Origin of the sequence: Paenibacillus sp. 2RAB27, assembly GCF_052115445.1 — a bacterium.
Lineage (GTDB): Bacteria > Bacillota > Bacilli > Paenibacillales > NBRC-103111 > Paenibacillus_E.
The window spans coordinates 57,672-113,771 of record NZ_JBFRGR010000019.1 but is presented as its reverse complement, the minus strand read 5'-3'; the positions used below and the strand labels follow the sequence as shown (position 1 = coordinate 113,771).

Below are 56,100 nucleotides of genomic sequence, written 5' to 3'. Positions count from 1 at the left end.
AGGACGGTAGCAGCAACTTGTTCTATCCTGACGATTACTTCACCCTCATTCCTGAGGGTTCACTTGGGAATACGTATTTCGGTACCACACCAGAGGAATCCGATCTTATGTCTGGTAGTACTTCAGCGGATGTTTCCATTGTGAATACCGGTGTCGCGATTACAACCATTAAAGAGCCTCACCCAGTCAATGTGGAGACGATCGTTTCCGCGATTACGTTGCCTTCCTTCGAGCGCATCGATCAGATTTATATTTCTAAAATTAATTAATCAGGAAGGGTGAACGTAGATGACAACAAAGGCACAAGAAGAAAAGACAAAGAATGTTAAAGTGAAGTTTATTCAAAACGTTAAATACCGCGGTAATTACTACCCTGCTGGGACTGAATTAGAAATTTCTGTTGATGATAAAGCCTCCCTTATTAAAGATGGTGTTATTGATTCAGGTGATAGCGACGATGACGACCAATGAATACTTGAGCAAACTTAAGGACCTGCTAGCTATTCCTGTTGAAGATAATAGCAAAGATGGCCGGCTTATCTTTACGATTGAGACGGTCATTCAAGCTATATGCAATTGGTGTAACATTCCAATTGTTCCGGAAGAGCTGGTGAATGTGGTGTTACAAATCGCCGAGGATCAGTATAGGACGAAGTATGCTTCTGAGTTTCCGGAAACTCAGCAGGCCATTCAGAGCGTTAAACGCGGGGATGTTACAACTACTTTCGGTTCATCTAAGTCTACAGTTAAAGCTGGACCAGGTGCATCTTTCTTGCAGAGATATGAAAGTCAGCTTATTGCTTATAGGAAGTTGAGGTGGTAGTCTTTGGGTTTCGGAAACGTAGCAGCTGAGAGGGCTGCCATTGAAATGACATATGAAGGTCGTTGTACGGTCACTGAACTACAGTCAGCAAAGGATCCCGTAACTAAGGCGACAGGCCAACACAGGGTTATCGTCCTATTGGACGAGCCTTGCGCTGTTTCTCAAACTACTCTTAGAGGAGTGACGAGTACAGAAACCGATAATACGATTAATTACGACGCTAAGCTTTTTATCTCCCCGGATGTAACTATTAAGGCTGGCAGCGAAATTAACGTCATTCAAGATGGAATGGATATTAGGTTTCAACAAGTTGGTAAGCCATTTCGTTATCCCACGCATCAAGAGATTATGTTGAATGAAGTTGGCCGTGTGTGAGCCGCTTAGGTGACTTTAGTTTTTCTGATTTGCAGGATTTTAAGAAAGGTCTAGATCAACTTCAAGAATATGCTCATACTTTCCTGGAAGAGTGCATAAAGGAATTGGCAGCGCGGCTGTATGCAAAAACCGTTGCCCGCACTCCTGTGCTTTCCGGAGATTTGCGACGAGGTTGGAGTATTGGACCCATTCAACGAGTCGGATCTGACATTCAAATTGAGATAATAAATCCAGTGGAATATGCTATGTATGTTGAGTATGGTCATCGGACTCGCAATCATCGAGGGTGGGTGGAGGGTCGATTTATGTTGACTGTATCCATCGCAGAGCTCGAGCAGGAGCTGGTGGCAATATTGGAACAAAAGCTGCAGCGATTCATGAAACAGCGCTTGGGGTGGTAGGATGATTGAACAGGATATCCTTAATGGGATTATCGGGAAGTTGGATGTGCTGGCTCCTGACCTTCCAATATATACAGAACAAGTGAAGCAGGGCTTTGTGCAGCCTGCTTTTTTTGTCATGCAATTGAATAGTGGCCAGAAAAAAGAATTGAATAATCGATCTTTTCGATCGCTACTCTTTAATGTGCATTTTTTCCCTGATGCGGATAGCCTTACAAAGAAATCAGATTGTAGGGCAATGGCCGAAAGACTGTATGAAGCACTGCAGTTCATAGTCGCCATAGGCCCAATTCGAACAAACGATTTGAAATACGAAATTATTGATGATGTGCTCCATTTTTTTCTAAGAGTTGGATTACATCTACTTCAAGAAAAGCCAGTAGAAACAAAAATGATGCAATCAGAACTGGAGGTTCATCTATGAGTACGAGAAAAGAGCAGGAGCCATCATACACCAAAGAACAATTCATAGGATCTCAAAGATTTACAGGGGCCCAGAAAGATATTCTGGGTGCGTTGTTGGTCGATGGTGAAAGTTACACGAACTCAAAAGTTATAGATCTTATTAATGAGTTTTTAGAAAGGACGGTGCAATAGATGGCCGGAGGAACATGGGTAGTGCAGAATAAGGTTCTTCCAGGCTCGTATTTCACGTTTAACACTGATTCTTCACTCGGAACATTAGGTGAACGCGGCACGGTTACGTTTGCTTTAAAGCTCTCATGGGGGCCATCGAAACAGATATTGACGTTTCAAGCAGGTGATAACGTGAAGTCGCTGCTTGGTTACGATATGACTGACGCTAACATGCTGCTTGTGAGAGAATCACTCAAGCGAGCTGGTAAGTTACTCCTATACAGGCTGAACACAGGTACGAAAGCAACAGCGGTTGTTGGCAGTTTGACTGCTACAGCTAAATATGGAGGCTTGAGAGGAAATGATTTGAAAATCGTCATTCAAACCAATGTTGATGACAGTTCGAAGTTCGATGTACGAACGCTACTAGCCTTAGAAGAGGTCGATAAACAAACGGTAACGAACATCGCAGGACTAGTGGCAAACAATTGGATTACATGGACCGGAAGCGGATCGCTTACAGCATCGGCTGGGGCATCGCTTACGGGTGGAACTGACGGTACAATCCTTAATGGTGATCATACCGATTACCTTACGGCCGTTGAAGTATACGAGTTTCAAACGATGGCACTTGTATCAAGTGATCCAACACTTAAGGCCCTGTATGTTGCCTTTAACAAACGATTGCGCGACGATGAGGGTTTAAAAATTCAAACGATTCTTGAAAACTATCCCAGCGCGAATTACGAAGGTGTTATCAGTGTTAAAAACGGTGTTATCCTATCGGACGGAACTGTTTTGGATGCTGCTTCTGCTACGGCTTGGGTGGCAGGAGCAACGGCTGCCGCACAGGTCAATGAATCTTTGACTCGAGTTGCTTATGATGATGCCGTTGATGTAAGCCCGCGCTATACCAATACTCAGAATCAAACAGGGGTACTAGCTGGCGAGTTTCTATTTGCTCAGAGTAAAGGGCGCGCTATTGTCGTTCAGGATATCAATTCATTTACAAGCTATACACCGAGTAAGGACAAGCGATTCTCTAAAAACCGCGTACTCCGTGTCCTGGATTCGATCAACAATGATTTAAAAACCATCTTTGATAATTACTATATCGGTAATGTGGATAATAACACCGATGGTCGTAACCTGCTCAAGAATGAGTATGTGAAGTATATGGAATCATTACAAAAGATCGGTGCAATTGAAAATTTTGATTCACAAACAGACATAACGATTACACAAGGCGAAGATACTGATGCAGTATACACGGAGTTTGCAGTGCAGCCGGTGGATGCAATCGAAAAAATCTATAACAAAGTGCGGGTGAAGTAGGATGACCTTTTTGCAAGCGAAGGATACCATATCCGGACAATCAGCTCGAGCATATTCAACGATTAACGGCAAAGTCGAGGAAATGTTTTATGCTAAAAAGTTAGAGGGAAAGGTTAAAAAAAATAAAAAAGAAATTAAAACGCTAGGCAAGAACGGCACGCAGAATAAAGCGAACGGCTTTACTGGAACGGGAACAATGACCATCTACTACACCACGTCATTGTTTAGACAATTGATGCTGGAGTATACGAAGCTAGGAAGAGATACGTACTTCGATATCCAAGTTACCAACGAGGATCCTAGCTCCACGATAGGTCCCCAGACGACCATTCTTAAGAATGTTAACTTGGATGAAATTACAGTTGCTGCATTCGACGTGGACTCAGAAGTGCTTGAGGAAGAAGTAAGCTTCACTTTTGATGACTGGGATATGCCAAACGCTTTTGCTGCACCAACATTAGGCTAAAAGCCGATAAGGAGGATTCTATTTTATGAGTAACTTAAGTGCATTTTTCGCAAAAAATGCAGCGCCAGTTGATGCTGTAGAGGAAGTTGTTGTTTCTGATCGTTTCAAGGACGATGAAGGTAAGCCTATTGCATGGAAAGTGAAAGCTGTACTGCAAGAAGATAGCGACAATATTCGCAAAACATGCATCAAAACAATTAAAGGTAAGTACGGCAATAATACGCGTGAGACGGATGAGCAAGAGTATATGTTAAAACTTGTTATCGCCAGTGTTGTATTTCCGGATCTTAAAGATGCTGAGTTACAGCAAACGTATGGTGTTTACGGCGCGGATAACCTCATTAAACGTATGCTCACACCAGGGGAATATACAAACTTGGTGCTGAAAGTACAAGAGGTTAATGGATACGATAAAGATATCAATGAATTGATGGAAGAAGCAAAAAACTAATCGAAGGAGGTTGGGACGAGAACGGGATGCGGATCGATCCTGATTCAACTGCCAATCTTCTTCATTTTGCTTTACATAGACTTAAGAAGCTTCCGCATGAAATATTAGAACGTCCAGCCTCTGAAAGAGCTTATATATTCGCATCTATTGCACTGGTAGTTAAAAAAGAGGCAAAGGAAGTAAAGGGAGTAGCTAAAAATTGATCCGGTAAGGAGGTGAGAGTTATTGGCAACCGTAGGAGCAAGTCTCAAGCTTTTCGACCAGTTCTCAAGTACGCTTACCAGAGCGCAACAGGTGATGGATTCTACAATCGTCACAGCAGGTCGGTTAAGGCAGTCGCTGCATGGGACAATTAGTTTCAGAATCACACTAGACTCATCGAGCGTGCTTACGCAGGCGCAAGCGCTGCGAGTCCGGATTCAACAGCAACTCGGACAAATAACGGCACGTATTCGACTTGAAATGCCTAGTTCATTGACGGTGTTCTTTACTAACTTGCAAAGGCTTGTCCTTAGACTCCTCGCTGCAGTAGAGCGGCTTAATAGGAATGTGGGCGGAAGTAATGCAGCACAGCTCCAGGCAGCTTTACAGCGAATTGCTATCCTAGAACAGCAAATCCTTACACTACAGGGACAAGTGAACCAACGCATCAGGGAAGGGTCAAGCGCAGCTGGGGGATTAGCAGGAAACATGGATAAGATTGCGTCAGCATATATCGCCATCGCAGCAGCTAAAAAAGCCATGCAAGTGAGTGATGATTATATCAACTCTCAGGCCCGGTTAAACATTGTCAATGACAACAAGCAGACGCCTCAGCAGCTACAGGCTGCCGTATTTGATGCAGCTAACCGAGCGCGCGGTGATTACGTTACGATGGCGAGTAGCGTTGCGAAACTTGGTTTGTTAGCTGGGGATGCATTTGGTGGGAATAGCGAGGTTTTAAAGTTTACGGAGCTCATGCAGAAGTCCTTTAAGGTATCCGGAGCTTCGACGCAAGAGTCGCAAGCGGGTATGTACCAGCTAACACAAGCAATGGCATCCGGTAAGCTTCAAGGCGATGAGTTTCGTTCCATCATGGAGAACGCGCCTATGCTGGCCCAAGCAATTGCTACGTACACCGGAAAGACCAAGGGCGAGCTAAAGAAAATGTCGGCTGAAGGAACGATTACAGCTAACATTATCAAAGGAGCGTTATTTTCGGCGGCGGATGACATCAATGCTAAATTTAAGACAATGCCTAAGACGTTCGGCGATGTGATGACTCTTCTCAAAAATGATGCTATCCAGGGATTTGGTACTGTCATCGAACAGGTCAATAAGCTTATGAACTCACCTGGAGGAAATGAATTTTTTGAGGGCATTTCGGGGGCGCTGAGGAAAGCAGCCAATGGAACGGCATGGTTTGTGGGAGTGCTAACTAATCATATGGGAATCGTAAAAAATATTCTGGTATCCGTTGGAGCTGTCGTTACAGCGCTAACCGTAAAATGGCTCATACATTGGGCAGTAGCAGCGTGGCCCATATTCGCGGTGATTGGTGCCATTGCATTACTACTTACTGTACTCAATGCTTTTGGAGTGTCCACGAAGCAGGTTATGGGAATTGTTGCGGGTATTTTTATGGTAGCATTCGCTACAATCTATAACAGCATCGCACTGGGATGGAATATGATTCTTGCTTTCGTTGACTTCTTGGCTAATATTTTTCATGATCCGGTTTATGCGGTCAAGAAGTTATTTTTTGATTTAGGAAAGAGCATTGCAGAATTTTTTGGAACTGTTATTAACGGCATTGTAAGTGCATTAAACTTGGTTGTCAAAGGAATTAACAAAGTATCAAAAGCAAATATAAGTATCATACCTCAAATGGATATGAGCAAACTCAGCGATATGGAGGCCCCAACATCTTCTAGTCGTCACGTGTCCGACTTATCCTCGAAGTATCGTATGGGACAAATGGATTATGGCACAGCTTTCAATAATGGTAATAATTTTGTTGGTGGCATGTTCGACAAAGTAGGTGCAGCCTTGAGTGGTTGGGACGATATCCCGAATATTGACAAGGTGAACGAGGTTGGCAAGATCGGTGATACGGTTGATATCTCAAACGAGGACCTGAAAGCGATGAGGGAATTGGCAGAGATGAAAAGCATTCAGAATTTCATCACGTTGACGCCAACTGTCCAGGTGACAGGGGACAATCATTACCACGCTCAAGGGGATGTAGAGGATATGATCGGGCAACTTACAGTTGCTTTACAGACGCACATGGACAGCTCTGTAGATGGAGTGACTAACACATGAGTTATGAGATCCATTTGAGCTTCAACAATAACCAAGAGGGCTTTCAGTTGCCAGTTAATCCAGCAGAGATTGAAGTTTTAAGTGGCAGTAACGGCAAAACCTATGACATCGTGGGTGCGAATGATGGCAGGTCAGAAGTTCGGGGCGGCGAAATCAACGTTATAAAGAGTCCGAAACTGCGCGAGATCTCATTCGAGGGATTATTCCCTGCACAATTTTATCCTTTTTTAGCAACGGATACGCTGTATGAACCGATGTATTACGTTCGAGCTATCGAAAACTGGAAGTCGATGAAACGCCCGATCCGTTTTATTTATGTAGCTCACTGGCAGCAACGTTTGGCGTCTCAGGGATTTAGCGGACAAGAGTTAAATATTCCTGTTTCTATCGAAAAGTTTAAATGGAAAGAAATTGCGGGCTCGCCAGGAGACATTGAGTTTAGTATTTCTCTTAAAGAGTACGTATTTTACGCGGCTCGCCGGGTAATGGTTAATACCGACGCAACTGGGAACGTGGTTGCCGTCCAGCAGTCCACCAGAAGGCCAGACGAGCGGATACGGCCAGACACTTATGTACTCAAAGATGGCGATACTTTAACCAAGATTGCCATGAGGTTTTATACGGATGCAGCTGGAATACCCGACAGCTCTAGATATAAAGACATTCAGACAATAAACGGCTTGAAGGATTCGGATGTCAAAAAACTGGCCGTGGGTAGCATACTTAAGCTGCCGGCAACGTGAGGTGATTTCTTGCTTCAGGTATTAATTGACAATAAGGACGGAACGTTGTGGGAACTTCCGGTGACTGGTCTTACATATAAGACTTACCGAGTTGGCCAAGCGGCTAGTATTGAACTGACGTTTATTAAGGGCGGTATATACGAGGATGCCGCGTTTAAATACAATACCGGTGATGTGGTACGTGTCACGTTTGATGAACATCCTGTATTTTATGGTTATATATTCAAGATTGACGATGGACGAGACGAAGCTGTGAAGATAACGGCTTATGACCAGTTGCGGTATCTGATGGGAAGTGACACCTACGTATTTAAAAATGCGAGTGCAACTGAGATTGTCCAAAAGATTGCAAATGACACTGGACTTAAATGTGGCGTACTAGCTGAAACGACTTACAAAATACCTCGAACCATCGAGGACGGCAGCAAGTTGCTTGATATTATTTGTAATGCGCTTGGCAATACAACGATGTCTACAGGCCGCACGTTTGTGTTTTACGACGAATTTGGCGAACTGAATTTACGCGATATTGCTGATTGGAAACTGGATATGTCAATTGGTGACTTGAGTTTGGCTTATGACTACAAAATGACACGTTCTATCGACTCGGACACGTACAATCGGATTAAGCTCGTACAAGATGTAAAGAGCGAAGAAACAGGGCAGCGCTCGAAAGTAGTAGGCCGAAATGTATATATTGCACAGGATAGCTCCAATATCGCTAAGTGGGGTAGGCTTCAACTTTATCAAAAAGTCGATGACGGCTTGAATGAAGCTCAGATTAATGAAGTGCTCAATACACTAAGTAAGCTTAAGAACCGAGAGACACGATCTTTTATAGTTGATGCCATTGGTGATATCCGGGTGCGAGCGGGATGTTCAGTTTCTATTAATATAGCGGAGATTGGTATTAATCAATATTTCTTGGTTGACGAGTGTACCCACACTTTTGATGGAGATGAACACACGATGTCATTAGCGTTGAAGGTGTATGGATGAGTAAGGACATAGCCGCATTAGCGAATCTCATTAAGCGTGCTGGCAAAGGGGCGGTTGATGCTGGGGCTCCCGTTGCTATTTTATTTGGCAGTGTAACACAGAAAAATCCTCTCGAAGTGACCGTGGATCAGCGGTTTACACTCGATGAGGATTTTTTAATTGTCCCTGAGAGCCTGACAGAGTATAGGATACAACTTAGCCATTCCCATAGTTACAACGGCGGGATAACAGGATCTTCGCTCACTGAGGAAATTATCATTCGTCGGGGCCTTGAAGTCGAGGACGCAGTGATCTTATTTCGGATGCAGGGTGGTAATCAATATTTAATCTTTGATCGGGTGGTGTAAATATGATACCAACAGGTGGTGCTGGTAATGTCCAGTTACTGCAAACGCAGCATCCCAGCAAGACATATAGGATTGATCAAGAGAACAAACGTATTGTCGGTATTGTTGATGGTCTTGAGGTAGTTAAACAGGCTGTATATAAGATCTTACAGACGGAGCGATTCGAGCACCTCATCTATGGACCGGACTATGGTAGTGAGCATTCATCATTGATAGGCAATAGCGAGTCATTTGTTCGTTCAGAACTGAGGCGACGTATTCTTGAAGCATTGCTTCAAGATGATCGGATTGCAGCTGTCGAAGAAATGAAAATAACTATGAATGGTGACTCGGCGCTGGCAGAATTCACAGTCGTTTCAAAGTATGGAGAATTCCAAGCAAAGAAAGGAATTGGTGGATATGTATGAGTCGCAGAGTTATGCAGTCATTCTGCAGCGCCTGCTTGAAAAAGTGCCGGATGATCTAGACAAACGTTCTGGAAGCGTCATATATGATGCTTTGGCTCCTGCAGCTATAGAGCTTTCCAATGCATATGTGGCTCTTGATTCAATATTGACTTCTGCTTTTGCAGATTCAGCAAACGATGAATATCTAGAATATCGGACGAATGAGTTTGGTATAACTCGGAAATCAGCTACCGCAGCGATAAGAAAAGGGTTGTTTTACGGTACCGGAAATAACTCTATTGATGTTCCGATCGGTAGCAGATTCTCTATTAATGGAGTAAGTTACACAGTCATTTTAAAGTTGGCTGCCGGGCAATTCGAACTGCAAAGTGAGACGAAAGGGGTTGTAGGGAATCAAAACTTCGGAACACTATTGCCTCTGGATTATATCAATGGTTTGGTAAGTGCTACATTAACGGACGTTTTAATTCCTGGTGAGGATATCGAAACGGATGACAAACTTCGAGCAAGATTTTTGCAGCAAGTTCGTCTTCCTTCAACTTCAGGGAATAAAGCAGACTATAAGAAATGGGCTCTTGAAGTTGATGGTGTAGGAAAAGTTGAAGTATTCCCTCAGGGATTAGGACCTGGAACAGTGAAAATAGCAATCGTTGATGCACTTAATAATCCGGCTTCATCTGAATTAGTTCAGTCCGTACAAAACTATATTTCGCCTACGGACGGGATGGGGGAGGGAACGGCACCAATCGGAGCAAAAGTCACGGTTGTATCAGCTATTGGGAAAACGATAAGTATAACGGTAGATGTCACACTTGCAGTTGGATACACCATTCAAGATGTACAAAACAAGTTCACTGAGGCTATTGTTGAATACTTTCGAGAAATAGCGTTTTCTGTTTCTTACGTAAGTTTCGCTAAATCCGGAACCATACTCTTGTCTGTTCCCGGTGTATTTGATTATACGAACCTTCGATTGAATGGTAGTTTAGCGAATGTCAGTCTTTTACAAGAGGAAGTTCCGATTCTCGGGGGTGTTGATATTGGCGTATCCGGATAGTATTGATCGATTCAGCGAGAAGTTGAATAAGAAACAAGATGGTAGTACTTACGCCATTGAGGAGGAACTGCCTATCGATGGTGGCATGTACGAAGGTTTCCTCCAGCACGATAATATTTCTACTAACAGTATTCAGGTTTATACAGGCTCTCGTTTTACAGGTGATAAGGTTTCGAACTTCATTGTTTCGGTACCTTCAAATATGCCTTGGCGACGAATAATCAAGATTTTCAGCACTTCGGCAAAAGTTTTCGTCTCCTATGAGACTCCTGGTGATACGGTGGAAGCCGACGATATCAATACACTACAAGCTAGTGTAACAGCAGCACAAGAAGAGCTAGATCGATATAAATCATCTGGAATTATCGATGGTGGATCTTTTTTTGAAGGGGCGTGATTTAAAATGGCACAAACAGTAAAAATTCGGCGTGGAACGAAAGCGGAGTTAGTTGCTAGAGGGGCTCTTTTGACAGGTGAGATGGGTTTTTGTACAGACACAAAAGAGGTCTATGTTGGCGATGGTACAAACAATTTATTCGTAGGCCGTGTCATGACTGGCCCTTACGCGTCTCGTCCAAGTGCGGCCGTTTCCGGTAGGTTCTACTATGTGACATCTGGCACAAACGTAGGCTATCTATACATGGATGATGGAACGACGTGGGTCCGCATGAATGCACTTGCTCTTACAGATTTAACAGGCACACTGGACAACATAACAGATGGAGCAACTTACGGAAAGGTGAAAAACTCTGAACTAACAAGTGGTCAGGTTAACCGTATTTCAGATGGCACAAATACCGCTACGGCAGCACAAGTCAGCACACATATTGCCGATTCAACGAAGCATAGGCAAATCAACGATGTAGGAGCCGCATCAACGGACTTATGGTCAGCACAAAAAATAAAGAATGAAATCGAGTTAGCAAAACACAATATTGAGCCGCAAGCAAGTGTAAAGGATAGAGATATTACGGCTCCGCCCGGATCGCCAGCGCTTGCGGATCGATACATTATACCTTCGAGCGCAACAGGGGTATGGGCAAGTCAAACGAACAAGATCGCCGAATGGAACGGAACAGCTTGGGATTTGTACACGGCAAGTATTGGTTGGACATGCTACGTCGACGATGAACAGAAAATATATAGCTGGAACGGATCGGCATGGGTGCGAACTGGTGGAGCCTTACAGACAATTACCGCAGGTGCTGGACTCACAGGCGGTGGCCAAGCTGATACGGTCACTATCGACATTGGTGCAGGAAACGGAATCTCTGTTGCTGCTGACTCTATTTCAGTTGTGGCTTTTAAGGGAATCACCGTGAACTCCAGCGGGGTAGCTGCGAACATTGACGGTGATAGCATTATTTACGATGCCGCGAACGGTAACCGCCTAATGGTTAACACGATAGATGGCGGCACGTTCTAAGGGGTCTGAAGTATGCGGAAAGTATTGATTCAAATTCGTCGTGGCGCTGAGTCCAACATAGGCACACTTGCGGTTGGTGAACTTGGATATTGTGAAGACACAAAGAAACTCTACATCGGGACTGCGACAGGCAATGCTTTGCTTGTCGCTGCTCAATCAACTGGCGACATGCTCAAATCAATATATGATACGAACAACAATGGTAAGGTTGATTCCGCCGAAACTGCTGATAGCGTGCCATGGACAGGTATTTCTACAAAGCCGACAACATTTGCACCATCGACGCACAAGTCAACCCATGCTGTCGGTGGAACTGATGTCCTAACTCCAACTGATATTGGCGCGATGCCAAAGGGGCCCATTACATGGGACCAGCTCAAGGGGGTGTGATGATTGTCATTCAGCGATTCACTATATGGCGCCAATCAGTATGGTGTCAACGAAACAGACACCGCGCAAACAAACGATGAGAATCCTGATTTAATGAAGTACCTCCCGGCGTACTATCATGAGATTTTGGATATGCGTTGTATTCAGGAATCACTCTCGGCTGATATTGGCAAGCTGAATATTGATATCCGCTTATGTATAGATCAGTTTTTCATCGATACTGCGACTTGGGGGCTAGACTTCTGGGAGCGCGTATTTGGTATTTCAACAGACCGGACTAAATCGTACGAGCCTCGTCGTGAGGTTATTAAAGCAAAGATTCGAGGAGCTGGCACGACAACAAAAGAAATGATTCGTACTACGGCGATGGCTTTTTCAGGAGGCGAGGTAAATGTTATCGACTACCCTACTGAGTATCGCTTCGAGGTACAGTTTGTCGGTGTAAAAGGCATTCCTCAAAATATGGCTGGATTCATTGCAATGCTTGAAGAAATCAAGCCTGCTCATTTAACATACAGCTTCAAATACACTTATACGACCTGGGATAATCTAAAAATCCTCACATGGCAGCAGGTGCATAGCAAGACGTGGAATCAATTAAAGGTCTACGAAGGAGAGTGATAGCATGCTAACAACAGCTAATTTAGGCTTGAAAAAGCCAGCCGGAAGCGATGTTGTAGACATTGCGGACCTGAATAGCAATATGGATGTGATTGATAACGCAATTCAAAATGCAACGAAGAACATTGGTACCAGCAATGCGGATGTCACGAAGAATAAAGCTGCTTGGCTCGATAAAGATACGCGAACAACTGTCGCGACCTACACATCTGGAAAGCTAACGAAGATTGAAGAGAAGGACGGGGCTACGGTTATTAAATCAACGGTTTTAACCTATGACGGTAGTAACCGATTGTCTACAGTTGCAGAGACAGCAGGCGGAGAGACTGTTACTTCAACGATTACGTATGATGGTAGCTCGAATATATCAACGATTACAAAGGCGGTGTCCTAAATGACGATCGATCCAGCCACATTATCTCAGGTTATTGATGTTAAAAATAAAATTGGGACAAATGCGGATTCTTCCGGGACAACTTCTGTATTCGCAAGACTAGCTCAAATTGCGGCGTATGTCGACACTTTAGAAACATCCATTGGTACCAATGCAGATGCTTCAGGGACTTCAACGGTGTTTGCTAGGCTGGCCCAAATTGCCGCTTATGTTGATCAAGTCGAAGGCTATACAGACACGTTGGAAACGTTGCTAGGGTTAACAGGTGACGTTGCAAGCGGAACCGGATCTGTTATGGCAAGATTGGCTCAACTAATTGCGTATACAGATACGGTGGAAACGACACTCGGTACAGTTAATACAAACGTCAACACAGCCAACACCAATATCAATACAACGAACATGAGAGTTGGAACGAATTCGGATGCAGCGGGAATGGATACGTTGTTTGCATTGTTGAAGAAGTTAGATGCAAAAGCAATATTTGGTGGTGGGTATACTCAATATAAAGGTTCATTCGCAACTGCAAGTACAACAATGGTGACGGCGCTTAGTGTTAGTGGCGCGGGTAGATTGAACTATTTACATGCTTTTAATGCTAACGGAAAAAATGTCACGGTTATTGTTGATGGTGTGACAGTGATAAATGATCTGCCGTTAGGCGGAACGGGGGCATATCTTGTTCCTGTACCAACAAATGGAAGTTATTCTAATAGTGCGCATCAATGCAATATAGCCTTCAAAACATCATTGCAAATTCTAATGAAAGCGCAAAGCGGAACACCGGACATACACTGGCAATATGAATTAGCTTAAAAAAAGGGGGGGGCGTGTAAACATGGATGAATTTATCCGACTAGATGGGGTTACGTTAGAACCACAAGTAAATGGAATCTTGTATCGCAAAAGAATCATAGGTAGTGCGACAATACTGGAAGCGATAGCTGAAACGAAAACTGAAACTGTACGCATTGATAAGGATAATGTGCAGGAGATAACATATCAATTTGATTTAGAGATAGGTGAGTATTTAGAGACTGTTCGAATTAGAAGATATGAGCCAGATCCCAACACTATATCACCTGTTGATTCTAAAATATCTGAACTCAACGCAGCTTGTAATGAGGCAATTCTCGCAGGTTTCACCTCAGACGCACTCGGTACTGATAACACATATGATTTTGATTATGATGCTCAAATCAACCTAGGTGGAATGCTAAACGCGATTACTGCAGGTATGATATCAGGAAGCTTTCCTTGGAAGGCATCTGGCATTCCACAATTGCACACGATCAATCAATTTAAGGCCGTGTTTGCTGCTGGCCTCACCCATAAAAATTCGAATATCGGTAAGTACTGGATGCTTAAAGAGCAAGCTATTGCGGCTACCACTCCAGAGGAGAGAGACGCGATTGTATGGTAAACCTCCAACCTTGTGACGTGATTTTTGTGAAACGTCGCCGAGATCCAACATTTAAAGATCGAATCATAGGCAAGTTAGTCAAATGGGCTACGAGGAGTGAATACTCTCACGTAGCCTATTTTGTTGCTGCTAACATCACTTTCGAATCTAACGCCTTTAGAAGTGCTGGTTATGGATTATTAGATGATTATGCTGATTTCATTGTAAAACGTCTTAGATTCGCACCTGAAGTACGTCTTAGAGTTCTCAATCAGATTCGAAAGACAGAAGGAGCTCGATACGGTTGGGGAGAGGTAATCGCTTTGTTATTTCGCAAGAGATGGGGTATACCCGTCTACTTCGATAGTCCCCATGCATTTGAATGCGCGGAGCAATTAGTCAAAGCTGTACATGCGGAAACAGAGTTATGGATTGTTGCTCAATCGACAGGCGACGTAAGCCCGCAAGATCTATTTGAGTCGCCGTGGTTATCGACTATTAATGTAGAAAGAGGTGGTGGTAATGAATAGATTTCTTCAATCGTTATTAACTTTGAATTCGTTAATAAAACCAACGAATGCTGCAGCGGCCGCAACAAGTGCTTTTATCAGTCCTTTTATTGCTCATGCCTTCGAGAGTGGAAAGTTTTGGGTATTCTTTTTGTACATTAACATCATTATCGCCGATTGGATTTCTGGTACTTCCGCAGCTAAGAAAGACGACACCTATTCGTCTGAGTACGGTATTGCTGCAGTCCCGCGTACGATTATCATGCTTTGGTTGCCATTTGTCGGATGGTTAATTGATAAAGTATCTCTCACAGTTTTTAACGTGAATCAACCAGGTTACGCCTTCTACGCGATTACAGGAATGCTTGTCTATCATACTTGGGAGAGTATGACAGCCAACGCATATCGAGCAGGTTGGAGGATCCCAAAGAAGGTTACCTCATTTGTGAAAAGTGAAATCAAAGCAAAGATTGATAGGGCTCAAAAGAAGAAAGGCGATGGTGGGATTGGATAATTTGTATTGGTGGGGAAAGGCAAAGGAGGCCAGCGCGCTCATCGGCTGGTTTCCTACTGTAATTTTCGCTCAATGGCAGCATGAGACAGGTCACTTCACGAGTTCGAATTTTACGAAGAATAATAACATTGCCGGCCAAACATGGCAGAGTTATATGCCATTGTCCATGAAAGGCTCAGCACGACCTTCAGCTGAAGGAGGTTTTTACATCCGGTATGAGGATCCAGTGGTCGGTTATGTAGATTTCATTCAAAAGAACGGCAGATATGCCAATGTGAAACTGCAGGGAACTGAAGAAGAGCAGATCTGTGAAATAGCAGATCGCGGTTGGGCAGCGGATACAAATTATGCAATGAAGTTAATCAATCGGTTAAATAACAATAAACAGCTAGGATATATTTTGGAGGAGGATAATGAGATGTTAAAAGAAGAAGTCGAGTTACTAAAGGGACAGATTCAAACACTATTAAACACAGCAGATGCACATATTGAGCAGATTACCGCTCTGGAAAGGCAAAATAGTATGCCTGTACCTGATTGGGCGACAAATGCCGTGGAAGCTGCCGTTTCATGCGGATTGATAGATTCACCTAATGGTCGTAGTCATGATTTTTATAGTTTGATCACCGTTTTTCACCGTAAAGGACTTATTTAGAACAAATAATTGATACACCAAAAAAGTAAGCCCTTTATTCCGAATATTGTCGGGATCGAGGGCTTTTTTTTATTTGAATAACTTTTTAATCTTACTTCCTTCAAGTTCCATTAGTCATAGATTCCACTAAGGTGTACCATTATTATGGGTGATGAAGAAAATGTTTATTCCTCCAATGCTTCTCCAATACAGTAAAAACAATTTACCTTTTGATGATCCTTCCACTTTTGCAGAACTCAAGTGGGACGGGATACGTTTAATTGTTTCAAATTTAGATGAACTAAATCTATATACTAAAAACACGAATGCAACAGCCAAGTATCCAGAGTTACACAATCCGCCAATCCCAAAAGGTACTATTCTGGACGGTGAGATCGTAGTGCTAGATGAGCAAGGGGAAGCTGATTTTGAAGCGACGAACACGGGTTTCCGTTCTAGTAAAAATCGTAAACCCGTTGTATTTATGGCTTTTGATATCTTGTACCACCGCGGCATTGATGTTACAGCATTACCATTAGAGGTTCGCAAGGGATTACTTGAAGAAGCTGTACAAGAGAATGAAACCTATAGGATAGTACGGCCAATACAGGGCAGCACTACGGGTTTCTTCAAACTCATTTGTCAGCATGGTTTAGAAGGTATAGTCATAAAGAAGAAATCTTCTAAGTACGAGAAAGATACACGCTCCTGGTCATGGCAGAAGGTAATCAATTATCAGATGGCTGTATGCTTCATAACAGGGTACAGCAAGAAAGAACATTCGTGGCTTCTCGGTTATCCTGAGGGTGACAGGATCCGTCCGATAGGTACAATGGAACTGGGAATCACCCCGACAGCTCGCCAATCGATGTGGCCTGTATTTCAGGCATACAAAATTGGTGAGAGCAAGGATCATGTTTATGTGCAGCCGGTAGTGCGCTGCAAGGTGAAGTATAGGGATTGGTATAAGTCAGGTGCAATGCGGCTACCAGTGTTTGAGGAGTTTATTGTTTAGGGGATGATTGTATGAAATATCGTGTCAAGCATAAGGAGACAGGGGAAGAGAAGACGCTGAGCCATACAGAAGTGAATGACATGGTTTATGGCGATGGTGGACAGGTAATAGTTTTTGATACAGATATGGAAGCATATTTGTTAATTGATGATATTTAGCTCTTAGCACAAAGTGGTTGCTTATATTACTCCATAGATGAGTACAATAATTATGTTTTTAAATTACTCTGATGGGTGGGCAATATCCATGACTATACGACCAGAAACAAACCAGCAAAACCAGCAACAAGAGAATCATGCTAAAGACCAAGACGATAATAAACCGAATCATGGTAAAAGTAGAAAAAAGGGTAAGTAAACACTAAAGAAAAAGCCCTAAGGGATATTTTCCCTCAGGGCTTTTGTTTTGTCCAATGCTTCCGGTACAAATCATTTTCCGACTTGGCAATTGTTTTAATATTCATAAAGTTCAATGATTTCGAACTGCCATTGATTGATTAAGCTATCGTTCTTACGTTAACTCAATAAATGAGCCGAATGGACCTGATTCTTGAATACGGAGTTTTACATAATTCTCACTCCTTTTCGAGTTAAGAACAATATTACTTCATATTTAAATATCCTCCACTCATTCCAAATGGAATTTCCTCTTTCCCTTGTTGTACTAATCCATTCAGCTCAACACTTGGATTATCAAAATCTAATAAAGTTGAATTTCCAAACACCTCTTTTATCGGTGCAAAAATAGTGTATGTAATTTTCTCTCCTGATTTAAGTTTTATTGGTTTACTAATGTCAGTCTTTCCTTCAATTTTAAAAGGACTTCCTTTTGAGCCGTTTGCCAAGATTATAGGATAATACAAATAAAAATTTAAATATTTAATCTCTAATATACCTGTATTCTTTACTTCAATTAAATAAGTTCTATATTCATCATTTATCTCCTGATTTAACAAACTAATCTTAATATCATTATCATTAAAGCGATTATCTGCTTTCGGTGAACAGCTTGTTAAAAAGGTAATGAACAATATCAAAAAGATAAGAATGGAACGTCTCATTGTTTTATCTCCTTTTTATTATCTTTGGCATGTGTTGTTCACTTGTCATCCTCAAGCCTCCGATAAGTAGATATTCCAGATAGTGGGTGTTTTGGGTTATCTATATGTTAAAACGCATGAAGTAGACCAAAGTTGCGTTAAACTGCTCGTTTAATAACCATTGTTGGCCTGAGGGAAAGTTAGCCTTCGGTTTTTTGTAATTGAACCTATGTTCAAAAAATGCTTGCATCGTTAATACGTCGTCAGTATACAATAAGAACAAATGTTCTTTTTATATATTGAAAGGGCGGTTAATATGAGTAAAATTAATAATAACGGGATATGGGAATCTTCACGCTTCATTGGTCCAGAGTTTAAAGATGCTATTCGTCTGCAGCAGAAAGAGATTAAGCGTATTTCCAAACCGATTCTTGATGAGCAAGAGGTTTACGAAATATCAGCGAGTCTGAGTCAGTCTCAGATGTACAAAAAAACTATTCTAATTACATTATTTAATGAATATCAACCAAGAATGATTACTGGTATTGTCACTCGGAGTAAACAGTCAGAATTTCGTATAGATTCGGTTGATCCTTTTAATGGAGTAGAGGATTGGCAATGGATTTGTTATAAGGATGTTTTGAAAGCAGAGTTGAGCAAAGAGTGGACTGAAGATGAAATGGTAGATCCATAAGATTTTATTTAAATTAGTGCAGAATCATTTGTTTAACTCGCCTGAGGGAGCATCCCTTGGGCTTTTTTTATTTCAGCTATAACCCTGCTAGCGAAAAACTAGCAGGGCTTTTTCTGGTGAAGGGTTAGATCCCATTCGCCCATCATTTTAACTAGCTATTAGTATTCTTTCTCTTCATTTGATGGTCGTATAAAAGCAATGCCTCTGTGAATCAACTCTTTTTCAAGTAATTCAATAAACTCTTCACTTAGATTCATTATATGAGCATCTTTGTAGGCTGAAAGTAAAGCGTCGTCACTCAAATTCAAGGTGTATCTCAATATTACATCTCCCTGTAGCGAATGGGATTCAAACCCTCACCTTAGGTATTATGGACCATTTGGAATATATTGGGTTACATTATTCGACAAAAGGTACTAAATCGTTTGAAATGAAAGTATATAACAAGCTTATAAGAGATAAGATTCCGCAGATCATCGAGAAATTAGGTTGTACATATGAAAACATGGTCCTCCAACTAGAAGAATATAGAAAAGAGTTAATCCAAAACTTCAAGAAGAGTTAGAAGAGTGTAATCATCGAATGATGAAGTTGAAGAATTAGTGATATATATAGAAGTAATTTATGCGAAGGAAGATACAAAGGGATGAACTTAGAGGGTTTTGAACAGATTCGACTAAAGAAAATTGTTGAAAGAGGCGGATTCAAGGAGAAGATTTTGTCATCCATGCTGACTGAAAAAATGAGGTCTTGTTTATTTATTGGATCTTTTTAGTACAGTTTTTTAACCGAATATAGTAGGGTGTGTTAGGAATACATTTGATGCTGTATTTTATACTTTGAAAATTTTCGTCCCCAAACCGTCCCCAAGATAAAATTGTACTATCTGTGCTATATGCAATATTGACGCTGTTATAGTCAAATAAACCCTTATAGAGTAAGGGTTTAAGAAAACTGTCCTATAAAATAATAACGGCGACTGCTTGCGCAGCCGCCTCATGGGAGAGGAGAAACCGGATGAAGAGCTTATGGGGAAACGTAAGCCTTCTCCGCGGTTGTCTACGACATTCTCTGATGTCGATAGTTCAAGGATGACCGCTTTACGGTAATTTTATACATCGCAGGGATAAATTTTTTGTGTCAGATTAGTGCTTGTGGTACGATAGCAAAAGAATGAACCAGCATGGAAGGGAAACGCACAGATGAGAGTGATTTCAGGCACGGCCAAAGGCAGGTCGTTAAAGGCTGTACCCGGTACAAGTACACGACCAACAACTGATAAAGTGAAGGAAGCGATCTTCAGTATGATCGGACCTTATTTCGATGGAGGGCAGGTGCTCGATCTGTTTGCCGGCACGGGTGGGCTAGGGATTGAAGCGCTGAGCCGTGGGATGGATAAGGCTGTTTTTATTGATATCGAGAAGAAAAGCATTGACACCATTGGGCACAATGTTGAAGTCGCCAAAGTGAAGGATCAGGTGGAGATTTACCGTACGGATGCGGCGAGAGCGTTGAAGGTACTGGCGAAGCGGGCAGAGAAGTTCCAACTTGTATTCCTCGATCCACCATACCGGATGAAAGGGATCGCTGAGCTGATGACGACGATGGAGGAACAAGCTATTGTGGAACCGGACGCGACGATCGTGGTCGAGCACGATGCTAAGGATGTATTGTTAGAAACCATAGGGGGCTTCAAGCAGCTACGTAGAGCAGACTATGGAGATACAGCTGTTACCATATTTAAACGCGACAATACATCCATAGGACTCAGTAATTGAAGGAGATGCACAGCATGATGAGGCAAGAACACGGTATTACAGTTGCAGTATATCCAGGTAGCTTTGACCCGGTTACCTATGGTCATCTTGATATTATACATAGAGCAGCAAAAGTATTTGATAAACTTATTGTAGCGGTGCTGAACAATACATCCAAAAATGCGTTATTCACCCTGGAAGAGCGCATGGAACTGCTTCGCAAGGTAACAGCGGATCTTCCCAATGTGGAGATCGATGGTTTTCGTGATCTGATGGTCAATTATATGAAACAACGTAATGTCAGACTTATCGTTCGTGGACTTCGGGCCGTTTCAGATTTTGAGTATGAATTGCAAATGGCATCGACCAATCACAAGTTGAACCCAGATGTGGAAACGTTTTTTATGACGTCCAAGCCACAGTTTTCGTATTTGAGCTCAAGCATCGTGAAAGAGATTGCCAAGTTCCATGGACCTGTCGAGGATCTGGTACCAGCAGAAGTGGAAGAGGAACTACGCAAAAAATTCCCTCAGACCTAGAAGCTAGATCGAAAGGAATTTCAAGATAAAGTTTGGTTAATCCACTACTTTCCTCTGGAAGAGGCGCAGGCCAACCGATACGAGCAGCATAAAGGTGAAAATGAAAAGGAATTGCATCAGCATTGGTCCCCATAGGCCCCATGCCGTTTCGCCGTTCAAGGGGAAGGGGGCCGCGGCAGCTGAATTGCTCGCTAAGTCTAGTCGGAGAAAGCTGGGCTCTGTATCTAACAAGAGCAGCTGCAATGGTTTCCAGAGCAGAATTGTTGTGAATAGGGCAAGTACAGCGTGCAGCGCGCGAGACTGCAGGAAAAATGTATATCTAGCATCGGTTTTCTGATGGAAACCAGCAACCTGTGCGTGGGCGGACAAGCCTCCCCAACCGAGGAAGGCACTGAGCAGTGCCATTTGCGGCAGAAGCGAGAGATCCTTTGCTTGGCTAAAAGCATAGGCACCAAGGTGAATTTCCATCAATCCTTTGATCCATTGCGGTGTTGTGTCTGTGAAAATACCCATGAAGCTAAGAAGGAATTGCGTGACGGGACGAAGGATATCGGCAAAATGAGTGATGGAGATTACGTTGATTAGTACGGAAAATATCATCATGTATCCGCCAATCAACATTAGCGTTTGTACAGCGGAGGTTACTGCATCTCCGAGAAGCTTACCGAAAGCACGTCCATCTTCCCAATACGCTTGGCGCATGGTCATGAGGGCAGATTTCACAATAGAAGTCGATTCCTTCGGTTTCAATACCAGTTTTTTTGCTTCAAGAGGGGCGATGGATTGCTTGTTTTGTCGCATCACGAATCCTGTTGCGAAAGCGGAAATATAATGAATAATCGCAAGTAGGATCCCTAGTTTGGCGTTGTGAAGGAATCCAATCCCGATAACCATGATTAGGAATAACGGACTGCACAAATGCGAGAGGGCCGTTAACCGCTCTGTTTCCGTACGTGTAAGAAGGTTTTTTTCGCGCAGCGATGCAGTAATTCTAGCCCCCGCTGGAAATCCTATAACAAAGCCTGATGCCAATGCCCAGCCGCTAACGCCGGGAAGGCGGAAAATAAAGCGCATTAGCGGTTCTAGGAGCACGCCTGTGCCTTGAATGACACCGAAGCCAATTAAGAGCTCGGCCATAATAAGGAAAGGCATCAAGGCGGGAAAGACGAGCTTCCACCAAATAGTCAGCCCTTCGAGAGAAGACTGAAAAGCTTTGTCAGGAAATAGAATGACAGATATAACGACCAGTCCAGCCAAAGCTCCCAACACCAGTGTGGTGAGTTTGGCATGGAATCTTGCATTAGGCATAGCATCACCTCGTCCATCGAACATGCTTCATTGTACGCAAGTAGGCAAGCGATTAGACCAAGCTTTCATCGAGAATAGGTGGGTCAAACAACAAGTGAAAGCAACAGGAAAGGGGAACCTGTATGGATAAGGAAGAAGAGAGCACGATTCGTACGTGGTCGAATGATTCATATCGATATCCGAGAAGCTCGGCGACAAGACGTTACCTAGTTTCTGCGCTCGTAGGGATCATTATTGTATATTTGCTGTTTTTTGTGCGTTTGCCTTATTTTGTTTTTATGCCGGGGACTGCAGAAGAAATCAAGCCGATGGTGTCGATTTCCAAGAGCACTGGCCCGGAAAAAGGGCAGCTTATGCTAACGACCGTGCGCGTAGCTGATGCTAATGTGGTGAACTATTTGGTGGGACTCGTTCATCCGTATGAAGAAATCCAGCCCAAAACGTCTGTACTCAAGCAAGGAGAATCCGAGCAAGAGTATTCACAGCGTCAGGAATACGTCATGTTAACCTCACAGGCTAGTGCGATTCAAGCAGCTTATAGGGAGGCCAAGATCCCTTTTCATATTGATCATGAAGGCGTGATGGTTCTTCAAACAGTCCCAGGTTTATCGGGTGAGAAGGTACTGAAACCAGGTGATGTGCTTTTGAAGGCAGGGGACAAAGAGGTGAAAGTAGCGCAGGATCTACTAGACTCTCTCGCGGGCAAAAAAGCAGGCGACACCATCTCCATTACGTATGCTAGGAAGAAAACTGAAATGCAGACGACGCTGACGTTGGGTGCGTTGCCGCTACAAGAGGGAGAAAAGGTGCAGCGGGCAGGGATTGGTGTCGTTCCAGCGGGGATGCAATCGGTAAAGGCTGATCTGGAGGATCAGCAGGTGTCAATTAAAGCCGGAGATATTGGAGGGCCGTCAGCTGGCCTCATGTTTTCATTAGAGATATTCAATCAGCTTGTACCTGAGGATATTACGAAGGGGTATCGCATTGCGGGAACGGGAACAATAGAAGCAGATGGCACCGTAGGACCGATTGGCGGTATTCAACATAAGATTATTGCTGCGGATCGGGAAAAGGCAGAAATTTTCTTTGCACCCAAAAATATGACCTACAAAGACGGGACCAAGATTGAGAATTATGCCGATGCGGTCAAAAGAGCAAAGCAAATCAAGACGAAGATGAAAATCGTCGAGATTGGCACGATGGAAGATGCCTTGAAATATCTTGCAGCTTTGCCTCCGAAATAAGTCATATCTAGCTCAAATAATATTATTTAAATTGACAAAAGGTATGCATAATGGATATAATAATCTTTGTTTGTTTGGGGTGATATCATGCAAATTCGTTTTAGAGAGCTATCTCTGCAAGGGCAATCGGTACCAATGAGCGAAGTTATGAATTTGACGGAGCCTTTCGAGGGTCGTCAAGACATTCTTAGCCATGGACCTGTTCATGCGAATCTTCATGCAAAGTATGAAGAAGGAGTAGTTAAAGTTAACGGTTCGTTAACGCTAGACTTGGAGTTAAGCTGTTCCCGATGCTTAACGCACACTAACCAAACTATTAAGCTTCCATTCAAGGAAGTTTTCATGCAAAAGCCGGAAGAAGAAGATCCAGAGCTAGACGAGGATATTCATCTGGTGGTTGGGGATAAAGTAGATTTGGAGCCTTACGTTGTAGAGAATGTAGTGGTCGGTTTACCGTACATACCACTTTGTGACGAAGTGTGCAAAGGTCTGTGTCCCGTGTGCGGAGAAAATCGCAATCAACGTGATTGCGGCTGTAAGCAGGATAAGATTGATCCTAGACTTGCAGGTCTCGCGGACTTTTTTAACAAAGAATAAGGCAACGCCGAAATTCGTATAAGGAGGTGTTTTGAATATGGCAGTACCTCAAAGAAGAACGTCCAAAACTCGTCGCGACAAGCGCCGTACTCACTTTAAATTGGAAGTTCCAGGCATGGTGAAATGTGACCAATGTGGAGAACTGAAGCTAGCACACCACGTGTGCAAGTCTTGCGGAACTTACAAAAGCAGAGAGATCGTAAAAGCATAAGATTGGACATAGTACTTCATCCTAGGTGAGGTGCTATTTTTTTTGCTTTCTTTTTGGTTGTAAATTTAATATACTACAGTTTAGTATCTGGTAATAAGATGAGATCTCACGAGATAAGGTGGTGCTTACCATCGAACGCCTTCCTAAACGACAAAGGCAGCAGCAATTGCTGCAAGCCATTGAAGCGAACCCATTTATGACGGATGAGGAATTGATGCGAACGTTTGGGGTTAGTATCCAAACTGTCCGCTTGGATCGATTAGAGCTCGGTATTCCTGAATTGCGGGAACGTATGAAGCATATGGCCGTCAAGACGTATGATCCTGTACGTTCACTTCCAATTGATGAAGTTATTGGAGAAGTCATTGACTTACAGTTGGATCAGAGCGGTATTTCGATTTTTGAAATTAAAGAAGACCATATTTTTTCCAGAACCAAAATTGCCAGAGGACATCACATTTTCTCACAAGCCAACTCGTTGGCTGTTGCTGTCATCGACGATCCGATTGCATTAACAGCTTCGGCTGATATTCGATTTGTTCGGTCAGTAAAGCTGGGAGAGAAGTGTGTCGCCAAAGCCTATGTGCGATCTGTTTCCAAAGGGAAAGCACGTGTGGAGGTGTTCACTTATGTGGGCGAAGAGACGGTGTTTCGAGGCAACTTTGTCATCTTTCATTCGAAGAAAGAGCAACATCTAGATAGGGAGGACAAGCTCCATGCGGATCGCGATTGATGCAATGGGCGGAGATCATGCGCCTAAGATCGTAGTTGAGGGTGCTCTCGCAGCGGCGAAAGAGTGGAAGGATGTACATATCATTCTAGTCGGCAACAGCGCAGCAATAGAAGCTCACCTCACAGAGAGGCCGGATAACCTAACGATTCGTCACGCGGAAGAAGTCATTGAAGCCGAGGATGAGCCGGTTAAAGCGGTTCGTCGGAAGAAAGACGCTTCCATGGTTGTGGCAGGAAGACTAGTTCGAGAGAAAGAAGCAGAAGCTATGATTTCTGCAGGCAATACTGGCGCATTAATGACGACTGGATTGCTTGTTGTAGGAAGAATTCCTGGTATTGAACGTCCAGCATTAGCGCCAATGATCCCGACGATGGATGGACATGGCGTGCTTGCTTTGGATTTGGGAGCGAATATGGATGCAACCCCAGAGCAATTGATCCAATATGCGATTATGGGCAGCATTTATCGTTCCAAAGTACATGGTGTTGACAAACCACGCGTAGGATTGTTGAATGTAGGGACGGAATCGACCAAAGGGAATGAATTAACCAAAACAGCATATCCTTTATTGGAACAAGCTCCGATTCATTTTGTGGGTAATGTAGAGTCCTCGCAGGTGCTGCGCGCGCAATGTGACGTTATTGTTTGCGATGGCTTTGCTGGAAATATTATGTTGAAAACATTGGAGGGCGCTGCGTCCACCATTTTCTCAGCTTTAAAGCAGGAATTTACGAAATCCATATTCACCAAGCTTGCAGCAGCCGTGTTGAAGCCTGGGTTGACGCAATTCCGCAAGAAGTTGGATTATAATGAACATGGAGCTGCACCTTTTCTAGGTATTGATGGACTAGTCCTCAAAAGTCATGGTTCATCCGATGCAAATGCCATTAAGAATGCCGTACGTCAAGCAAGAATCGCGTTACAGAATGATTTGGTTGGCACCATATCTGCCGAAATTAGCCGCGGGAAGCGAGATATAACAACATGAACTTAATACCGGTTGGGGTACTCGGAACGGGTAAATATGTACCAGAACGCATTTTAACGAATCAAGAACTAGAGACCATGGTGGAAACGAATGATGAGTGGATCGTATCCCGAACAGGCATCCGTGAAAGAAGAATCGCAGCAGAAGGACAAGCTACGTCTGATCTCTGTTTCGAAGCTTCCAAAGTAGCGTTGTCGAATGCAGGGATTACAGCAGATCAACTCGATTTGATCATTGTAGCAACGATTACACCGGATATGTCATTCCCTTCAACAGCATGTATTCTTCAAGAGAAACTGGGAGCGAAGAAAGCAGCGGCGTTCGACTTGTCAGCAGCTTGTTCAGGTTTCGTCTATGGACTAGCGAACGCTACTAATTTCATCGCTACAGGTACATATAAATATGCGCTTGTCATTGGCGCAGATTGTTTGTCCAAAATTACCGATTACACGGACCGCAATACCTGCATTTTATTTGGAGATGGAGCGGGCGCAGTTGTGATTGGCGAAGTGCCGGAAGAAAGAGGCTTCAAATCCTTTGAATTAGGCGCTGACGGTACCGGAGGTCCTCTTCTGAAAATTGAAGGCGGCGGTTCTCGTAATCCTGCTTCGCAGAACTCTCTTGACCAACGTTTGCACTATATTTATATGGCGGGCGCTGAAGTATTTAAGTTTGCTGTTCGCATTATGGGGAATGCTGCGGATGAAGCTCTTCGTAAAGCGGGTTGGGAGAAAACCGATATTGATCTGCTTGTACCTCACCAAGCCAATATGAGAATTATTCAATCCTCACTGAATCGCTTGGAATTATCGGAAGACAAATGTATGATTAATTTGGACAAGTATGGTAATATGTCAGCTGCTTCCATTCCAGTTGCCTTAGCAGAAGCTTCCGAACAAGGCAGATTAAACGAAGGTGATCGACTTATCTTAGTTGGATTTGGCGGCGGACTCACTTGGGGTGCGACAGCACTAGTTTGGTAATTAGTTTGATGAACTTATTTATGATGTAAAAATGACTGATTATATCGTGGAAGGGGATCCTTTTCTCGTATGGGTAAAATAGCATTTGTATTTCCGGGCCAAGGCTCTCAATCCGTTGGTATGGGAGCTGACCTATATGGCGCGTTGCCAGCTGCCAAGGACTATTTCGACCGCGCGAATGAAGCGCTAGGTTTTTCTTTGTCTGATTTGATCTTCCAAGGTCCAGAGGACCAACTGAAGATCACATACCACACGCAGCCCGCGCTGCTAACGACAAGCATCGCTTGTCTGGAAGCGTTCAAGGCTGCTGGCATCACCCCGGACTATGTCGCAGGACATAGTCTGGGTGAGTACAGCGCGCTCGTCGCAGCCGGCGTGCTCGCGTTCGAAGACGCGGTCCGCACGGTGCGGGCCCGTGGCGAGTTCATGGAGCAGGCCGTCCCTGGCGGCCTGGGTGCCATGGCAGCCGTGCTGGGAGCCGAGCGCGGAGCGCTGACGGAGCTTTGCACGGCAATCACCAGCGGCGGCTCCGTCGTGGAGCTCGCCAATGTGAACTGCCCGGGACAGATTGTCGTCTCGGGCAGTAAGGAAGGCGTTGCAGCGGTTTTTGAGCGCTGCAAGGAAGCTGGCGCGAAGCGTGCCATCCCGCTTGAAGTGAGCGGGCCGTTTCACTCGTCCCTCATGAAGCCGGCCTCGGAGCGCCTCGCAGAGGTGCTCGCGTCCATCGAGATGAAGGATGCAGCCGTGCCCGTTGTCGCCAACGTAACGGCTCGTCCTGTGACCCAGCCGAGCGATATACGCGGCTTGCTGGTAGAGCAGGTGTATTCCCCTGTACTTTGGGAAGACACGATCTCGTACTTGATCAGCGAAGGCGTAGATACGTTCATCGAGCTTGGCTCGGGAACGGTACTTGCCGGCTTAATCAAGAAAGTCGACAAAACGGTGAAAACCGTGTCGATCGGCAGTCTGGAAGCGCTGGACAAGTACAAGCAGGAGGTGCTCAATCATGTTAACGGGTAAAGTGGCGCTAGTCACAGGAGCTTCACGTGGCATTGGGCGGGCAATTGCTTTGCATTTGGCCGAGCATGGAGCCGATGTAGTGGTCAACTACGCAGGTAGTGAAGCCGCTGCTGGTGAGGTTGTAGCTGCGATTGAAGCGATGGGCCGCAAAGCAATTAAATTGCGCGCAGACGTGAGCAGCTATCAAGAATCTGACGATCTTGTGAAGCAAACGTTAGAAGTTTTTGGTAAAATTGATATTCTCGTGAATAATGCGGGCATAACAAGAGACAATTTAATCATGCGAATGAAAGAAGAAGAATTCGATCAAGTGATCGCTACCAATCTCAAAGGCGTGTTCAACTGTGTCAAAGCCGTTACACGTCCAATGATGAAGCAGCGCTTCGGTCGAATTATCAATATATCTTCTGTAGTTGGTGTGCTCGGTAACCCCGGTCAAGCCAACTATGTAGCAGCAAAAGCAGGTGTAATCGGACTAACGAAAGCTACAGCGAGAGAGCTATCCTCGCGTGGCATTACCGTGAACGCCGTTGCCCCAGGCTTTATTGAAACCGATATGACAGACAAATTGTCTGCTGAGATGCGTGAACAAATGCTGAAGCAAATCCCGCTGGAACGCCTTGGGCAGCCAGAGGAAATTGCGAAGGTAGTTCGCTTCTTAGCTTCTGACGATGCCTCATACATGACAGGGCAAACGCTCCATGTAGATGGCGGAATGTACATGTAAGTTTCTGTAAAATGAGAATCTCAAAATTGTCTACTGGCAATCTGTCAAAGATTCTCGTATAATACCAAATGAGGAGGTGAACCGGATGTCCGACGTATTGGATCGTGTTAAACGAATTGTAGTCGATCGTCTAGGGGTTGATGAAGCTGAAGTCACCCTCGAAGCATCTTTCAAAGAAGACCTAGGTGCTGATTCTCTCGATGTAGTTGAATTAGTAATGGAATTAGAAGATGAGTTCGATTTAGAAATTTCAGATGAAGATGCTGAGAAGATTACGACAGTAGGAGAAGTTACGAATTACATAAAATCTCATACGTAATAGTCTACAGAGTCCCGTTTCTAATAAAGACGGGACTTCTCTCCATTCTCACTAACAAAAAATATGAATGACTACATAGAAGGTGGTACAAATGAACAGAGTTGTAATTACAGGTATGGGCGTAGTTACTGCCCTTGGTCAAGATTTAGAAACATTCTGGGGAAACCTCTCTTCAGGTAAATCTGGAGTAGGTTTGATTGAGAATTTTGATGTAAGCGAATACCCAACACAGATAGCGGCTGAAATTAAAGACTTCAATATTGAGAACTATGTGGATCGCAAGGAATCTCGCCGGATGGACCGTTTCGTTCAATTCGCAGTTGCAGGCGCTTTAAATGCACTCAAGGATGCGAATTTGAATGTGAAGGAAGATACGGATCCGGAGCGCGTAGGCGTTTCAGTTGGATCAGGCATTGGCGGTTTGAATACATGGGAAGAGCAGCATCGCATTTTGTTAGAAAAGGGTCCTAAACGTGTGTCTCCTTTCTTTATCCCGATGATGATTGCGAATATGGCATCTGGTCATGTATCGATGGTCACGGGAGCGAAAGGGCCGAACTCCACAGCTGTAACGGCTTGTGCAACAGGCACGCACTCCATTGGTGATTCTTTCAAAATGATTCAACGTGGCGATGCAGACGTGATGATTTGCGGTGGTGCTGAAGCAACTATTACGCCGATTGGTGTAGCAGGTTTCTGTGCACTGCGTGCGATGTCAACGCGCAATGAAGAACCGCATTTGGCAAGTCGTCCTTTCGATACAGGTCGAGATGGCTTTGTTATGGGTGAAGGCGCTGGTGTACTCATTCTGGAGTCATTAGAGCATGCTCAGAAGCGTGGCGCGCGTATCTATGCAGAAGTTATCGGCTACGGCATGAGCGGTGACGCTTATCATATGACAGATCCAGACCCAGATGGCGCTGCGCGTTGTATGGTGAAAGCGATCAAGGATGCAGGGATTACGCCTGATGCGATTTCTTACATTAATGCACACGGCACATCAACGCCTGTTGGTGATAAATCAGAAACGATTGCCATCAAGAAAGCGCTAGGTGATCATGCTTATAAGGTTGCTGTTAGCTCGACGAAATCCATGACAGGTCATTTACTTGGCGCTGCGGGCGGTGTGGAAGCTGTCATTTGTGGATTAACAATCGCAAATAAGCTTATCGCGCCTACAATTAACTTGGATAATCAAGATCCAGAGTGTGATTTGGATTATGTACCGAACAAAGCACGTGAAGCGAACGTAGATATTGCGATGTCGAACTCCTTCGGTTTCGGCGGTCATAATGCCACGATCATCATGAAAAAATTTCAAGCATAATTACCATGCCAGTGACGAAAGATAACGGAATATCATTCTCTCCGGGTGGTGAAGTACGACGTGAACCGTGAAATTAAAGATTTACAGAAGCAGTTAGGTGTTTCTTTTCGCAAAATGGAGCTGTTGAAACAAGCTTTCACACATTCTTCCTATGTGAATGAACATCGCATTGCTGGACATAAAGACAACGAACGGCTGGAGTTTCTTGGAGATGCCGTACTCGAATTAACAGTTTCGGAATTTTTATATGAATCTTATCCTGGGCGTTCAGAAGGTGAATTAACGAAGCTGAGGGCATCCATTGTCTGCGAGCCGTCGCTCGTGACATTTGCCGAAGATTTGGATTTTGGATCTTTCGTCTTATTAGGCAAAGGAGAAGAGTTGACGGGAGGACGCTCTCGGCCAGCATTGTTGGCAGATGTGTTTGAATCCTTTGTTGGCGCTTTATATCTAGATCAAGGATTGGATACGGTAAAAGCGTTTCTACAGAAGCATGTATTCGCCAAAATCTCCAGTGAGGGCAAGCTGCTTGTGATTGATTACAAGACACAATTACAAGAGCATACCCAACATCATAATATGGGTTCCTTGGAATACCGAATTGTGAATGAACGTGGGCCAGCACATGAGCGAGAGTTCGTTGCAGAAGTGCACATGGATAGCGAGCTTCTGGGAACTGGTGCAGGTCGTTCTAAGAAAGAGGCGGAACAGCAGGCTGCTGCTGGTGCACTGTCCAAATTAAACGTGACTGTACTACGATAGTGGAATAACCAGAAGAGGCGGCAGCTGCTGCCTTTTTTGTTTTTTTCTCTTATTTTGATAGGTGATATGTTACAATACTTTTTGAGGTGAGACCATGTTTTTGAAACGGATCGAATTATCCGGATTTAAATCATTCGCGGATCGGACGGAACTCGAATTTGTACGAGGCATAACCGCGGTTGTAGGTCCTAACGGGAGTGGGAAGAGTAATATCTCAGACGGGATCCGTTGGGTGTTAGGAGAACAGAGTGCGAAATCGTTGCGTGGCGGTAAAATGGAAGATGTCATTTTCGCTGGCAGTGATGCGCGTCGTGCAGTGAATTATGGGGAAGTCTCGCTCACACTGGATAATTCTTCGCAATCGCTTCCGCTCGACTTTAACGAAGTGACAGTGACGCGTAGAGTACATCGCAATGGCGATAGCGAATATTTGATCAATAAACAACCTTGTCGCTTGAAGGATATCACGGAGTTGTTCATGGACACTGGTATCGGGAAAGAAGCGTATTCGATTATTGGACAAGGGCGAATTGAAGAAATTTTGAGTACGAAATCCGAAGATCGTCGAGGCATCTTTGAAGAAGCTTCGGGGATTGTTAAATATAAATCACGTAAGCGCGAAGCGGAGAAGAAATTAAACGATACCGAGCAGAATTTGCTGCGGATTCATGATTTAGTTTCAGAGCTCGAGGATCAAGTTGAGCCACTTCGTGATCAGGCGGAGAAAGCGATTCGTTTTAAAGAATTGAAAGAAACGCTCAAGAGCAGTGAGATCTCGATGTATGTCCATCAGATCGATCAGATCTATGTCGCTTGGAATGACGCTACACAGCTGTTAGAAAAGCTAACGAAAGAGCAAACAGAGCTCTCAACGATTGTGAGCCAGCATGATGCGCACTTGGAGAAGCATCGTTGGGAAACGCGTAGACTAGAAGAAGAACTAGAAAAGCTGCAAGAGGGTTTGCTAGGTCTGAGCGAAGAGTTTGAGAAATGTGAGGGTCACGGTGAGGTTCTCAAAGAACGGAAGAAGAACTATGTGACGAATCATCAGCAGCTCAGCACCACAATCGCAATGCAGGAGCAGCGTAAATTAGATAAAGAAGCTGACTTGAGCGAACAACGTGATAAAATCATCCAAATCGGTGCGCAGTTGTTCGATTTCCAAGCCAAACTTACAGCGGAGGAGCAGCGCTTACAAGGTGTAAGCGGAGGCATCAGTTCATCGCCTGAAGATCAGTTGAAGGGTGAATTGTTGGAAACGCTCAACCGTATGGCACAATCTCGTAATGAAATTCGCTACGCCGAGCAGCAAATTGAAAGCATTGGGCGCCGATTGGAGAGACTTGATGAGGAACGTCAGAAGTGGGCGGACCAGCGTGTGAGTATAACACGACGCAAGCAGGAACTATCAGCTAAACTGCAAGAAACAGTAGGGGACATAGAAAAAGCTAGGCAAGACTATGTCCAATTTACCCAAGCCTTGAAGAGTAAGCAAGGGTTGCTGGATGAAGCCCAGACAATGGTGCGGAAATGGGAGCAAAAGATAGATAGCTTAATTTCCCGCCGCGACACCATGAAAGAAATGGCCAATGACTACGATGGCTTCCAACAAGGTGTTAAGGAAGTTCTTAAAGCGAAAACGCGCAAAGATCTGCGCGGCATTCGCGGTGCAGTGGCTGAGCTTGTCAAAGTGCCTGCTAATGTGGAAATTGCCATTGAAACAGCACTAGGTGGTGCCCTGCAAAATATTATCGTGGAGACAGAAGCAGATGGTCGTGAAGCTATTGCCTTCTTGAAGCGTCGTCAAATGGGACGAGCTACTTTCTTGCCGATGAATGTCATTCGCGGACGCTCGATATCTGATCATGAGAGTCAGACGTTGAAATCCTCCAAGGGCTTTGTTGGGATTGCGGTTGACCTCGTTTCTTTCGATTCGACGTATACGAATATATTCTCCAGTTTATTAGGGAATGTCGTCGTAGCTGAGAGTCTGGAAGACGCGAATCATATCGCTGCCAAAGCGCAGTATCGCTACCGTGTGGTGACACTCGAAGGAGATGTTGTGAATCCTGGTGGTTCCATGACGGGCGGAAGCTTACAGAAGAAATCGACGAATTTGTTAGGACGTCAACGTCAAATCGAAGAATTGGATGCTGAGATCGCAACATCTGAGGGGCAGCTTAGTGGTCTACGCAGTCAATCAAGCTCGTTGAAGCGAGAAATTACCGATGAAATGCTGAAGGTAGAACAGCTTCGACAACTGGGTGAGCAGCAGCGCATTACGGAGCAGCAAATTCGCGCGGAATTGAATCCGCTGGAATCTGAAAGCCGTACAGTTGAAGAGCAGCTGACCTTGGATAGCCAAGACAGAACCGCGCTAATGGGTGAACGAACTGATTTTGGCCGTAAAAAAGTCGAAAGCGAAGCGACCCTCGCACAACTTCAAGAAGAGGAAGCTTCTCTTCAACAAGCGATTCGTGATGCCGAGAGCTCACGTAAAGCAAGTGAATCAGAAAAAGAAGAGCTGCAAAGCCAATTGACGGATTTGAAAGTGAAAGTGGCATCGACTTCACAAGAAAAGCAATCCCTTCAAGATCAACAAAGGCGCTTACAACAGGATCTAAGTGATGTGGAGCGTGAGATTGAAGTCAATCGCGGCCTGTTAATTCAGTTAGAAAGCGATATGGCAACACTTGAACAAGAAACTGTCCTGCAAATTGAGCTGTTAAATGATTTGAAGCTTAAGAAGCAGCAATGTTCTGAAAGTATCGAGTTCAAGCGTGCAGAGCGGATGGACTGGTTACAGAAGCTTGAGCATGGCGAAAATGAGACACGTACACAGCGTATCCAGCTGAAGCAAGTGGAAGAAAATCTCCATCAAACCGAGGTTCGCGTGACGCGTCTTGATGTGGAGCTTGAGAACTTGCTCAAAAAGCTTGCGGAAGAATATGAACTTAGCTATGAGCTGGCGAAAATGCGTTATCCCGTACCTGAGGATATTCAGGGTACACAGAGTAAAGTACGCGAGTTGAAACGAGAAATAGCTTCACTAGGTGATGTGAACCTCGGTGCGATTGAAGAATACGCGCGTGTATCTGAACGCTTCGAATTCTTGAGTTCGCAGAAGGATGATTTAATCGAAGCCAAAACAACCTTGTACCAGGTCATTCGTGAAATGGATCTAGAGATGTCGAAACGCTTTAAAACGACGTTCGATGCGATTCGCTCCCATTTTGGGGTCGTATTTGCGAAGCTTTTCGGCGGTGGTCGTGCAGATTTGATTCTGTCGGAACCAGAGAATATGCTCGACACGGGCATTGAGATTGTGGCTCAGCCGCCAGGCAAAAAGCTGCAAAACCTACAATTGCTATCTGGTGGCGAACGTGCCTTGACTGCGATTGCGCTCTTGTTCTCCATTATTCGTGTGAAACCAGTGCCATTCTGCGTACTGGATGAGGTAGAAGCCGCGTTAGATGAGGCGAACGTATCTCGTTTTGCCGAGTATTTAAGAGAATTTTCGGAAATGACGCAATTTATCGTTGTTACACACCGTAAAGGAACGATGGAAGAAGCTGATGTGTTGTATGGCGTCACCATGCAAGAAGGCGGCGTTTCGAAGCTTGTTTCCGTCCGTTTAGAGGATGAGGAAGCGACAATGACAGCCTCTTAAGGGGAAATTATCGATAGGAATATAGGAGGAACTATGAGTTTTTTTAAACGATTGAAAGAAAGTATTTCGGGTAAGGCTGAGGCGGTAACCAATAAATTTAAGGAAGGTTTAACGAAAACACGTGATGCATTCGTGAACCGTGTCGATGATTTATTTAGCCGACGTAAGAAGATTGATGAAGATTTCTATGAAGAACTGGAAGAAATTCTAATTGGCGCAGACGTTGGCGTGAATACGGTTCTGAAGTTGATTGATGAGCTTCGTGCTGAGGTTAAAAAACGTAAAATTGAAGATCCAGCGGAACTTCAACCGATCCTTTCAGAAAAACTGATTGAGTTGCTAAAAGGGGATGCAGATGCTGGACTTAACATCAATCCTAATGGCTTAACAGTAATCCTTTTCGTTGGCGTTAATGGTGTAGGTAAGACGACGACAATTGGCAAAATGGCTCACATGTTCAAATCGCAAGGGAAGAAAGTGTTGATGGCCGCTGGTGATACATTCCGTGCTGGCGCCATTGAGCAGCTTGAAACTTGGGGCGAGCGCGTTGGTGTTGATGTCATTAAGCAACAATCTGGCGCAGATCCTGCCGCGGTTATGTATGATGCTGTACAGGCTGCCAAAACACGCGATGTAGACATTCTTTTGTGCGATACGGCGGGGCGTTTGCAGAACAAAGTGAATTTGATGGAGGAGCTTAACAAGATTTATCGTGTGATCCAACGCGAAGTTCCTGATGCACCCCATGAAGTTATTCTAGTTCTGGATGCAACGACTGGTCAAAATGCACTTAGCCAAGCTAAGCTATTCGGTGATAAAACAGGATTGACGGGTTTGGTTTTGTCCAAATTAGATGGAACGGCGAAAGGCGGAATCGTTGTGGCTATCCGTCAAGAACTCTCTCTACCGGTTAAATTTGTTGGCCTGGGTGAGAAAATGGATGATCTCCAAGCGTTCGATTCCGAGCAGTTTGTGCATGCGCTTTTTGGTAAATGGATAGGTGAAAATACTGACAAGGTATAATGCTTGACAATCATCTTGGAATTCAGTATGATAGGTTCTGTTGTGCTGGTGTCAAGTGTGCAACCTTTACGGAGGTAGAATATGACTGTCGATCCCATGTTGGAGAAAACGAATCGCATTAACCTGCTGTTTGATTTCTATGAAGCATTGTTGACCGATAAACAGCGAACATTTCTTGAACTGTACTTCCATGATGATTACTCCCTCGGGGAGATTGCTGAGAACTTCACGATCAGCCGCCAAGCGGTCTATGAGCATATCAAACGTGCGGAATTGACACTGCAGGAATATGAGAGTAAGTTAAAGCTGTTACATAAACACGAACAACGTATGAAGCTGCGTCAAGATTTAGTTACTGGATTGAAGGATTGTGATCCTGAGCTAAAGAGGAAAGTGACAGAGCTTTTTGATACAATAGTAGGGATGGATTGAAACCTTAGTTAGAAGCAGGAGGTGAAGCGCATGGCATTTGAAGGATTAGCAAACCGATTGCAGAATGTGTTCGGCAAGCTGAGAAGCAAAGGTAAGCTGACGGAAGAAGATGTAGGCGAAGCGCTTCGCGAGGTACGATTGGCACTGCTTGAAGCGGACGTTAACTTTAAAGTTGTGAAAGACTTTATTGCGAAGGTGAAAGAGCAAGCGATCGGACAAGAAGTTCTGAAATCTTTCACGCCTGGCATGGTGGTTATCGATATCGTGAACAAAGAGCTTACAGCCCTTATGGGTGGGACACAAAGTAAGCTAGCGCGTTCGAATCGACCGCCGACGGTTATTATGATGGCTGGTTTGCAAGGGGCTGGTAAAACAACGACCTCAGGTAAATTGGCTAAAATGTTGTTGAAACAGAATCACAGACCGCTTCTTGTTGCGTGTGACATTTATCGTCCCGCGGCGATTAAGCAGTTGGAAGTGCTGGGTGAACAACTGAAAGTTCCGGTTTTCTCATTAGGTGATAAAGTGAACCCTGTTGAGATTGCCAAAGCGGGACTACAACATGCGAAGGATAACGGTAATGACTATGTGATTATCGATACAGCAGGTCGCTTGCACATTGATGAAAACCTCATGGACGAGCTCAAGAATGTACGTGAAGCTACGAGCCCAGATGAGATTTTGCTAGTTGTCGATGCAATGACAGGGCAAGATGCTGTCAACGTTGCAGAAAGCTTCCATCAACAGCTTGAATTATCCGGTGTTGTGTTAACCAAGCTAGATGGAGATACGCGCGGTGGTGCTGCGTTATCCGTCAAAGCGGTAACAGGATGTTCGATCAAGTTCGTAGCCAGCGGCGAGAAAATGGATGCTTTAGAGCCATTTTATCCTGACCGTATGGCATCAAGAATTCTCGGTATGGGCGATATGCTCTCCTTAATTGAGAAGGCGCAAGCTGGTATCGATATGGATAAAGCGAAAGAGATGGAGCGCAAAATGCGCAACGCCGAATTCACCTTCGAGGACTTCATTGAGCAGATGGAACAAGTGAAGAAAATGGGGCCACTTGACCAAATTCTTGACATGCTGCCTGGTGCGAACAAGATAAAAGGCATGAAAGATATGAAGGTTGACGAGAAACAGATGGCTCGTGTTGAAGCTATTGTGAAGTCCATGACAACCGAAGAAAAGCGTAAGCCTGAGCTGTTGAATGCAAATCGCCGTAAGCGGATTGCAGCAGGGAGCGGGAATACGGTGCAGGAAGTCAATCGTTTCATCAAGCAATTCGATGATATGCGTAAGATGATGAAGCAATTCTCGGGCATGATGGGGCCGAAAGGTGCCAAAGGCATGAAGAAGTTAGGCAAGGGATTCAAATTTCCCTTTTAAATAATGGTGTTTATTCTAAGTAGGAGGTGATTTTTCAATGGCAGTACGTATTCGTCTTAAACGTGTAGGCGCTCATAAAGCTCCTTTCTACCGTGTCGTGGTTTCGGATTCCCGTTCCCCGCGTGATGGTCGTTTTATCGAAGAAATCGGTACTTATAATCCAATTGCTGAACCAGCAGCTGTGGTTCTTGATGAGGAAAAAGCGCTTAAATGGCTTCAAACTGGCGCTCAACCGTCCGATACAGTTCGCAGCCTGTTCTCAAAAGCAGGTTTGATGACTAAGTTTCACGAGCTGAAATTACAGAAGTAATCTGTCCTGAAATAACGATGTCCTAACCAAGGACATTGTTATGGAAGCCTCGAAATTGGTGCAACCAATTTGAGGGTCTTCTTCGACAGTTCATCAACTGATGGTGCCGCAGCATGCGGCAGCATATCTGTTATCTTTCGGAGGGTGGGTTCATGAAGGATCTTATCACCGTTATTGCTAAGGCTCTTGTCGATCATCCGGAAGAGGTACGTGTCGCTGTGGTGGAGAAAGAGGACAAGATCGAGTACAGGCTTTCTGTTCATCCCGACGATGTCGGTAAAGTGATTGGCAAGCAAGGCAAGATTGCGAAATCGCTCCGTACGGTTGTCACGTCGGCAGCTGTGAAAGAAACGAAGCGGGTAGCCGTTGAAATCGTTTCATAAGAAATGAGGTTAGGATTCAATTCCTAGCCTTTTTTCGCATATGAAAAGAAGGTAATTTAATGTGGAGGTTGGGCAAGCGCATATGACGGAGAAATTAGTGACAGTTGGTAAAGTCGTAAATAGCCACGGGATTCGTGGAGAACTAAAAATCGTGCCTGAAACAGACTTTCCAGAACGGTTCGATGTGGGAAATTCATTGATCATTGTAGACTCTCAAAATAAGCAAACGCCGGTGACGGTGAAAACGTCCCGCTTACATAAAAACGTATTTATTGTCTTGTTCAGTCAATTCTCGAATATTAATGATGTTGAGAAATTTAAAGGCTCTCTGCTTAAGATTGAGGCTAAGGATCAAAAGCCGCTGGAAGAGGGAGAGTATTATTATCACGAAATCATCGGCTGTAAAGTCATCACAGAAGATGAGCAAGAGCTGGGACTGATCTCTGAAATACTAACGCCAGGAGCTAATGATGTCTGGGTGGTTTCTTTACCAAAAGGTAAGCAGCTATTACTTCCCGTGATTGATGATGTCATTCTAAAAGTGGATATTCCGAACAAAACAATTCGGATTCATTTGATGGAAGGGTTATTGGAATGAGAGTTGATGTCTTAACCTTATTCCCAGAAATGTTTGAGGGTGTATTCTCCTCCAGTATTTTAGGGAAAGCGCGTGATAAAGGGATCGTTTCCCTGAGCACGGTTAATTTTCGGGATTATTCCACGAACAAGCATAATACCGTTGACGATTACCCTTATGGCGGCGGTGGGGGCATGGTGCTGAAGCCAGAACCGATTTTTGGTGCCGTCGAAGATTTGCCAACGCATCAAACAGCTGATGGAGCAGCTGTAAAACCGCGGGTCATCCTGTTATGCCCCCAGGGGGAGACCTTTACCCAGAAGAAAGCGGAAGAGTTGGCTGGTGAAGAGCATCTTGTGTTTATTTGCGGTCACTATGAGGGTTATGATGAAAGGATTAGGCAGTACCTGGTGACGGACGAGCTATCGGTAGGTGATTATGTACTAACCGGCGGTGAAATACCCGCTATGGTCATTATAGACAGTGTAGTGAGACTTCTACCTGGGGTGCTCGGGAACGAGATGTCGGCGGTAACGGATTCTTTCTCAACGGGACTTCTGGAGTATCCTCATTATACACGTCCTGCCAAGTTCAGAGATTGGGAAGTCCCTGAGATGCTTTTGTCTGGTCACCATGCCAATGTGAAAAAATGGCGAAACAAAGAGTCACTCATTCGGACCTTAGAGCGCCGGCCTGATTTGCTTGAGGGCAGAATATTGTCCAAAGAGGAAAAGTTATGGGTGTCTGAATGGAAAAAGCAAAAACAAGAATCCAATAGATAGGTCCTCAGAATCTTCTCTATTGAATTAATCTTGGGACTATGATATTATATATTCTGTTGTGATTTTTTCAACAGTTCGAGTCTGGTGGTCCTCTACGCATAACAACTTAGATTTTACTAACTATTAGCGGAATGAACACCTGTGTGGAAGGAGGGAGTCAACTATGAATCTTATTCAAGAGATTACGAAAGAGCAACTCCGTACGGATATTCCTAATTTCCGTCCAGGAGACACACTTAAAGTACACGTAAAAGTTATCGAGGGTACACGTGAGCGTATTCAGCTGTTCGAAGGTGTTGTTATTAAACGCCACGGCGGTGGAATCAGCGAAACGTTTACAGTTCGTAAAATTTCTTACGGTGTGGGTGTGGAAAGAACTTTCCCATTCCATTCTCCGAAGATTGACAAGATTGAAGTGGCTCGCCGTGGTAAAGTTCGTCGTGCGAAACTTTATTATCTGCGTGGTCTTCGTGGTAAAGCAGCAAGAATTAAAGAAATTCGATAGTAAAATGGGGGGCTTGTTCAGTCAAGTCTCCTTTTCATTTTTTCTGTACATAATAGGACATAATAGAGATCATACCAAAACTGGAAGAGAGGCCGTCAGTGATGGAAAATAACGATCAAATGCAACCTAATCAGCCGATCAGTGCTACTCCAGCAAAGACCGGGCAAACAAAAAGTGAAACGTGGGAATGGATTAAGGCGCTAGTAATAGCAGGAGTACTTGTTATTATTATTCGTTGGTTTCTCTTCTCCCCATTTATTGTTGATGGAGATTCGATGCATCCGAATTTCTTCACAGGCGAGCGATTGATTGTCAATAAAATCGTGTACGATATTCGTGATCCGAAGCGCGGCGAAGTCATCGTTTTCCACGCACCTGAAGGTAAAGATTATATTAAGCGTGTCATCGCTCTACCTGGAGAAACCGTGAAGGTAGTTGGGGACAAGGTGTACATAAACGGTGAAGAATTAGCCCAACCTTTTATCCAAGCTGCCATTGATCAAGCGGTTAAAGAAGGCCATCCGTACAACACATTACTGGATTTCCCGGAAACGAAAGTGCCAGAAGGCGAAATTTTTGCTATGGGTGATAATCGTCCGAATTCCAAAGATAGTCGTACGAAAAGTGTTGGCTTTGTGCCATACAATAAAATCGTAGGCCGTGCAGAAGTAATTTTCTGGCCGGTGAAGAAAATTAGTTTCATACATTTTTGAGGTGAAGAGAAATGACCATTCAATGGTTTCCCGGTCACATGACCAAGGCTCGCAGACAGATCGAGGAAAAGCTTAAACTGATTGACGTCGTGATTGAGCTCTTGGATGCCCGAATCCCGCTTTCCAGCCGGAACCCGATGGTTGATGAGATTTTAAAAGGCAAGCCACGTCTCGTATTGCTCAACAAGAACGATCTGGCTGATCCGCAAGTGACGGCAGAATGGGTGAAATATTTTGCAGATCAAGGCTTACCCGCCTTGCCAATTGACGCTGCGAACGGAACGCATGTCAAAGAGATTCTGCCTCGCGTCAAGCAACTTTGGGCTCATAAAATTGAGACGATGCTGCGTAAAGGGATTAATCCCCGTGCGATTAGAGCGCTCATTGTTGGAATCCCGAATGTTGGTAAGTCCACACTTATTAATCAGTTGGCAGGCAAGAAGATTGCTGCGACTGGTGATAAGCCAGGTGTGACCAAAGGTCAACAATGGATCAAGGTTGGCACCGAGATGGATCTGCTGGATACACCGGGGATTTTGTGGCCTAAATTTGAAGATCAGATGGTTGGCATGCGTTTGGCTGCAACTGGGGCCATCAAGGAAGAGCTTCTGCATTTAGATGACGTAGCTTTGTTTACCATTAAATATATGGTTCAGCATTATGGTGCTGGTATCCAGGAACGCTTTGGTGTTCAGGAACTACCGGAAGATATGGATAACATTCAAGAAATGGTGAAGGTCATGGAAGCGATTGGGCGTAAGCGCGGCGCTATTGTGAGCGGTGGGAAAGTCGATTTGGACAAAGCTTCCCTCATTATTATTCGTGATCTGAGAGCTGGGAAAATGGGCCGTATTTCGTTGGAACGACCATTTTAATGATGATGAATCAGGAAGAACCTGGGGCTGAGCCTTGGGTTTTTCTTTTTTTTGTGGAGATAAAGTTGAAAAAAATGGGTGTGGCTTGACGAAGTGACGATCCTATATAATGAAGGCATGGGAAAGGGGCCGAGATAGTGCTAGAACATGAAAAAGACATATGGCAGCAAGGTTTCACAGCGATAGCAGGTATTGATGAGGTTGGTCGCGGATGCCTATTTGGGGATGTTGTGGCTGCTGCGGTTATTCTTCCGAGGGGGCATGTGCTTGAAGGAGTAAATGATTCCAAAAAGCTATCGGAGAAGAAGCGCGAACTGCTGTTCGATCAAATAATGAATGAGGCGATATCGGTTGGTATTGGTATTGTCAATGTGGAAGATATAGAAGCAATTAATATCAAACAAGCATCAAGATTAGCTATGAAGCAAGCGATAGAGAAACTAGATCAAGTACCGGATTATTTACTTGTTGATGCTGAAAATGTGGACATAGATCTTCCTCAATCAGCCATCATTCATGGGGATGCGTTAAGTCAATCCATCGCTGCAGCTTCCATCATCGCCAAAGTAACGAGAGATCGAATGTGTCTAGAATGGGACGAGCAGTATCCAGAATTCGGAATAGCTGTACATAAAGGTTATGCGACCAAACACCATCGAGAGATGCTCTTGAGATATGGGCCTACGCCGCTACATAGAAAATTATTTATTCGTAAAATTATGGCTCAGCTTGAAGCGCAAGAGAACGAAATGCAAAACGAACAGCTCTTATTCGATCTTATTTAATGTAACGAAAATGGCATCAGACGCCGATATTATACATACGTGTAATCAGATTTGAGGTGAGCTGTATGAATATTAGTGGATTAATTCGCAACTTAGTCGGGGATTTAACGGCAGCTGATCCGAAGACGCTCGAATTAAAGGTAGGGCAAATTGTCAAAGGTGTAGTGCTTCAACTCCTGAGTGATCAAGAAGCGCTAGTGAATATAGGTGGCACGCAAGTTCGTGCAAAGCTGGAAACCCCTCTTAAGCAAGGGGATGTTACCATGCTGCAAGTGCAGCCAGAATCTAAGGGCGGTCAAATTATTTTGAAGCCGCTTGTTGCCTCCGACGTGCAGATCGCGGATGACTCGCTCGGTGAACTTTTGAAGGCTTTTGAGGTAAAGGGTTCGGCTGGTAATCGTCAAATGGTGCAGCAGATACAGCAAGAAGGCATTCCCGTGTCCAAGGAAAATGTGAAGGCATTTGAGAATGTGATGCGAGAGATGCCACAGGGAGTTAATAAGGAAGAGTGGCTGCAAGCGGCTGTATTAGCCTCGAAGAGGGGGTTGCCGCTCACACCTGCGACAGTGGATGCTTTAAAGCAAGTGACGACCGGCCCGCCGGCGGGTCAGGTGTTAGAGAAGCTAGAGCAGCAGGCGAACGCGCTGCTTGAGCAAGACCCGACACACCCTGCGGCGGATACCGCCAAGCAGGTTGTGTCGCTGCTCAAGGAGCTGCGTGCTACCGCCGCAGCTGTAAGACCTGCGGAGACGGCTGCGCCAGCCTCCGTCGCGGACGAGCCTGCGGCTGCGCAATCGCAGGCCACGGGCGCCGCACCAGCTGCTCCGCAGGCTGGTGGCACTACCGCGGCTGCGCCGCGTGGCAGCGAGCCTACGGCGGCCGCTGCAGGTGCAGCCCCGCCCGCCGCACCAGCAGCGGGCGAAGCCCCTCCCGCGCCGCCAGCAGCTGGCGCGGCAGGAGTGGCCGCTTCGGCGAAGCCAGCGGCCGACGGGCACATGGCTCAGGCGCGCAGCGCTGAGCCTGTACGGCAGGGCGAACCGCTGCAAGCGGGTTCGCCGAAGCCCTTGCCTGAAGCCCCGCCTGCGAAGCAGGAGGGCGGGCTTGCCCCTAAAGAGGCGCAGGTTAGTGCGCCTCGAGAGGCGCCCAATGCTGATCCAGAGACCAACTGGATCAGCAAAATGCTCAAAGCTGTTGGCATTGAGCATGAATCGCATGTCGCCGCCAAGCTGGACGAGCGCGGCAATCCTATGCCTGTGCGCCAACAAGCGACAGAGAATACCTTTTCGCTTTTTAGCAGCAACGGCGCAGATCAGCAAGGGGATTCTGCGAAGCCAGCCACAGAAACCCTGAAAAGCCTATTACTTCAACTTACTGCATCTGACGATACACCTGCGCCACTGAAAGAAGCGGCACAGCAAGCGGTCAGTCAAATAACGGGGCAGCAGCTTATGCTGACGAATGACAAGAATGCCATGTTTACGCAAATGACTATGTTCGTGCCCTTCCTGGACAACACAGGTCAACAAACAGCAGCTATTCATATTCAATCCCGTAAAGGAAGTCGTGGCGAGCTAGATGCTAGTAACTGTCGTCTTTTGTTTGATCTTCAGATGAAGGTAATGGGCAACACACTACTCGATGTTCAAGTCGTGAACAAAATTGTCTCGTTGAATATTCACAATGATCATCCGGCACTAGCTGGTTTGATGGAGTCATCCAAAGATGAGATTGCCACCGCCATGAATAGTGTGGGTTATCAGTTTATTTCATTAAAATGTTCGCCATACCCTAAACCTCCTGACATTCAAGAAGGTAAGGAAGAGGCAACTAAAATAGGGTCTTTGGATGGTCGCGTAGATTTAAGTGAGCATTATCGCCCGAGAACGTATAAAGGGGTTGATGTTCGCGCATGAGTCCTCCCAATAAAACGCCCGAGGAATCACAGCTTACCCCGATCAAAAAGGCAGTAGCGCTCCGTTATTCACCAGAGGCACAGAAAGCCCCAACCCTCATTGCCAAAGGGAAAGGGCATATGGCTGAAGCGATTTTGCAAAAGGCCAAGGAAAGCGGTATTCCGATTCAAGAGGATAAATCGTTAGTTGAAGTGCTATCCAAACTTGATTTGGATCAAGAAATACCGCCAGAGCTGTATCAATTAGTAGCTGAAGTACTAAGTTTTATTTACCGATCCGACCAGCGTATGAAACCTTCGCGAGGCCTAGATGGATGAACAAATTTTATAAAGATGATCGCAAAATGTTGGGAAAACAAGGTGAGGAACTGGCGTTCAACTATCTTCTAGAGCAAGAGTATCAGATTGTTGAGAGGAATTGGCGCTGTCGTTCAGGCGAGATCGATATCATTGCAGAGAAGTCGAATAAGCTCATTTTTATTGAAGTGCGAACAAGACGTCCGTCTAACCGATTCGGTACTGCCAAAGAATCGGTGGACTATCGCAAGCAGGCGAAGGTTCGTGAAATTGCACAATTTTATATGCATCGCTTTCATAAATATGAGCAATCGATTCAATTCGATGTTATTGCAGTTGAAATGTCAGAAAGTAACACGGATCCGAAAATCATACATATACAAGAAGCCTTTTGACAGTCATTTAGCCTTATGACAAGTCAAAGGGCTTTTCTTATTCAACGTATCTATATAAATACCTTAGCTTAGATAACAATTTCATCGATGCGTTGGTTTTTATCTAAATTCCGATATTGAATGGCTTCTGCAAGATGAGCGGGGAGAATGCGATCACAACCGTCTAGATCCGAAATCGTGATGGCAAGCCGTAAAATTCGATCATGCGCGCGTGCACTTAATCCTAATGCGTCAAATGAAGTCCGCAGTAGCTGATCGCACTCAGGAGTTAATTGACAAATTTCCCGCATTAATCTTCCGCTCAACTCATTATTATGCTGAATATCTGTTCCAGCATAACGCTGCTGCTGTCGCAAATGGGCCTGCATGACTCTCGCTCGCATCTCACTAGACGACAAATTAGAGGCATTATCTTTTAGTTGGGCATAGCTGGGTTTTGGAACTTCAACATGGAGATCAATTCGATCAAGAAGCGGACCTGAAATTTTGGAGCGATATTGGACGATTTTAGCGGGACTGCAAATGCAAGCATTAGCTTCTGTTTCAGCACCATAATAGCCACACGGGCATGGGTTCATAGCTGCGGCTAATATAAAATGCGAGGGGAATGTGTACACAGCTCTTGCTCTGGCAATCATGACGTAGCGATCTTCAAGGGGCTGCCTGAGTACCTCAAGGGCATTTCGTGTAAATTCCGGAAGCTCGTCTAAGAAGAGAATACCACGATGAGATAAACTCACTTCGCCGGGTTTGGGGATAGTTCCACCACCGACGAGACCGGCAGCTGAGATGGAGTGGTGTGGGGCGCGGAACGATCTTGCACGCATCAGTGTTGAACGGTCTGTTAGCTTGCCAGAAGCGCTATAAATTTTCGTAACTTCGAGTGCTTCTCGGTCTGTTAAAGGTGGAAGTATAGAAGGCAAACGCTTGATAAGCATCGTTTTCCCAGTTCCTGGAGGACCAAGGAGGAGTAAATTGTGCATGCCTGCGGCAGCGATCATCATGGCGCGCTTTACCTGATGCTGTCCATTAACGTCGGCATAATCTTCAACATAACCAAGGGAACTATTGCCGGAGATAGAGTGTTCGTCTGATTCACGCTCAAAAGTTTGGTAAATTAATTCGGTGTGAGAACGTGTGTTCCATTTCTTGAAATCGGATAGATTCGTAATGACACAAACCTCAACACCTTCGATTAAAGCGGCTTCTTGCGCGTTCGCAGTTGATAGACAAACTCGCTTAATCCCTGTTTTCTTGGCAGCATGGACCATAGATAGGACACCAGGAATTGGACGTAGAGAACCATCTAGCGCTAGTTCTCCTAGAAATAAGGTGGAAGCGAAGCCTTCAACATGCACTTGGCCTGTCGTAATGAGAATACCAACAGCAATCGCAAGATCGAAAGACGAGCCCTCCTTGCGCAAGTCAGCTGGAGCGAGATTTACCGTAATTCGGTCCATAGGGAAGGTGAAGCCACAATTTTTGATCGATGAACGTACGCGTTCTACGGACTCACGAATCGCTGAGTCAGGAAGTCCAACTAGGTTAATCTGAGGTAAGCCGCTCGAAATATCCACCTCAACTTCAATCGTTCGACCCTCAATTCCTTGTAAACAAGCACTCATCACTTTGCCATACATAAAAAACACCTTCTTCTCCACGGAATTCACAGTCACAAGAACTGAGTTTCGAATTGGATAAAAGGTGCTTCCTCATTGATCCGATTAATTTCTTTTATTATAATCGCAATTGGTAAAATTACGCAAATATTGTCGAGTCACTTTCACGTTTTAAAAATGTGCGACATGCACATACTGGAAGATGAGGTGATGATATGCAGGAGAAACCATATTTTTGTCCCAATTGCCGTTCAAATCGCATTAAATTTAATGTAATCACGAGTTATTCGCAGTCTTTTCTAAAGGATGCACTTTCCGGGAATATTACCGAATTCCATGATCCTGGCGTCATTCCTGAGCCTGAGCCAACGATTCAGTGCTTAATCTGCAACTTTTCAGCAAATGAAATGCGTTTTATTAAGCAAGCAGAGCGTGAACCACGGGTAAATACAACACCAACATCGTTCTATTAATCAAGTTGAAACATGACGTATTTTTCAGAAGATGAGAAATACGTTTTTTATTTGTCATTATTTGTGGCGTGATAGTTAAATTTTTTCAGTGTGAAAGATAAATTTGAATGGATTCACGAAAAAAATAAAGAAACTGTCGAAAATAATGTGATACAATGGTTAGGGCTTGCGAAGAAGTGTGATACTAATTCCGGTAGCAAGATAGTTTCTCGTGCACAACGTCAATTGGAAATTACACTTTTCCCTGTATAGCACGTATAGAAAGTCCATACTGATAGGAGGATTTAGGAAATGAATATCCATGAGTATCAAGGCAAAGAAGTCCTGAGACAGTACGGAGTCAGCGTTCCTAACGGAAAGGTTGCATTTACTGTTGATGAGGCAGTTGAAGCAGCAAAAGAACTTGGAACATCCGTTGTCGTTGTTAAGGCACAAATTCATGCCGGCGGTCGCGGTAAAGCAGGCGGCGTTAAGGTAGCCAAAAGCCTCGATGAAGTTCGTACATATGCTAGCGAAATTCTAGGTAAAGTGCTTGTCACTCACCAAACAGGTCCAGAAGGAAAAGAAGTTAAACGCCTTTTGATCGAAGAGGGCTGTGACATTAAGAAAGAATATTACGTAGGTGTTGTTGTTGACCGTGCAACGGGCAGTGTCGTTTTGATGGCTTCCGAAGAAGGCGGTACGGAAATTGAAGAAGTAGCTGAGCACTCTCCTGAGAAAATTTTCAAAGAAGTGGTTGACCCAGCAATCGGTCTTCAATCTTTCCAAGCACGTAGACTTGCTTATGCAATCAACATCCCGAATGAGCTTGTAAACAAAGCAGTTAAGTTCATGCTTGCTCTTTACAAAGCATTCGTTGAGAAAGACGCTTCCATTGCTGAAATCAACCCTTTGGTTGTAACTGGTTCTGGCGACGTTATGGCACTTGATGCGAAATTAAACTTTGATTCTAACGCTCTTTTCCGTCACAAAGACATCGTTGAACTTCGTGACCTTGAAGAAGAAGATGCGAAAGAAATCCAAGCTTCCAAATATGACCTGAGCTACATCGCGCTTGATGGTAACATCGGTTGTATGGTTAACGGTGCAGGACTTGCTATGGCCACTATGGACATTATCAAGCACTACGGCGGAGACCCTGCTAACTTCCTAGACGTAGGGGGCGGTGCTACGAAAGAGAAAGTTACTGAAGCTTTCAAAATCATCCTTTCTGATGAGCAAGTTAAAGGGATTTTCGTTAACATTTTCGGTGGTATCATGCGTTGTGACGTTATCGCTGAAGGTGTTGTAGCTGCTGCAAGAGAGCTAGGACTTTCGCGTCCACTCGTAGTTCGTCTTGAAGGAACTAACGTGGAGCTTGGTAAAAAGCTACTTAACGAATCCGGCTTGAACATTGTTGCTGCTGATTCCATGGCGGATGGCGCACAAAAAATCGTTGCACTAGTCAAATAATCAAACCTGAACGGTTTGAAAAATAGATAAGGGATGTGAACAATCGATCATGAGTATTTTGGTCAATAAACATACAAAAGTCATTACTCAAGGGATTACCGGCGCTACGGGTTTGTTTCATACCAAAGGCGGTCTGGACTACGGCACGCAAATGGTGGGTGGCGTAACTCCTGGTAAAGGCGGCACTACAGTAGATATCACGTTGGAAAATGGTGAGCTTGTTAAGTTGCCAGTTTTCAACACTGTTGTTGAAGCGAAAAAAGTAACAGGTGCAACAGCATCTGTTATCTATGTACCTCCTGCATTTGCTGCAGAATCCATCATCGAAGCGATTGAAGCTGAGCTTGAATTGGTTATCTGTATCACGGAAGGTATTCCTGTTCTTGACATGGTACGTGTTAAGCGTTACCTAGAAGGCAAGAATACTGTTCTTATCGGACCGAACTGCCCAGGTGTTATTACACCAGGTGAGTGCAAGATCGGTATCATGCCAGGATACATTCATACACCAGGACACGTAGGTGTTGTTTCTCGTTCTGGAACATTGACTTATGAGGCAGTTCACCAGTTGACTACTCGCGGAATTGGACAATCTTCCGCAGTTGGTATCGGTGGAGACCCTGTTAAAGGATCCGAGTTCATCGACATCCTTAAACGTTTTAACGAAGATCCAGATACGTACGCTGTAATCATGATCGGTGAAATCGGCGGAACGGCTGAAGAAGAAGCAGCGGAGTGGGTTGCGGCAAACATGACGAAACCTGTCGTTGGCTTCATCGGCGGTAAAACAGCACCTCCAGGAAAACGTATGGGCCACGCTGGTGCCATCATTTCCGGTGGTAAAGGTACGGCAGCAGAGAAAGTTGCAACTATGGAAAGATGTGGTATTCGCGTAGCGGCTACACCATCCGAAATGGGTTCAACACTTGTTAGCGTACTTGAAGAAAAAGGTATGCTTGATAAAGTTATCACAAAAAAATAAGCTTCGTTTCACGAAGGTAAGCAACCTTCCATTTCCCTTAATTGGGAATTGGGAGGTTTTTTTATTTTCAGCAAGATGCATAGATTTGTCATTCACGGAAGGAGTGTATATACTAATGGATAATCGCAACTGTTTAATTGGCTTGCACGAGCTTGAGGGGATAGGGTGGAAAACGATTTACCAACTCTTAAGCCGTTTCCCTGAATTAAGTGTTTTAATCGGGCTGACAGCAAGTGAGATCGCCTCGAGTGGAATCCGGAGGACAATAGCAGAAACCATTGCGACACGATTAACCCCTGCATTTGTTGAACAAAAGATACACCAATATAAAAGTCAAGCCATACGGATCATGACACGATTCGATGAGGATTATCCGTCAATCCTGCAAGAAATTGCTCAGCCACCATGGGTCTTATATGTGAAAGGTGATCCTTCAATCTTACATGGTCGCCTGCTTGGTATTGTGGGTACCCGAACACCAACGCTATATGGGAAGAAAATTGCTGAGGAGTGGGCAGCTTCACTTTCGAGAGCAGGATTTGGGATTGTAAGCGGGTTAGCAAGAGGAATAGATAGTAAGGCGCATATTGGAGCGCTGCAAGGAAAAGCGAAGACGGTGGCTGTGCTTGGTTGTGCGATCAATGCGATCTATCCACGAGAGAATGCTCTGTTATTCCGCAACATTGAGCAGGAAGGTGTGATTATTTCGGAATACCCAATAGGTACGGGGATGAGGCCAGGCATGTTTCCGCAGAGGAATCGAATTATCGCTGGATTATCTTTGGGTGTTACGGTTGTAGAGGCAGCAGAAGATAGTGGATCATTGATCACAGTTGAATGTGCATTGGATGCTTCACGTGATGTTTTCGCGGTTCCGGGTCCAATTAACTCACGACAAAGCAGCGGTGTTCACAAGCTTTTGAAGGATGGTGCGAAATTAGTCACCTGTGTGGAAGAAATTGTCGAAGAGTATAAACACATTGTAAATATAGATGAAATAAATGTTGCTCTACAGCAAAAAACGACTTTTATTTTCACTGAAGATGAGGTCGAAATTGTCCGAAAACTGTCAGATGATCCGGTCTCAATAGACACTCTATTAGAAGAGACGCAATTTACGTTTGGACATTTGCATGGAGTTCTGTTATCTTTGGTATTGAAAAAGGCGATTAAACAGCTTCCGGGTTCAACATACATTCGAGCATAGGCTAATCACGAAGTTTTGCTTCTCGCCAAGTAAACTTACCTTGAAACCAAGAGGGGAGGAAGGACGAACCATGGCAGATTCGTTAGTCATTGTAGAGTCACCAGCAAAAGCCAAAACCATCGGCAAATATCTAGGCAGTAAGTTCATCGTAAAAGCATCGATGGGTCATATTCGCGACCTTCCGAAAAGCCAAATTGGCGTAGAAGTCGATCGTAACTTTGAGCCTAAATACATAACGATTCGTGGAAAGGGTTCTATCCTTAAAGAACTCAAAGACGCAAGCAAAAAAGTGAAAAAAATATATCTAGCGGCGGATCCGGATCGCGAAGGTGAAGCGATTGCTTGGCATTTAGCCCATTATCTCGACGTGGGTCCAGATGAACTTTGTCGTGTTGTGTTTAATGAGATTACGAAAGAAGCTGTCAAGGATGCGTTTAAAACGCCTCGCAAGATTAATCAAGATTTGGTGAATGCTCAGCAAGCACGTCGGATTTTGGATCGACTTGTTGGTTACAAAATCAGTCCTTTGCTTTGGAAAAAAGTGAAGAAAGGACTGTCAGCTGGCCGTGTGCAATCGGTAGCGGTTAAGTTAATTCAAGACCGTGAAAATGAAATCAAAGCATTTGAGCCAGAAGAGTACTGGTCGATTACAGCAGTTCTTGATGCAGGCAAAACTGTATTTGAAGCTAAGTATCATAGTCATAATGGTGAGAAGAAAGAACTGCACTCACAAGAAGATGTCGATTTGATTCTTGCTGCTATGGGTAATGAAGCGTTTATTGTGAAAGAAGTGAAAGAGAAAGAACGTCAACGTAACCCTTCTCCGCCTTTCATTACAAGCTCTATGCAACAAGAAGCAGCGCGTAAATTGAATTTCCGTGCTTCCAAAACGATGTCTGTCGCGCAGCAATTATATGAAGGTATCGATTTAGGAAAAGAAGGTACCGTCGGTTTAATTACCTATATGCGTACGGATTCTACAAGGATTTCTCCTATTGCCCAAGAAGAAGCCAAAGACTTTATTATGACGAAATATGGTCCAACTTTTTACCCTGAGACGCCTCGTCAGTATTTGAAGAAAAATGCAAATGCACAAGATGCGCATGAAGGGATTCGACCAACTTCCGTACTTCGTGAACCTGATCAGATGAAAGCGTTCTTGAGTAAAGATCAGTACCGATTGTACAAGCTCGTGTGGGATCGGTTTGTTGCAAGCCAAATGGCGTCTGCGATCTTGGATACGATGACGATTGATTTAAACGCAGGAGAGACCGTATTTAGAGCGAACGGATCCAAAATGAAATTCGCTGGGTTCATGAAAGTATACGTAGAAAGCAATGATGACGGAACGACAGAAGAAGATAAATTGCTGCCTCCTCTGTCCAAAGGCGATTCATTGCCGAAACAAAGTGTAGAACCGAAGCAGCACTTTACGCAACCACCTCCAAGGTATACAGAAGCGCGTTTAGTTCGTGCTCTTGAGGAAATGGGGATTGGGCGACCGAGTACTTACGCACCTACACTAGAAACGATTCAGAAACGTGGCTACGTAGCGATCGAAGAGAAGAAATTCGTACCGACGGAGCTAGGCGAGCTCGTGATCCAATTAATGCAAGAGTTTTTCCCGGAAATTCTAGACATTGAGTTCACTGCTCATATGGAAGAAGAGTTGGACTTTGTCGAGGAAGGGAAAGAGGATTGGGTCAGAGTACTGGATACTTTCTATACTTCCTTTGAAAAGCGTTTAGAGTTTGCAGAAGAAGAAATGAAAGAAATTGAGATTCAAGATGAAGTTTCGGATGAAATATGCGAGAAATGTGGAAAGCATCTTGTCTACAAAATGGGAAGATTCGGTAAATTCCTTGCATGTTCAGGTTTCCCTGACTGCCGGAATACGAAGCCGATCATTAAAGATATCGGCGTTACTTGCCCAACTTGTCACGCTGGTAAAATAGTTGAGCGCAGAAGCAAGAAGGGGCGCGTATTCTACGGCTGTGATCAGTATCCAACCTGTGATTTCGTTTCCTGGGATAAACCAGTTAATCGGCCATGTCCAGCATGCAGCTCTATGATGATTGAGAAGCGAAGCAAGAACGGGATTATGATTCAATGTACACAATGTGATCATAAGGAAGAAGCTGTTGACGAATCCGATCACACAGATGATATGAAAGATTAGAGGTGTCTGATTTTGCCAGAAAATCAAAGAGTAACAGTCATCGGCGCAGGATTGGCAGGTAGTGAAGCCGCATGGCAAATTGCCCGTCAAGGTGTACCTGTTACTTTATATGAAATGCGTAATGTAAGGAAAACTCCTGCTCATATAACGGATCAGTTCGCTGAACTTGTATGCAGCAACTCTCTACGCTCCAATGGTCTAACGAATGCAGTAGGTGTTCTAAAAGAAGAAATGAGACGAATGGACTCTCTCATTCTTGCTTGTGCTGACGAGCATGCGGTGCCAGCTGGAGGCGCTTTGGCGGTTGACCGTGATGGGTTCTCCCAAGCAGTAACCAACACATTGCGTAATCACCCACTGATTGAGGTTCGTAATGAAGAACTTCAAACACTCCCTGAGGGAATCACGGTAGTTGCAACGGGGCCACTCACATCCCCAGATCTAGCTGCAGAACTCAAAGCATTAATGGGTGAGGAGTATTTATACTTTTATGATGCTGCAGCACCTATTGTTGAGAAGGATTCAATCGATATGAATAAGGTGTATTTGGCTTCTCGTTATGATAAAGGGGAAGCAGCATACTTGAACTGTCCGATGACGGAAGAAGAGTTCAATGTGTTCTACGAGGCTCTTATTACAGCTGAAGTCGCAGAATTAAAGGAATTCGAGAAAGAAATCTATTTTGAAGGCTGTATGCCACTAGAAGTAATGGCGAAACGCGGTAAACAAACTGTGTTATTCGGACCTATGAAGCCTGTTGGTTTAATCAATCCGCATACGGGTAAAATGCCACACGCAGTTGTGCAGCTTCGTCAAGATAATGCAGCAGGTACCCTATACAACTTGGTAGGTTTCCAAACGCATTTGAAATGGGGAGAGCAGAAACGTGTCTTGCAGCTTATCCCAGGACTAGAACAAGCTGAGTTCGTCCGTTATGGCGTTATGCATCGTAATACGTTCATTAACTCACCTAAGCTGTTAGAGCCTACCTATCAATACAAGCGTCGTGAGAATTTATTCTTCGCAGGTCAAATGACTGGTGTTGAGGGGTATGTGGAATCGGCTGCTTCTGGCTTGATAGCTGGACTAAATGCAGGTCGAATGGCGAAAGGACAAGACTGTGTAGTCTTGCCAGCTGAAACGACACTAGGGAGCATGGCACAGTATATTACTACTGCAGACTTTAAACATTTCCAACCGATGAATGCAAATTTCGGTTTACTACCTGCTCTGCCAGAACGTATTCGAAACAAAAAAGAGAAATACGAAAAGCTGGCTAACCGCGCATTAGAGAGTATTCAGAATTTTGAGAAAACAATTGTTGGATAAGTTGTCATGAGATGATCCACTGTGTTACTATAAATTAATGTTTTATTGCATTTTTCATTTGTTTGATCATACATTTACCTCTAGATGCGGTCTACTCAACCTTTAGACCTCGCTAGAGGTTTCTCTCATTTTTGCGACCCATAGGCATGGGAGATCTCTTAACGGAATTGAATCTTATAGAGGGGTGAATTGAAATGGAACCCAATCAAGCCACGTTTCATGCGACAACGATATTTGCAATTCGTCATGAAGGTAAGGGAGCTATAGCCGGCGATGGGCAAGTGACATTTGGCAATAGTATGATCATGAAGAGTACGGCCAAAAAAGTGCGGCGTTTACATAGAGGAAAAGTCATTGCTGGTTTCGCCGGTTCCGTTGCTGATGCGATAACGCTCTTCGAGAAGTTTGAAGGCAAGCTGGAAGAACACCATGGTAATCTTCAACGTGCTGCAGTTGAGCTAACGAAGGATTGGCGTCAAGATCGTGTGTTGCGGAGACTGGAAGCCATGATGATTGTTATGGATGCTTCGGGACTTTTGCTGCTGTCCGGTAATGGAGAAGTCATTGAACCAGATGATGGCATGTTGGCTATTGGTTCTGGCGGGAGCTTTGCACTATCGGCAGGTAGAGCGCTGCACCGACATGCACCTCAGCTTAGTGCGAAGGAAATTGCCCACGCGGCGTTGACGACTGCAGCTGAAATTTGTGTGTTTACCAACCATAATATTATTGTTGAAGAGATTGAATAGACTAGAACGTATGTTTCTTTAGAGTAATTAGCACACGCTCTCAATTGATCAATTAACTTTAGCCTACATTTAAGGAGGGTATCATATATGGCAAACAGCTCTCTTACCCCTAAGCAAATTGTCCAAGAACTGGACCGGTACATTGTGGGGCAGAAAAAAGCAAAGAAATCCGTTGCGATCGCACTGCGAAACCGTTATCGGAGAAACCTGGTTGACGAAAGCATGAGAGATGAAATTGTACCGAAAAACATCCTCATGATTGGGCCTACTGGTGTTGGGAAAACAGAAATTGCACGAAGACTTGCGAAGCTGGTTGGCGCACCTTTTATTAAAGTTGAAGCGACGAAATTCACAGAAGTGGGCTACGTAGGTCGTGATGTAGAATCGATGGTACGTGACTTGGTTGAGACATCAGTACGTATGGTTAAAGCCGAACGTATGGAAAAGGTCAAGGATCGTGCAGAGAAGCTCGCTAATGAGCGCCTAGTTACTTTACTTGCTCCGAGTCCTACCCGTGCTAAAACACAGCGTAACCCGCTTGAGATGTTGTTTGGCGGGCAAAATAAAGATGAGCAAGAAGAGACGCCGCCTGATTCTAATCTGGCATCTAAAAGAGCTCAAGTCG

Annotated in this window: 69 protein-coding genes and 1 pseudogene (2 of these 70 running past the window's edge); 66 read left to right on the top strand and 4 right to left on the bottom strand. The window is 44.5% G+C overall.

The window, feature by feature from the left end; genetic code table 11:
• The 29 genes from AB4114_RS23325 to AB4114_RS23185 form a co-directional block, all read left to right on the top strand.
• A protein-coding gene (locus AB4114_RS23325; protein ID WP_441990579.1) for a major capsid protein crosses the window boundary here: on the top strand, positions 1 to 269 show its 3' end. 775 nt of this gene lie to the left of the window's left edge; the window shows 269 of its 1,044 coding nt (coding positions 776–1,044); its start codon lies off the left edge, out of view; it ends in the stop codon at positions 267 to 269.
• A 19-nt stretch (positions 270 to 288) separates the two neighbouring features.
• Positions 289 to 471, top strand: coding sequence for a DUF7210 family protein (locus tag AB4114_RS23320; protein ID WP_441990578.1), 183 nt, complete (start codon positions 289 to 291; stop codon positions 469 to 471).
• Positions 458 to 823, top strand: coding sequence for a hypothetical protein (locus AB4114_RS23315; RefSeq protein WP_441990577.1), 366 nt, complete (start codon positions 458 to 460; stop codon positions 821 to 823). Before AB4114_RS23320 ends, AB4114_RS23315 begins: the two co-directional genes overlap by 14 nt.
• Before the next feature lie 3 nt (positions 824 to 826).
• The gene (locus AB4114_RS23310; RefSeq protein ID WP_441990576.1) at positions 827 to 1,198 is read left to right on the top strand and encodes an ABC transporter ATP-binding protein; all 372 of its coding nucleotides are present in this window, start codon (positions 827 to 829) and stop codon (positions 1,196 to 1,198) included.
• Positions 1,195 to 1,599, top strand: a complete 405-nt coding sequence (locus AB4114_RS23305) for an HK97 gp10 family phage protein (protein WP_441990575.1) — start codon at positions 1,195 to 1,197, stop codon at positions 1,597 to 1,599. Before AB4114_RS23310 ends, AB4114_RS23305 begins: the two co-directional genes overlap by 4 nt.
• Before the next feature lies 1 nt (position 1,600).
• The gene (locus tag AB4114_RS23300; protein ID WP_441990574.1) at positions 1,601 to 2,023 is read left to right on the top strand and encodes a phage tail terminator family protein; all 423 of its coding nucleotides are present in this window, start codon (positions 1,601 to 1,603) and stop codon (positions 2,021 to 2,023) included.
• Positions 2,020 to 2,196: a hypothetical protein gene (locus AB4114_RS23295; protein ID WP_441990573.1), complete on the top strand. Its 177-nt coding sequence runs from the start codon at positions 2,020 to 2,022 to the stop codon at positions 2,194 to 2,196. Before AB4114_RS23300 ends, AB4114_RS23295 begins: the two co-directional genes overlap by 4 nt.
• 21 nt (positions 2,197 to 2,217) lie before the next feature.
• Positions 2,218 to 3,510, top strand: coding sequence for a phage tail sheath family protein (locus tag AB4114_RS23290; protein WP_441990572.1), 1,293 nt, complete (start codon positions 2,218 to 2,220; stop codon positions 3,508 to 3,510).
• Between the two features lies 1 nt (position 3,511).
• Positions 3,512 to 3,976, top strand: a complete 465-nt coding sequence (locus tag AB4114_RS23285; protein WP_171635703.1) for a phage tail tube protein — start codon at positions 3,512 to 3,514, stop codon at positions 3,974 to 3,976.
• A 25-nt stretch (positions 3,977 to 4,001) separates the two neighbouring features.
• Positions 4,002 to 4,427: a phage tail assembly chaperone gene (locus tag AB4114_RS23280; protein WP_171635705.1), complete on the top strand. Its 426-nt coding sequence runs from the start codon at positions 4,002 to 4,004 to the stop codon at positions 4,425 to 4,427.
• 26 nt (positions 4,428 to 4,453) lie between these two features.
• Entirely contained in the window at positions 4,454 to 4,630 is a 177-nt protein-coding gene (locus AB4114_RS23275) for a hypothetical protein (RefSeq protein ID WP_171635707.1), read from the top strand.
• Between the two features lie 22 nt (positions 4,631 to 4,652).
• The gene (locus AB4114_RS23270; RefSeq protein WP_441990571.1) at positions 4,653 to 6,731 is read left to right on the top strand and encodes a tape measure protein; all 2,079 of its coding nucleotides are present in this window, start codon (positions 4,653 to 4,655) and stop codon (positions 6,729 to 6,731) included.
• A complete protein-coding gene (locus AB4114_RS23265) occupies positions 6,728 to 7,474 on the top strand; it encodes a LysM peptidoglycan-binding domain-containing protein (RefSeq protein WP_441990570.1) in 747 nt (248 codons plus the stop codon). The genes AB4114_RS23270 and AB4114_RS23265 overlap by 4 nt, the downstream gene beginning before the upstream one ends.
• Positions 7,475 to 7,483: 9 nt before the next feature.
• A complete protein-coding gene (locus AB4114_RS23260; RefSeq protein ID WP_441990569.1) occupies positions 7,484 to 8,473 on the top strand; it encodes an XkdQ/YqbQ family protein in 990 nt (329 codons plus the stop codon).
• Positions 8,470 to 8,820 carry a DUF2577 domain-containing protein gene (locus AB4114_RS23255; protein WP_441990568.1) on the top strand — a complete coding sequence of 117 codons (351 nt, stop codon included), beginning with the start codon at positions 8,470 to 8,472 and terminating at the stop codon, positions 8,818 to 8,820. The genes AB4114_RS23260 and AB4114_RS23255 overlap by 4 nt, the downstream gene beginning before the upstream one ends.
• 2 nt (positions 8,821 to 8,822) lie before the next feature.
• Positions 8,823 to 9,227: a DUF2634 domain-containing protein gene (locus AB4114_RS23250; protein ID WP_441990567.1), complete on the top strand. Its 405-nt coding sequence runs from the start codon at positions 8,823 to 8,825 to the stop codon at positions 9,225 to 9,227.
• Positions 9,220 to 10,284, top strand: coding sequence for a baseplate J/gp47 family protein (locus tag AB4114_RS23245; RefSeq protein WP_441990566.1), 1,065 nt, complete (start codon positions 9,220 to 9,222; stop codon positions 10,282 to 10,284). Before AB4114_RS23250 ends, AB4114_RS23245 begins: the two co-directional genes overlap by 8 nt.
• A complete protein-coding gene (locus tag AB4114_RS23240) occupies positions 10,268 to 10,681 on the top strand; it encodes a phosphoglucomutase (protein ID WP_441990565.1) in 414 nt (137 codons plus the stop codon). The genes AB4114_RS23245 and AB4114_RS23240 overlap by 17 nt, the downstream gene beginning before the upstream one ends.
• A gap of 6 nt (positions 10,682 to 10,687) precedes the next feature.
• Entirely contained in the window at positions 10,688 to 11,710 is a 1,023-nt protein-coding gene (locus AB4114_RS23235) for a DUF2793 domain-containing protein (RefSeq protein WP_441990564.1), read from the top strand.
• A 12-nt stretch (positions 11,711 to 11,722) separates the two neighbouring features.
• Positions 11,723 to 12,100 (top strand): tail fiber protein, encoded by a 378-nt coding sequence (locus AB4114_RS23230; RefSeq protein WP_441990563.1) that lies wholly within the window; start codon positions 11,723 to 11,725, stop codon positions 12,098 to 12,100.
• 3 nt (positions 12,101 to 12,103) lie between these two features.
• The gene (locus AB4114_RS23225) at positions 12,104 to 12,721 is read left to right on the top strand and encodes a putative phage tail protein (RefSeq protein WP_441990562.1); all 618 of its coding nucleotides are present in this window, start codon (positions 12,104 to 12,106) and stop codon (positions 12,719 to 12,721) included.
• A 4-nt stretch (positions 12,722 to 12,725) separates the two neighbouring features.
• Positions 12,726 to 13,115 (top strand): hypothetical protein, encoded by a 390-nt coding sequence (locus AB4114_RS23220; protein ID WP_441990561.1) that lies wholly within the window; start codon positions 12,726 to 12,728, stop codon positions 13,113 to 13,115.
• A complete protein-coding gene (locus tag AB4114_RS23215; RefSeq protein ID WP_441990560.1) occupies positions 13,116 to 13,931 on the top strand; it encodes a hypothetical protein in 816 nt (271 codons plus the stop codon).
• A 22-nt stretch (positions 13,932 to 13,953) separates the two neighbouring features.
• Positions 13,954 to 14,538 (top strand): DUF4376 domain-containing protein, encoded by a 585-nt coding sequence (locus tag AB4114_RS23210; protein ID WP_441990559.1) that lies wholly within the window; start codon positions 13,954 to 13,956, stop codon positions 14,536 to 14,538.
• On the top strand, positions 14,532 to 15,047 hold the full coding sequence (locus AB4114_RS23205; protein WP_441990558.1) for a hypothetical protein: 516 nt from the start codon (positions 14,532 to 14,534) through the stop codon (positions 15,045 to 15,047). Before AB4114_RS23210 ends, AB4114_RS23205 begins: the two co-directional genes overlap by 7 nt.
• Positions 15,040 to 15,540: a phage holin family protein gene (locus tag AB4114_RS23200; RefSeq protein WP_441990557.1), complete on the top strand. Its 501-nt coding sequence runs from the start codon at positions 15,040 to 15,042 to the stop codon at positions 15,538 to 15,540. The genes AB4114_RS23205 and AB4114_RS23200 overlap by 8 nt, the downstream gene beginning before the upstream one ends.
• Positions 15,533 to 16,195: a glucosaminidase domain-containing protein gene (locus AB4114_RS23195; RefSeq protein ID WP_441990556.1), complete on the top strand. Its 663-nt coding sequence runs from the start codon at positions 15,533 to 15,535 to the stop codon at positions 16,193 to 16,195. The genes AB4114_RS23200 and AB4114_RS23195 overlap by 8 nt, the downstream gene beginning before the upstream one ends.
• A gap of 151 nt (positions 16,196 to 16,346) precedes the next feature.
• Positions 16,347 to 17,189 (top strand): ATP-dependent DNA ligase, encoded by an 843-nt coding sequence (locus AB4114_RS23190; RefSeq protein ID WP_441990616.1) that lies wholly within the window; start codon positions 16,347 to 16,349, stop codon positions 17,187 to 17,189.
• Positions 17,190 to 17,200: 11 nt separating this feature from the next.
• Positions 17,201 to 17,347 carry a hypothetical protein gene (locus tag AB4114_RS23185; RefSeq protein ID WP_441990555.1) on the top strand — a complete coding sequence of 49 codons (147 nt, stop codon included), beginning with the start codon at positions 17,201 to 17,203 and terminating at the stop codon, positions 17,345 to 17,347.
• A gap of 443 nt (positions 17,348 to 17,790) precedes the next feature.
• On the opposite strand, the gene AB4114_RS23180 is transcribed toward AB4114_RS23185, so the two are convergent.
• The gene (locus AB4114_RS23180; RefSeq protein WP_171634259.1) at positions 17,791 to 18,249 is read right to left on the bottom strand and encodes a hypothetical protein; all 459 of its coding nucleotides are present in this window, start codon (positions 18,247 to 18,249) and stop codon (positions 17,791 to 17,793) included.
• Positions 18,250 to 18,544: 295 nt separating this feature from the next.
• Here AB4114_RS23180 and AB4114_RS23175 point away from each other — a divergent pair, with 295 nt between their 5' ends.
• The gene (locus AB4114_RS23175) at positions 18,545 to 18,922 is read left to right on the top strand and encodes a YolD-like family protein (RefSeq protein ID WP_441990554.1); all 378 of its coding nucleotides are present in this window, start codon (positions 18,545 to 18,547) and stop codon (positions 18,920 to 18,922) included.
• 158 nt (positions 18,923 to 19,080) lie between these two features.
• On the opposite strand, the gene sda is transcribed toward AB4114_RS23175, so the two are convergent.
• On the bottom strand, positions 19,081 to 19,224 hold the full coding sequence (sda, locus tag AB4114_RS23170; protein WP_441990615.1) for a sporulation histidine kinase inhibitor Sda: 144 nt from the start codon (positions 19,222 to 19,224) through the stop codon (positions 19,081 to 19,083).
• A gap of 894 nt (positions 19,225 to 20,118) precedes the next feature.
• Between sda and rsmD the strand changes: the two are divergent.
• Together rsmD and coaD are read left to right on the top strand one after the other, a co-directional pair.
• Positions 20,119 to 20,700 (top strand): annotated as a pseudogene (rsmD, locus tag AB4114_RS23165) (16S rRNA (guanine(966)-N(2))-methyltransferase RsmD); the annotation flags it as partial.
• 5 nt (positions 20,701 to 20,705) lie between these two features.
• Positions 20,706 to 21,218, top strand: coding sequence for a pantetheine-phosphate adenylyltransferase (gene coaD, locus AB4114_RS23160; protein WP_441990614.1), 513 nt, complete (start codon positions 20,706 to 20,708; stop codon positions 21,216 to 21,218).
• 36 nt (positions 21,219 to 21,254) lie between these two features.
• Here the strand turns inward: coaD and AB4114_RS23155 are convergent, their stop codons facing one another.
• Positions 21,255 to 22,526, bottom strand: coding sequence for a nucleoside recognition domain-containing protein (locus tag AB4114_RS23155; RefSeq protein WP_441990553.1), 1,272 nt, complete (start codon positions 22,524 to 22,526; stop codon positions 21,255 to 21,257).
• A 122-nt stretch (positions 22,527 to 22,648) separates the two neighbouring features.
• Here AB4114_RS23155 and AB4114_RS23150 point away from each other — a divergent pair, with 122 nt between their 5' ends.
• The 26 genes from AB4114_RS23150 to AB4114_RS23025 all read left to right on the top strand — a co-directional run bounded on the left by AB4114_RS23150 (position 22,649) and on the right by AB4114_RS23025 (position 45,485).
• Positions 22,649 to 23,770, top strand: coding sequence for a SepM family pheromone-processing serine protease (locus tag AB4114_RS23150; protein ID WP_441990552.1), 1,122 nt, complete (start codon positions 22,649 to 22,651; stop codon positions 23,768 to 23,770).
• Positions 23,771 to 23,857: 87 nt separating this feature from the next.
• Complete coding sequence (locus AB4114_RS23145; protein ID WP_441990551.1) at positions 23,858 to 24,367, top strand: YceD family protein; 510 nt, start codon at positions 23,858 to 23,860, stop codon at positions 24,365 to 24,367.
• A gap of 37 nt (positions 24,368 to 24,404) precedes the next feature.
• A complete protein-coding gene (gene rpmF, locus AB4114_RS23140) occupies positions 24,405 to 24,578 on the top strand; it encodes a 50S ribosomal protein L32 (protein ID WP_441990550.1) in 174 nt (57 codons plus the stop codon).
• A gap of 118 nt (positions 24,579 to 24,696) precedes the next feature.
• The gene (fapR, locus tag AB4114_RS23135) at positions 24,697 to 25,311 is read left to right on the top strand and encodes a transcription factor FapR (protein ID WP_164483581.1); all 615 of its coding nucleotides are present in this window, start codon (positions 24,697 to 24,699) and stop codon (positions 25,309 to 25,311) included.
• Complete coding sequence (plsX, locus tag AB4114_RS23130) at positions 25,295 to 26,299, top strand: phosphate acyltransferase PlsX (RefSeq protein ID WP_441990549.1); 1,005 nt, start codon at positions 25,295 to 25,297, stop codon at positions 26,297 to 26,299. The genes fapR and plsX overlap by 17 nt, the downstream gene beginning before the upstream one ends.
• Positions 26,296 to 27,282 carry a beta-ketoacyl-ACP synthase III gene (locus AB4114_RS23125; protein ID WP_056624827.1) on the top strand — a complete coding sequence of 329 codons (987 nt, stop codon included), beginning with the start codon at positions 26,296 to 26,298 and terminating at the stop codon, positions 27,280 to 27,282. The genes plsX and AB4114_RS23125 overlap by 4 nt, the downstream gene beginning before the upstream one ends.
• Positions 27,283 to 27,351: 69 nt before the next feature.
• On the top strand, positions 27,352 to 28,302 hold the full coding sequence (gene fabD, locus AB4114_RS23120; protein ID WP_441990548.1) for an ACP S-malonyltransferase: 951 nt from the start codon (positions 27,352 to 27,354) through the stop codon (positions 28,300 to 28,302).
• Positions 28,289 to 29,029, top strand: coding sequence for a 3-oxoacyl-[acyl-carrier-protein] reductase (fabG, locus tag AB4114_RS23115; RefSeq protein ID WP_171635750.1), 741 nt, complete (start codon positions 28,289 to 28,291; stop codon positions 29,027 to 29,029). Before fabD ends, fabG begins: the two co-directional genes overlap by 14 nt.
• An 85-nt stretch (positions 29,030 to 29,114) precedes the next feature.
• Positions 29,115 to 29,348 carry an acyl carrier protein gene (gene acpP / locus AB4114_RS23110; protein WP_028558238.1) on the top strand — a complete coding sequence of 78 codons (234 nt, stop codon included), beginning with the start codon at positions 29,115 to 29,117 and terminating at the stop codon, positions 29,346 to 29,348.
• A gap of 91 nt (positions 29,349 to 29,439) precedes the next feature.
• On the top strand, positions 29,440 to 30,675 hold the full coding sequence (gene fabF, locus AB4114_RS23105) for a beta-ketoacyl-ACP synthase II (RefSeq protein WP_171635752.1): 1,236 nt from the start codon (positions 29,440 to 29,442) through the stop codon (positions 30,673 to 30,675).
• Positions 30,676 to 30,735: 60 nt separating this feature from the next.
• Entirely contained in the window at positions 30,736 to 31,437 is a 702-nt protein-coding gene (rnc, locus tag AB4114_RS23100; RefSeq protein ID WP_171635754.1) for a ribonuclease III, read from the top strand.
• A gap of 94 nt (positions 31,438 to 31,531) precedes the next feature.
• Entirely contained in the window at positions 31,532 to 35,107 is a 3,576-nt protein-coding gene (smc, locus tag AB4114_RS23095) for a chromosome segregation protein SMC (protein WP_441990547.1), read from the top strand.
• 33 nt (positions 35,108 to 35,140) lie between these two features.
• Positions 35,141 to 36,130: a signal recognition particle-docking protein FtsY gene (gene ftsY, locus AB4114_RS23090; protein ID WP_441990546.1), complete on the top strand. Its 990-nt coding sequence runs from the start codon at positions 35,141 to 35,143 to the stop codon at positions 36,128 to 36,130.
• Positions 36,131 to 36,211: 81 nt separating this feature from the next.
• Positions 36,212 to 36,562 (top strand): putative DNA-binding protein, encoded by a 351-nt coding sequence (locus AB4114_RS23085; RefSeq protein ID WP_441990545.1) that lies wholly within the window; start codon positions 36,212 to 36,214, stop codon positions 36,560 to 36,562.
• Positions 36,563 to 36,592: 30 nt separating this feature from the next.
• Positions 36,593 to 37,951, top strand: coding sequence for a signal recognition particle protein (gene ffh / locus AB4114_RS23080; protein ID WP_441990544.1), 1,359 nt, complete (start codon positions 36,593 to 36,595; stop codon positions 37,949 to 37,951).
• Positions 37,952 to 37,988: 37 nt separating this feature from the next.
• Positions 37,989 to 38,261 carry a 30S ribosomal protein S16 gene (gene rpsP, locus AB4114_RS23075; RefSeq protein ID WP_028558245.1) on the top strand — a complete coding sequence of 91 codons (273 nt, stop codon included), beginning with the start codon at positions 37,989 to 37,991 and terminating at the stop codon, positions 38,259 to 38,261.
• 152 nt (positions 38,262 to 38,413) lie between these two features.
• Positions 38,414 to 38,644, top strand: a complete 231-nt coding sequence (locus tag AB4114_RS23070) for a KH domain-containing protein (protein ID WP_028558246.1) — start codon at positions 38,414 to 38,416, stop codon at positions 38,642 to 38,644.
• 82 nt (positions 38,645 to 38,726) lie between these two features.
• Positions 38,727 to 39,242, top strand: coding sequence for a ribosome maturation factor RimM (gene rimM / locus AB4114_RS23065; protein WP_441990543.1), 516 nt, complete (start codon positions 38,727 to 38,729; stop codon positions 39,240 to 39,242).
• Positions 39,239 to 40,003, top strand: a complete 765-nt coding sequence (gene trmD, locus AB4114_RS23060; RefSeq protein WP_441990542.1) for a tRNA (guanosine(37)-N1)-methyltransferase TrmD — start codon at positions 39,239 to 39,241, stop codon at positions 40,001 to 40,003. The genes rimM and trmD overlap by 4 nt, the downstream gene beginning before the upstream one ends.
• Before the next feature lie 163 nt (positions 40,004 to 40,166).
• Positions 40,167 to 40,508, top strand: coding sequence for a 50S ribosomal protein L19 (gene rplS / locus AB4114_RS23055; protein WP_028558249.1), 342 nt, complete (start codon positions 40,167 to 40,169; stop codon positions 40,506 to 40,508).
• A 101-nt stretch (positions 40,509 to 40,609) separates the two neighbouring features.
• Positions 40,610 to 41,221, top strand: coding sequence for a signal peptidase I (gene lepB / locus AB4114_RS23050; RefSeq protein WP_441990541.1), 612 nt, complete (start codon positions 40,610 to 40,612; stop codon positions 41,219 to 41,221).
• 11 nt (positions 41,222 to 41,232) lie between these two features.
• The gene (gene ylqF, locus AB4114_RS23045; RefSeq protein ID WP_056624869.1) at positions 41,233 to 42,096 is read left to right on the top strand and encodes a ribosome biogenesis GTPase YlqF; all 864 of its coding nucleotides are present in this window, start codon (positions 41,233 to 41,235) and stop codon (positions 42,094 to 42,096) included.
• Positions 42,097 to 42,233: 137 nt separating this feature from the next.
• Positions 42,234 to 42,881: a ribonuclease HII gene (locus tag AB4114_RS23040; protein WP_441990540.1), complete on the top strand. Its 648-nt coding sequence runs from the start codon at positions 42,234 to 42,236 to the stop codon at positions 42,879 to 42,881.
• 65 nt (positions 42,882 to 42,946) lie between these two features.
• Positions 42,947 to 44,794, top strand: a complete 1,848-nt coding sequence (locus tag AB4114_RS23035; RefSeq protein WP_441990539.1) for a hypothetical protein — start codon at positions 42,947 to 42,949, stop codon at positions 44,792 to 44,794.
• Positions 44,791 to 45,111: an EscU/YscU/HrcU family type III secretion system export apparatus switch protein gene (locus AB4114_RS23030; protein ID WP_441990538.1), complete on the top strand. Its 321-nt coding sequence runs from the start codon at positions 44,791 to 44,793 to the stop codon at positions 45,109 to 45,111. The genes AB4114_RS23035 and AB4114_RS23030 overlap by 4 nt, the downstream gene beginning before the upstream one ends.
• Positions 45,108 to 45,485: a YraN family protein gene (locus AB4114_RS23025; protein WP_171635772.1), complete on the top strand. Its 378-nt coding sequence runs from the start codon at positions 45,108 to 45,110 to the stop codon at positions 45,483 to 45,485. Before AB4114_RS23030 ends, AB4114_RS23025 begins: the two co-directional genes overlap by 4 nt.
• 68 nt (positions 45,486 to 45,553) lie before the next feature.
• On the opposite strand, the gene AB4114_RS23020 is transcribed toward AB4114_RS23025, so the two are convergent.
• Complete coding sequence (locus AB4114_RS23020) at positions 45,554 to 47,125, bottom strand: YifB family Mg chelatase-like AAA ATPase (protein ID WP_441990537.1); 1,572 nt, start codon at positions 47,123 to 47,125, stop codon at positions 45,554 to 45,556.
• Between the two features lie 194 nt (positions 47,126 to 47,319).
• On the opposite strand from AB4114_RS23020, the gene AB4114_RS23015 reads away from it, so the two are divergent.
• The 8 genes from AB4114_RS23015 to hslU all read left to right on the top strand — a co-directional run.
• Positions 47,320 to 47,577, top strand: a complete 258-nt coding sequence (locus tag AB4114_RS23015; RefSeq protein ID WP_056624884.1) for a hypothetical protein — start codon at positions 47,320 to 47,322, stop codon at positions 47,575 to 47,577.
• A 291-nt stretch (positions 47,578 to 47,868) separates the two neighbouring features.
• Positions 47,869 to 49,029 carry an ADP-forming succinate--CoA ligase subunit beta gene (gene sucC / locus AB4114_RS23010; RefSeq protein ID WP_056624886.1) on the top strand — a complete coding sequence of 387 codons (1,161 nt, stop codon included), beginning with the start codon at positions 47,869 to 47,871 and terminating at the stop codon, positions 49,027 to 49,029.
• Between the two features lie 49 nt (positions 49,030 to 49,078).
• Positions 49,079 to 50,011 carry a succinate--CoA ligase subunit alpha gene (gene sucD / locus AB4114_RS23005; protein ID WP_057315715.1) on the top strand — a complete coding sequence of 311 codons (933 nt, stop codon included), beginning with the start codon at positions 49,079 to 49,081 and terminating at the stop codon, positions 50,009 to 50,011.
• Positions 50,012 to 50,126: 115 nt separating this feature from the next.
• Entirely contained in the window at positions 50,127 to 51,218 is a 1,092-nt protein-coding gene (dprA, locus tag AB4114_RS23000; protein ID WP_441990536.1) for a DNA-processing protein DprA, read from the top strand.
• A 70-nt stretch (positions 51,219 to 51,288) separates the two neighbouring features.
• The gene (topA, locus tag AB4114_RS22995) at positions 51,289 to 53,397 is read left to right on the top strand and encodes a type I DNA topoisomerase (protein WP_441990535.1); all 2,109 of its coding nucleotides are present in this window, start codon (positions 51,289 to 51,291) and stop codon (positions 53,395 to 53,397) included.
• A gap of 12 nt (positions 53,398 to 53,409) precedes the next feature.
• Entirely contained in the window at positions 53,410 to 54,726 is a 1,317-nt protein-coding gene (gene trmFO / locus AB4114_RS22990) for an FADH(2)-oxidizing methylenetetrahydrofolate--tRNA-(uracil(54)-C(5))-methyltransferase TrmFO (RefSeq protein ID WP_441990534.1), read from the top strand.
• Positions 54,727 to 54,920: 194 nt separating this feature from the next.
• A complete protein-coding gene (gene hslV / locus AB4114_RS22985; protein WP_441990533.1) occupies positions 54,921 to 55,475 on the top strand; it encodes an ATP-dependent protease subunit HslV in 555 nt (184 codons plus the stop codon).
• Between the two features lie 87 nt (positions 55,476 to 55,562).
• Positions 55,563 to 56,100, top strand: partial view of an ATP-dependent protease ATPase subunit HslU gene (gene hslU / locus AB4114_RS22980; RefSeq protein ID WP_441990532.1) — the 5' end (the start) only. 860 nt of this gene lie beyond the right edge of the window; the window shows 538 of its 1,398 coding nt (coding positions 1–538); its start codon is at positions 55,563 to 55,565; its stop codon lies off the right edge, out of view.

Bases quoted from the DNA above. Each gene is read 5' to 3' on its own strand.
- AB4114_RS23300 (WP_441990574.1), top strand. From the start codon at position 1,601: ATGATTGAACAGGATATCCTTAATGGGATTATCGGGAAGTTGGATGTG.
- AB4114_RS23020 (WP_441990537.1), bottom strand. From the start codon at position 47,125: ATGTATGGCAAAGTGATGAGTGCTTGTTTACAAGGAATTGAGGGTCGA.
- AB4114_RS23085 (WP_441990545.1), top strand. From the start codon at position 36,212: ATGACTGTCGATCCCATGTTGGAGAAAACGAATCGCATTAACCTGCTG.
- AB4114_RS23245 (WP_441990566.1), top strand. From the start codon at position 9,220: ATGTATGAGTCGCAGAGTTATGCAGTCATTCTGCAGCGCCTGCTTGAA.
- smc (WP_441990547.1), top strand. From the start codon at position 31,532: ATGTTTTTGAAACGGATCGAATTATCCGGATTTAAATCATTCGCGGAT.
- AB4114_RS23035 (WP_441990539.1), top strand. From the start codon at position 42,947: ATGAATATTAGTGGATTAATTCGCAACTTAGTCGGGGATTTAACGGCA.
- rpsP (WP_028558245.1), top strand. From the start codon at position 37,989: ATGGCAGTACGTATTCGTCTTAAACGTGTAGGCGCTCATAAAGCTCCT.
- AB4114_RS23205 (WP_441990558.1), top strand. From the start codon at position 14,532: ATGGTAAACCTCCAACCTTGTGACGTGATTTTTGTGAAACGTCGCCGA.
- rimM (WP_441990543.1), top strand. From the start codon at position 38,727: ATGACGGAGAAATTAGTGACAGTTGGTAAAGTCGTAAATAGCCACGGG.
- ffh (WP_441990544.1), top strand. From the start codon at position 36,593: ATGGCATTTGAAGGATTAGCAAACCGATTGCAGAATGTGTTCGGCAAG.
- AB4114_RS23280 (WP_171635705.1), top strand. From the start codon at position 4,002: ATGAGTAACTTAAGTGCATTTTTCGCAAAAAATGCAGCGCCAGTTGAT.
- ftsY (WP_441990546.1), top strand. From the start codon at position 35,141: ATGAGTTTTTTTAAACGATTGAAAGAAAGTATTTCGGGTAAGGCTGAG.
- hslV (WP_441990533.1), top strand. From the start codon at position 54,921: ATGGAACCCAATCAAGCCACGTTTCATGCGACAACGATATTTGCAATT.
- fabG (WP_171635750.1), top strand. From the start codon at position 28,289: ATGTTAACGGGTAAAGTGGCGCTAGTCACAGGAGCTTCACGTGGCATT.
- AB4114_RS23185 (WP_441990555.1), top strand. From the start codon at position 17,201: ATGAAATATCGTGTCAAGCATAAGGAGACAGGGGAAGAGAAGACGCTG.
- lepB (WP_441990541.1), top strand. From the start codon at position 40,610: ATGGAAAATAACGATCAAATGCAACCTAATCAGCCGATCAGTGCTACT.
- AB4114_RS23220 (WP_441990561.1), top strand. From the start codon at position 12,726: ATGCTAACAACAGCTAATTTAGGCTTGAAAAAGCCAGCCGGAAGCGAT.
- AB4114_RS23145 (WP_441990551.1), top strand. From the start codon at position 23,858: ATGCAAATTCGTTTTAGAGAGCTATCTCTGCAAGGGCAATCGGTACCA.
- sucC (WP_056624886.1), top strand. From the start codon at position 47,869: ATGAATATCCATGAGTATCAAGGCAAAGAAGTCCTGAGACAGTACGGA.
- acpP (WP_028558238.1), top strand. From the start codon at position 29,115: ATGTCCGACGTATTGGATCGTGTTAAACGAATTGTAGTCGATCGTCTA.
- AB4114_RS23315 (WP_441990577.1), top strand. From the start codon at position 458: ATGACGACCAATGAATACTTGAGCAAACTTAAGGACCTGCTAGCTATT.
- plsX (WP_441990549.1), top strand. From the start codon at position 25,295: ATGCGGATCGCGATTGATGCAATGGGCGGAGATCATGCGCCTAAGATC.
- AB4114_RS23030 (WP_441990538.1), top strand. From the start codon at position 44,791: ATGAGTCCTCCCAATAAAACGCCCGAGGAATCACAGCTTACCCCGATC.
- AB4114_RS23210 (WP_441990559.1), top strand. From the start codon at position 13,954: ATGGATGAATTTATCCGACTAGATGGGGTTACGTTAGAACCACAAGTA.
- AB4114_RS23200 (WP_441990557.1), top strand. From the start codon at position 15,040: ATGAATAGATTTCTTCAATCGTTATTAACTTTGAATTCGTTAATAAAA.
- dprA (WP_441990536.1), top strand. From the start codon at position 50,127: ATGGATAATCGCAACTGTTTAATTGGCTTGCACGAGCTTGAGGGGATA.
- AB4114_RS23235 (WP_441990564.1), top strand. From the start codon at position 10,688: ATGGCACAAACAGTAAAAATTCGGCGTGGAACGAAAGCGGAGTTAGTT.
- ylqF (WP_056624869.1), top strand. From the start codon at position 41,233: ATGACCATTCAATGGTTTCCCGGTCACATGACCAAGGCTCGCAGACAG.
- fabF (WP_171635752.1), top strand. From the start codon at position 29,440: ATGAACAGAGTTGTAATTACAGGTATGGGCGTAGTTACTGCCCTTGGT.
- AB4114_RS23215 (WP_441990560.1), top strand. From the start codon at position 13,116: ATGACGATCGATCCAGCCACATTATCTCAGGTTATTGATGTTAAAAAT.
- AB4114_RS23125 (WP_056624827.1), top strand. From the start codon at position 26,296: ATGAACTTAATACCGGTTGGGGTACTCGGAACGGGTAAATATGTACCA.
- rplS (WP_028558249.1), top strand. From the start codon at position 40,167: ATGAATCTTATTCAAGAGATTACGAAAGAGCAACTCCGTACGGATATT.
- AB4114_RS23025 (WP_171635772.1), top strand. From the start codon at position 45,108: ATGAACAAATTTTATAAAGATGATCGCAAAATGTTGGGAAAACAAGGT.
- AB4114_RS23285 (WP_171635703.1), top strand. From the start codon at position 3,512: ATGACCTTTTTGCAAGCGAAGGATACCATATCCGGACAATCAGCTCGA.
- coaD (WP_441990614.1), top strand. From the start codon at position 20,706: ATGCACAGCATGATGAGGCAAGAACACGGTATTACAGTTGCAGTATAT.
- topA (WP_441990535.1), top strand. From the start codon at position 51,289: ATGGCAGATTCGTTAGTCATTGTAGAGTCACCAGCAAAAGCCAAAACC.
- rpmF (WP_441990550.1), top strand. From the start codon at position 24,405: ATGGCAGTACCTCAAAGAAGAACGTCCAAAACTCGTCGCGACAAGCGC.
- AB4114_RS23180 (WP_171634259.1), bottom strand. From the start codon at position 18,249: ATGAGACGTTCCATTCTTATCTTTTTGATATTGTTCATTACCTTTTTA.
- AB4114_RS23155 (WP_441990553.1), bottom strand. From the start codon at position 22,526: ATGCCTAATGCAAGATTCCATGCCAAACTCACCACACTGGTGTTGGGA.
- AB4114_RS23190 (WP_441990616.1), top strand. From the start codon at position 16,347: ATGAAGAAAATGTTTATTCCTCCAATGCTTCTCCAATACAGTAAAAAC.
- AB4114_RS23015 (WP_056624884.1), top strand. From the start codon at position 47,320: ATGCAGGAGAAACCATATTTTTGTCCCAATTGCCGTTCAAATCGCATT.
- AB4114_RS23295 (WP_441990573.1), top strand. From the start codon at position 2,020: ATGAGTACGAGAAAAGAGCAGGAGCCATCATACACCAAAGAACAATTC.
- AB4114_RS23070 (WP_028558246.1), top strand. From the start codon at position 38,414: ATGAAGGATCTTATCACCGTTATTGCTAAGGCTCTTGTCGATCATCCG.
- AB4114_RS23250 (WP_441990567.1), top strand. From the start codon at position 8,823: ATGATACCAACAGGTGGTGCTGGTAATGTCCAGTTACTGCAAACGCAG.
- AB4114_RS23320 (WP_441990578.1), top strand. From the start codon at position 289: ATGACAACAAAGGCACAAGAAGAAAAGACAAAGAATGTTAAAGTGAAG.
- AB4114_RS23275 (WP_171635707.1), top strand. From the start codon at position 4,454: ATGCGGATCGATCCTGATTCAACTGCCAATCTTCTTCATTTTGCTTTA.
- AB4114_RS23175 (WP_441990554.1), top strand. From the start codon at position 18,545: ATGAGTAAAATTAATAATAACGGGATATGGGAATCTTCACGCTTCATT.
- sucD (WP_057315715.1), top strand. From the start codon at position 49,079: ATGAGTATTTTGGTCAATAAACATACAAAAGTCATTACTCAAGGGATT.
- AB4114_RS23265 (WP_441990570.1), top strand. From the start codon at position 6,728: ATGAGTTATGAGATCCATTTGAGCTTCAACAATAACCAAGAGGGCTTT.
- trmD (WP_441990542.1), top strand. From the start codon at position 39,239: ATGAGAGTTGATGTCTTAACCTTATTCCCAGAAATGTTTGAGGGTGTA.
- AB4114_RS23255 (WP_441990568.1), top strand. From the start codon at position 8,470: ATGAGTAAGGACATAGCCGCATTAGCGAATCTCATTAAGCGTGCTGGC.
- AB4114_RS23230 (WP_441990563.1), top strand. From the start codon at position 11,723: ATGCGGAAAGTATTGATTCAAATTCGTCGTGGCGCTGAGTCCAACATA.
- AB4114_RS23150 (WP_441990552.1), top strand. From the start codon at position 22,649: ATGGATAAGGAAGAAGAGAGCACGATTCGTACGTGGTCGAATGATTCA.
- fabD (WP_441990548.1), top strand. From the start codon at position 27,352: ATGGGTAAAATAGCATTTGTATTTCCGGGCCAAGGCTCTCAATCCGTT.